This window comes from Thermotalea metallivorans (assembly GCF_001562415.1).
GTDB lineage: Bacteria > Bacillota > Clostridia > Peptostreptococcales > Thermotaleaceae > Thermotalea > Thermotalea metallivorans.
Genome location: NZ_LOEE01000004.1, coordinates 1 through 46,617 on the forward strand (window position 1 = coordinate 1; position 46,617 = coordinate 46,617).

Annotated in this window: 42 protein-coding genes, 1 rRNA gene, 2 CRISPR repeat arrays and 2 riboswitches; of the genes, 37 read left to right on the forward strand and 6 right to left on the reverse strand. The window is 42.1% G+C overall.

Going from position 1 to position 46,617, the window contains the following annotated elements; all coding sequences use genetic code 11:
* Nucleotides 1–158: 158 nt before the first annotated feature.
* A CRISPR array of direct repeats spans nt 159–589; the repeat unit is 30 nt; unit sequence GTTGATAGACTTCCTATGAGGAATTGAAAC.
* A 78-nt stretch (nt 590–667) separates the two neighbouring features.
* A CRISPR array of direct repeats spans nt 668–1,501; the repeat unit is 30 nt; unit sequence GTTGATAGACTTCCTATGAGGAATTGAAAC.
* Between the two features lie 107 nt (nt 1,502–1,608).
* The 7 genes from AN619_RS00745 to thiC all read left to right on the forward strand — a co-directional run bounded on the left by AN619_RS00745 (nt 1,609) and on the right by thiC (nt 7,162).
* On the forward strand, nt 1,609–1,935 hold the full coding sequence (locus tag AN619_RS00745) for a hypothetical protein (protein WP_068554100.1): 327 nt from the start codon (nt 1,609–1,611) through the stop codon (nt 1,933–1,935).
* A gap of 109 nt (nt 1,936–2,044) precedes the next feature.
* Nucleotides 2,045–2,146: riboswitch (TPP riboswitch) on the forward strand.
* 88 nt (nt 2,147–2,234) lie between these two features.
* Complete coding sequence (gene thiS / locus AN619_RS00750; RefSeq protein ID WP_068554176.1) at nt 2,235–2,435, forward strand: sulfur carrier protein ThiS; 201 nt, start codon at nt 2,235–2,237, stop codon at nt 2,433–2,435.
* A 3-nt stretch (nt 2,436–2,438) separates the two neighbouring features.
* Nucleotides 2,439–3,206 (forward strand): thiazole synthase, encoded by a 768-nt coding sequence (locus AN619_RS00755; RefSeq protein WP_068554103.1) that lies wholly within the window; start codon nt 2,439–2,441, stop codon nt 3,204–3,206.
* Nucleotides 3,207–3,225: 19 nt separating this feature from the next.
* Nucleotides 3,226–4,329 (forward strand): 2-iminoacetate synthase ThiH, encoded by a 1,104-nt coding sequence (gene thiH / locus AN619_RS00760; RefSeq protein WP_068554105.1) that lies wholly within the window; start codon nt 3,226–3,228, stop codon nt 4,327–4,329.
* 85 nt (nt 4,330–4,414) lie between these two features.
* Nucleotides 4,415–5,059, forward strand: a complete 645-nt coding sequence (gene thiE / locus AN619_RS00765; RefSeq protein ID WP_083524903.1) for a thiamine phosphate synthase — start codon at nt 4,415–4,417, stop codon at nt 5,057–5,059.
* On the forward strand, nt 5,056–5,853 hold the full coding sequence (gene thiD, locus AN619_RS00770) for a bifunctional hydroxymethylpyrimidine kinase/phosphomethylpyrimidine kinase (RefSeq protein ID WP_068554109.1): 798 nt from the start codon (nt 5,056–5,058) through the stop codon (nt 5,851–5,853). The genes thiE and thiD overlap by 4 nt, the downstream gene beginning before the upstream one ends.
* Before the next feature lie 4 nt (nt 5,854–5,857).
* Nucleotides 5,858–7,162 carry a phosphomethylpyrimidine synthase ThiC gene (thiC, locus tag AN619_RS00775; protein ID WP_068554111.1) on the forward strand — a complete coding sequence of 435 codons (1,305 nt, stop codon included), beginning with the start codon at nt 5,858–5,860 and terminating at the stop codon, nt 7,160–7,162.
* A gap of 124 nt (nt 7,163–7,286) precedes the next feature.
* Here the strand turns inward: thiC and AN619_RS00780 are convergent, their stop codons facing one another.
* Nucleotides 7,287–8,555: an MDR family MFS transporter gene (locus AN619_RS00780; protein WP_068554113.1), complete on the reverse strand. Its 1,269-nt coding sequence runs from the start codon at nt 8,553–8,555 to the stop codon at nt 7,287–7,289.
* A 231-nt stretch (nt 8,556–8,786) separates the two neighbouring features.
* Between AN619_RS00780 and AN619_RS00785 the strand changes: the two genes are divergently transcribed.
* Genes AN619_RS00785 through AN619_RS00795 form a run of 3 tightly spaced genes read left to right on the forward strand, consistent with a single transcriptional unit; the run spans nt 8,787 to nt 10,793 of the window.
* On the forward strand, nt 8,787–9,968 hold the full coding sequence (locus tag AN619_RS00785; RefSeq protein WP_068554115.1) for a THUMP domain-containing class I SAM-dependent RNA methyltransferase: 1,182 nt from the start codon (nt 8,787–8,789) through the stop codon (nt 9,966–9,968).
* A gap of 37 nt (nt 9,969–10,005) precedes the next feature.
* The gene (locus AN619_RS00790; protein ID WP_068554117.1) at nt 10,006–10,539 is read left to right on the forward strand and encodes a GNAT family N-acetyltransferase; all 534 of its coding nucleotides are present in this window, start codon (nt 10,006–10,008) and stop codon (nt 10,537–10,539) included.
* A gap of 50 nt (nt 10,540–10,589) precedes the next feature.
* Nucleotides 10,590–10,793, forward strand: a complete 204-nt coding sequence (locus AN619_RS00795; protein ID WP_068554119.1) for an FmdB family zinc ribbon protein — start codon at nt 10,590–10,592, stop codon at nt 10,791–10,793.
* Between the two features lie 176 nt (nt 10,794–10,969).
* Here AN619_RS00795 and AN619_RS00800 read toward each other — a convergent pair whose 3' ends face one another.
* The gene (locus tag AN619_RS00800; protein ID WP_068554121.1) at nt 10,970–11,230 is read right to left on the reverse strand and encodes a hypothetical protein; all 261 of its coding nucleotides are present in this window, start codon (nt 11,228–11,230) and stop codon (nt 10,970–10,972) included.
* A gap of 233 nt (nt 11,231–11,463) precedes the next feature.
* On the opposite strand from AN619_RS00800, the gene AN619_RS00805 reads away from it, so the two are divergent.
* Nucleotides 11,464–12,030, forward strand: coding sequence for a cysteine hydrolase family protein (locus AN619_RS00805; RefSeq protein ID WP_068554123.1), 567 nt, complete (start codon nt 11,464–11,466; stop codon nt 12,028–12,030).
* A gap of 174 nt (nt 12,031–12,204) precedes the next feature.
* On the forward strand, nt 12,205–12,945 hold the full coding sequence (gene truA / locus AN619_RS00810; protein ID WP_068554125.1) for a tRNA pseudouridine(38-40) synthase TruA: 741 nt from the start codon (nt 12,205–12,207) through the stop codon (nt 12,943–12,945).
* A 99-nt stretch (nt 12,946–13,044) separates the two neighbouring features.
* Here the strand turns inward: truA and hcp are convergent, their stop codons facing one another.
* Entirely contained in the window at nt 13,045–14,394 is a 1,350-nt protein-coding gene (hcp, locus tag AN619_RS00815) for a hydroxylamine reductase (RefSeq protein ID WP_068554127.1), read from the reverse strand.
* A 635-nt stretch (nt 14,395–15,029) separates the two neighbouring features.
* Here hcp and potA point away from each other — a divergent pair.
* From potA to bioA, 9 genes are all read left to right on the forward strand, one after another.
* On the forward strand, nt 15,030–16,079 hold the full coding sequence (potA, locus tag AN619_RS00820; protein WP_068554129.1) for a spermidine/putrescine ABC transporter ATP-binding protein: 1,050 nt from the start codon (nt 15,030–15,032) through the stop codon (nt 16,077–16,079).
* Nucleotides 16,070–16,912 carry an ABC transporter permease gene (locus AN619_RS00825; protein ID WP_334292190.1) on the forward strand — a complete coding sequence of 281 codons (843 nt, stop codon included), beginning with the start codon at nt 16,070–16,072 and terminating at the stop codon, nt 16,910–16,912. Before potA ends, AN619_RS00825 begins: the two co-directional genes overlap by 10 nt.
* Complete coding sequence (locus AN619_RS00830) at nt 16,906–17,679, forward strand: ABC transporter permease (RefSeq protein WP_068554133.1); 774 nt, start codon at nt 16,906–16,908, stop codon at nt 17,677–17,679. The genes AN619_RS00825 and AN619_RS00830 overlap by 7 nt, the downstream gene beginning before the upstream one ends.
* A 14-nt stretch (nt 17,680–17,693) precedes the next feature.
* Complete coding sequence (locus tag AN619_RS00835) at nt 17,694–18,746, forward strand: ABC transporter substrate-binding protein (RefSeq protein WP_068554135.1); 1,053 nt, start codon at nt 17,694–17,696, stop codon at nt 18,744–18,746.
* 162 nt (nt 18,747–18,908) lie between these two features.
* Entirely contained in the window at nt 18,909–22,325 is a 3,417-nt protein-coding gene (locus AN619_RS00840; RefSeq protein WP_068554136.1) for a 5'-nucleotidase C-terminal domain-containing protein, read from the forward strand.
* 164 nt (nt 22,326–22,489) lie between these two features.
* Complete coding sequence (locus AN619_RS00845; RefSeq protein ID WP_068554138.1) at nt 22,490–23,068, forward strand: biotin transporter BioY; 579 nt, start codon at nt 22,490–22,492, stop codon at nt 23,066–23,068.
* A 14-nt stretch (nt 23,069–23,082) separates the two neighbouring features.
* Nucleotides 23,083–24,060, forward strand: coding sequence for a biotin synthase BioB (bioB, locus tag AN619_RS00850; RefSeq protein ID WP_068554140.1), 978 nt, complete (start codon nt 23,083–23,085; stop codon nt 24,058–24,060).
* Between the two features lie 146 nt (nt 24,061–24,206).
* On the forward strand, nt 24,207–24,947 hold the full coding sequence (bioD, locus tag AN619_RS00855) for a dethiobiotin synthase (protein WP_068554142.1): 741 nt from the start codon (nt 24,207–24,209) through the stop codon (nt 24,945–24,947).
* Nucleotides 24,944–26,284 (forward strand): adenosylmethionine--8-amino-7-oxononanoate transaminase, encoded by a 1,341-nt coding sequence (gene bioA / locus AN619_RS00860; protein WP_068554144.1) that lies wholly within the window; start codon nt 24,944–24,946, stop codon nt 26,282–26,284. The genes bioD and bioA overlap by 4 nt, the downstream gene beginning before the upstream one ends.
* Nucleotides 26,285–26,434: 150 nt before the next feature.
* Here bioA and AN619_RS00865 read toward each other — a convergent pair whose 3' ends face one another.
* Together AN619_RS00865 and AN619_RS00870 are read right to left on the reverse strand one after the other, a co-directional pair.
* On the reverse strand, nt 26,435–27,283 hold the full coding sequence (locus AN619_RS00865) for a hypothetical protein (RefSeq protein WP_068554146.1): 849 nt from the start codon (nt 27,281–27,283) through the stop codon (nt 26,435–26,437).
* The gene (locus tag AN619_RS00870; protein ID WP_068554148.1) at nt 27,280–28,932 is read right to left on the reverse strand and encodes an MBL fold metallo-hydrolase RNA specificity domain-containing protein; all 1,653 of its coding nucleotides are present in this window, start codon (nt 28,930–28,932) and stop codon (nt 27,280–27,282) included. The genes AN619_RS00865 and AN619_RS00870 overlap by 4 nt, the downstream gene beginning before the upstream one ends.
* A gap of 140 nt (nt 28,933–29,072) precedes the next feature.
* Between AN619_RS00870 and AN619_RS00875 the strand changes: the two genes are divergently transcribed.
* The 13 genes from AN619_RS00875 to AN619_RS00940 all read left to right on the forward strand — a co-directional run bounded on the left by AN619_RS00875 (nt 29,073) and on the right by AN619_RS00940 (nt 45,145).
* Nucleotides 29,073–29,978: a fumarylacetoacetate hydrolase family protein gene (locus tag AN619_RS00875; protein WP_068554150.1), complete on the forward strand. Its 906-nt coding sequence runs from the start codon at nt 29,073–29,075 to the stop codon at nt 29,976–29,978.
* A gap of 248 nt (nt 29,979–30,226) precedes the next feature.
* Nucleotides 30,227–31,630, forward strand: coding sequence for a L,D-transpeptidase (locus AN619_RS00880; protein ID WP_068554152.1), 1,404 nt, complete (start codon nt 30,227–30,229; stop codon nt 31,628–31,630).
* A gap of 443 nt (nt 31,631–32,073) precedes the next feature.
* Nucleotides 32,074–32,259, forward strand: coding sequence for a hypothetical protein (locus AN619_RS00890; RefSeq protein ID WP_068554156.1), 186 nt, complete (start codon nt 32,074–32,076; stop codon nt 32,257–32,259).
* Between the two features lie 478 nt (nt 32,260–32,737).
* The gene (locus tag AN619_RS00895; RefSeq protein WP_068554158.1) at nt 32,738–34,231 is read left to right on the forward strand and encodes a putative glycoside hydrolase; all 1,494 of its coding nucleotides are present in this window, start codon (nt 32,738–32,740) and stop codon (nt 34,229–34,231) included.
* Between the two features lie 113 nt (nt 34,232–34,344).
* A riboswitch (purine riboswitch) is annotated at nt 34,345–34,446 on the forward strand.
* A 218-nt stretch (nt 34,447–34,664) separates the two neighbouring features.
* Nucleotides 34,665–35,234 carry a xanthine phosphoribosyltransferase gene (locus AN619_RS00900; protein WP_068554160.1) on the forward strand — a complete coding sequence of 190 codons (570 nt, stop codon included), beginning with the start codon at nt 34,665–34,667 and terminating at the stop codon, nt 35,232–35,234.
* 33 nt (nt 35,235–35,267) lie between these two features.
* A complete protein-coding gene (locus AN619_RS00905; protein WP_068554161.1) occupies nt 35,268–36,380 on the forward strand; it encodes a BMP family ABC transporter substrate-binding protein in 1,113 nt (370 codons plus the stop codon).
* A gap of 79 nt (nt 36,381–36,459) precedes the next feature.
* Complete coding sequence (locus tag AN619_RS00910; protein WP_068554163.1) at nt 36,460–37,971, forward strand: ABC transporter ATP-binding protein; 1,512 nt, start codon at nt 36,460–36,462, stop codon at nt 37,969–37,971.
* Between the two features lie 11 nt (nt 37,972–37,982).
* Nucleotides 37,983–39,092, forward strand: a complete 1,110-nt coding sequence (locus AN619_RS00915; protein ID WP_330382000.1) for an ABC transporter permease — start codon at nt 37,983–37,985, stop codon at nt 39,090–39,092.
* A complete protein-coding gene (locus AN619_RS00920) occupies nt 39,070–40,002 on the forward strand; it encodes an ABC transporter permease (RefSeq protein WP_068554165.1) in 933 nt (310 codons plus the stop codon). Before AN619_RS00915 ends, AN619_RS00920 begins: the two co-directional genes overlap by 23 nt.
* Before the next feature lie 201 nt (nt 40,003–40,203).
* Nucleotides 40,204–40,854: an orotate phosphoribosyltransferase gene (gene pyrE / locus AN619_RS00925; protein ID WP_278279803.1), complete on the forward strand. Its 651-nt coding sequence runs from the start codon at nt 40,204–40,206 to the stop codon at nt 40,852–40,854.
* Between the two features lie 218 nt (nt 40,855–41,072).
* A complete protein-coding gene (locus AN619_RS00930) occupies nt 41,073–43,199 on the forward strand; it encodes a ribonucleoside triphosphate reductase (RefSeq protein ID WP_068554167.1) in 2,127 nt (708 codons plus the stop codon).
* 14 nt (nt 43,200–43,213) lie between these two features.
* The gene (locus tag AN619_RS00935) at nt 43,214–43,897 is read left to right on the forward strand and encodes an anaerobic ribonucleoside-triphosphate reductase activating protein (protein WP_068554169.1); all 684 of its coding nucleotides are present in this window, start codon (nt 43,214–43,216) and stop codon (nt 43,895–43,897) included.
* 228 nt (nt 43,898–44,125) lie between these two features.
* A complete protein-coding gene (locus tag AN619_RS00940; protein ID WP_068554171.1) occupies nt 44,126–45,145 on the forward strand; it encodes a DUF6765 family protein in 1,020 nt (339 codons plus the stop codon).
* Between the two features lie 141 nt (nt 45,146–45,286).
* Here AN619_RS00940 and AN619_RS00945 read toward each other — a convergent pair whose 3' ends face one another.
* Nucleotides 45,287–45,466: an aspartyl-phosphate phosphatase Spo0E family protein gene (locus tag AN619_RS00945; protein WP_068554173.1), complete on the reverse strand. Its 180-nt coding sequence runs from the start codon at nt 45,464–45,466 to the stop codon at nt 45,287–45,289.
* A gap of 204 nt (nt 45,467–45,670) precedes the next feature.
* Between AN619_RS00945 and AN619_RS16420 the strand changes: the two genes are divergently transcribed.
* From AN619_RS16420 to AN619_RS00955, 3 genes are all read left to right on the forward strand, one after another.
* Nucleotides 45,671–45,799 (forward strand): hypothetical protein, encoded by a 129-nt coding sequence (locus AN619_RS16420; RefSeq protein ID WP_278279804.1) that lies wholly within the window; start codon nt 45,671–45,673, stop codon nt 45,797–45,799.
* 174 nt (nt 45,800–45,973) lie between these two features.
* Nucleotides 45,974–46,153 carry a hypothetical protein gene (locus AN619_RS00950; RefSeq protein ID WP_068554174.1) on the forward strand — a complete coding sequence of 60 codons (180 nt, stop codon included), beginning with the start codon at nt 45,974–45,976 and terminating at the stop codon, nt 46,151–46,153.
* 398 nt (nt 46,154–46,551) lie between these two features.
* Nucleotides 46,552–46,617, forward strand: a 16S ribosomal RNA gene (locus AN619_RS00955); the annotation flags it as partial.

Consider the following 46,617-nt stretch of genomic DNA (forward strand, 5'->3'; position numbering starts at 1 on the left):
AAACTGCTTTACAGGAAAAACTGTTCCTGACAAAAGAGACGATTAATGAATTTTTGGACTACTTTGTCTCGACTTTGCCTGATTATATCAAGCTAAAGCTATCAGTTGCTTCCTGCGAAAGTTGATTGATATACTAATAAAAAATATAAAAATAATATGTTGATAGACTTCCTATGAGGAATTGAAACTGACGTAAATGTTAGTAAAATGGACTCAAAACAATTGATTGATAGACTTCCTATGAGGAATTGAAACATGAAGGAGATTAACAGACTATAGCAGCAGCGGTTAGGTTGATAGACTTCCTATGAGGAATTGAAACTTTGCATACAAGAACAATCAACGAAGAGATATTACGTTGATAGACTTCCTATGAGGAATTGAAACTTGAAAACAAGAGGAGGTTTTGAAGATGAATTACAGTTGATAGACTTCCTATGAGGAATTGAAACTAGTTATGAATCCACCGTTTAGCAATGGGGATAAACACGTTGATAGACTTCCTATGAGGAATTGAAACTCAGAATCAAAGAAGGACCAAATAAGGTAGAGATTAAGGTTGATAGACTTCCTATGAGGAATTGAAACATGGGCAAGCAGTGACAGCAGATGGAGAAATCATTGAAGGGATTACGGTTATTGAGCAGCCAGAGAAGATTGAGATCAAGTTGATAGACTTCCTATGAGGAATTGAAACTAGGCTCCACTGTACAGAAGCTTTTTGTATTTCTCCAGTTGATAGACTTCCTATGAGGAATTGAAACCCACTTCCAGTGATTTCTATGGCATAAAAAATTGCTTCGTTGATAGACTTCCTATGAGGAATTGAAACCCCACATCAATTCCTGCAATGGGTCTGAAATTCATTGTTGATAGACTTCCTATGAGGAATTGAAACCAATGTCAATAAGTTCGGCAACAGCTCCATAGAAGTGTTGATAGACTTCCTATGAGGAATTGAAACAGTCTTGCGATAATCTCCATACCAAGCTCTGTTTTGCGTTGATAGACTTCCTATGAGGAATTGAAACATATACCATGATGGATCTTCAAATCATGTATCAGAAGTTGATAGACTTCCTATGAGGAATTGAAACAATACAGCGGGGAAAGGAGAAAACATGATACACGAATCGTTGATAGACTTCCTATGAGGAATTGAAACTTAGTTTATCTTCAACTTCGAACAAAATTAGCGTGAGTGTTGATAGACTTCCTATGAGGAATTGAAACTTGTGATGATGATAGGGCTGACCCTGACGGCCTTAGGTTGATAGACTTCCTATGAGGAATTGAAACCGTCACCAACGCAAGGATGATGTGTCCTGACGGCTCTGGTTGATAGACTTCCTATGAGGAATTGAAACTTGTAAGGCATCCAAAGATAACAGGAGAGTTCGAGACGTTGATAGACTTCCTATGAGGAATTGAAACCCTGTAAAGTAAAAATACTTAACAGAGAAAATATGCTGTTGATAGACTTCCTATGAGGAATTGAAACTTCAGCAAGCCATCCGTGATATCATCACCACCATATGTTGATAGACTTTGTATAACCAATACTCTAGAGGAGGTGCCTGATATGATTTTAGTATATCCAAGAAGAATTTGTTTATTGATTGGTATTTTAAGCTTAGGGTTTTGGCAGGCTGTGGTTTTAAAAAACCGGAGGAGCAAAAAGGACCGGAGACAGTAGCAAACCAGCCTGTACAAAATGAAGAACCTCAGGATGTAAAACGAGTAGCAGGAGTCCATGTAGGACAAATAGATGGAAATTCCATAGAAGTACAGATGGATGGAGAACCTATGGTTTTTTGTATGGTGGATATTGGAAAAGCAATAGACGATATCGAGGAGGGACAAAAAGTCAGCGTTGAATATGAAGAGGGAGAGAATGGGCAACTGTTGCTGGTGAAAATCGAAAAAATTGACTGAGGAGTGTAGGAAAAAGACAGATGAAGCACAATGTAAAAATAAGGATGCAAAAATTACCTTTACAAAAATCCCAAAAAGTTATAAGCTATTTATAGAAAATTTCATATTGCGGGAAAGCTAGGGGAGCTGTTAAGGCTGAGAGGATTTTTGAATCCGACCCTTTGAACCTGATATGGGTAATACCAGCGTAGGGAAGCTTGCATTGTCATATATACAAACGATATGTCTATAGGAAGCCTCTATGGGAATTGCCCATGGGGGCTTTTTTCGTACAAAAAACAAGGAAAGGAGATGCATGGATGGAGATTATTGTCAACGGCAAAAGGGAAAGGTTGGAAGAATCTATGAGTATTCTCCAATACCTTTCTGCAAAGGGCCTATCTCCGGAGCGGGTAGTAGTAGAATACAACTACGCTGTAGTAAAGAAGGAAGATCTAGGGAACATCATCCTGAAGGAAAATGATCAGTTGGAAGTATTGAGATTTGTTGGAGGAGGTTGAAGCATGAAGGATACATTTACCATTGGTGGTATAGCACTAAAAAGCAGGCTTTTTGTGGGAACGGGAAAGTTCTCCAGTCATCAAATCATGACAGAGGCCATCGAAGCTTCCAATGCCCAGGTAGTTACTGTGGCCCTTCGTCGAATTGATTTGGATTCTGCGGAAGAAAATGTATTGAATTTTATTCCAAAGAATTGTATTTTGCTCCCCAATACATCAGGAGCCCGTACGGCGGAGGAGGCGGTGCGCATTGCCCGTATTGCAAGGGCTGCCGGTTGCGGCAATTGGATTAAGATAGAAGTAATTTCTGATCATAAATATTTGTTGCCCGATAACTATGAAACCATCAAAGCAACAGAAATCTTGGCCAAGGAGGGTTTTGTGGTGCTCCCCTATATGAATCCGGATTTGATGGTGGCCAAAAGACTTCAAGAAGCAGGGGCGGCAGCAGTGATGCCTTTGGGAGCGCCCATCGGTACCAACAGGGGGTTAAAGACAAAGGAAATGATTCGTATTTTAATTGATGAAATAAATTTGCCCATTATTGTGGATGCCGGCATCGGGAAACCTTCAGAAGCAGCAGAGGCCATGGAGATGGGGGCTGCGGCTGTTCTGGTCAATACAGCCATTGCAACGGCCGGGGACCCTGTGGCTATGGCAAGGGCCTTTGACTTGGCGGTACAGGCAGGAAGGATGGCCCATATATCAGGTCCGGGAGCAACAAGGCTTTATGCAGAGGCCTCATCGCCTCTGACAGGGTTTTTAGAATAAAAGCAAAGAAGGGAATCGTATGAGTTTTTATCAGCGTTACGCAGACTATAAAGACTTTGACTTCTTAGGATTCTTTGAAGACATCACAGATCATGATGTACTCCAGGTATTGGGAAAGGAAAAACGAAACGAAAAAGATTTTTTAATCCTGCTCTCCCCTCAAGCCGGAAAGTATTTGGAAGCTATGGCGCAAAAAGCCCACAGATTGACAGTGCAACATTTTGGAAAAGTAATTCTTTTATATACGCCTTTGTATTTGGCTGATTATTGCGTCAACCGCTGTGCATACTGCAGCTTTAACGTGGTCAATAGCTTTCCTAGAAAGAGGCTATCCATGGAAGAATTGGAAAGGGAGGCCCAGGCCATTGCCCGGACGGAATTAAAGCATATTCTGATTCTGACAGGGGAGTCCAGACATCACACGCCGGTGGAATATATCCGGGATTGTGTGAGGATATTGAAAAAATATTTCTCCTCTATAGCCATTGAAATCTATCCCTTAAAAAGAGAAGAATACCGGCAGTTGGTTGACGAAGGGGTGGATGGACTGACTATTTATCAAGAGGTTTACAATGAAAAGGTTTATGATGAAGTCCATATTTCAGGACCCAAAAAGAATTATCGGTACCGTTTAGATGCGCCGGAACGGGGCTGCCAAGCCGGCATGAGATCTGTCAATATCGGTACCCTGTTGGGGCTAGATGATTGGAGAAGGGAAGCATTTTTTATGGGACTTCATGCAGCCTATCTGCAAAATCAGTATCTGGATGTGGAGATCGGCGTATCCTTGCCCCGGATCCGGCCACATATAGGAAGTTTTCAGCCAAAAAGTCCTGTAGGAGATAGGGATTTGGTACAGATTATGCTGGCTGTCCGGTTGTTTTTACCTAGGGTAGGGATTGCGATTTCTACGAGAGAACAGGCCGATCTGCGTGATCATTTGCTGCCTCTGGGTGTAACCAGAATGTCGGCTGGTGTTTCTACGGCTGTAGGAGGACATACAGATAAGGCAGCGGGTTCCAGTCAGTTTGATATTTCAGACCACCGCAGCGTAGAAGAAATGAAGGTGATGCTGAAGAAAAAGGGATATCAGCCCATTTTCAAAGATTGGGACAGAATTTAAGAAGAATCTGTAAACGGATGGAAAAGGGCGTTGCAAAAATATGTGGGGGAAATCTCAACAACAGACCCATGAAAGGATGATCCATATGAAAAGAAATATTTTGGATACTGACCTGTACGGGATCACGGCAGAGGAACATTCCAGGGGGAGAAGCAATATGGAAGTGGTAAAGGAAATGATTGCTGCAGGGATCAAGGTGATCCAGTATCGGGAAAAAGAAAAAAAAATGTGTTACAAATATGAAGAATGCTTGGAGATTCGGCGGTTAACAAAGGAAGCGGGAGTTGCTTTCATTATCAACGATGACATTGACATTGCCATGCTGGTGAAGGCGGATGGCGTCCATATCGGTCAGGAGGATTTGCCCATTGAAAAAGTGAGGGAACTGGTAGGCCCTGATATGGTCATCGGGTTGTCTACCCACTCTCCCGAGCAGGCTCAGGATGCCGTAAGCAGGGGAGCAGACTATATCGGTGTGGGGCCTATCTATCGAACCTATACAAAAAAAGATGTATGCGAGCCTGTGGGATTGGAGTATTTGGAATACGTGGCAAACCATATCCATATTCCCTTTGTAGCGATTGGGGGCATCAAGGAACACAATATTGGAGAGGTAAGAAAAAAAGGGGCGAAATGCATCTGCCTTGTGACAGAGATTGTAGGGGCGGAAAATATCGGAGAAAAAATTAGAAGGATTCGGGATGCAATGAAGATAGAGGTGAGTTCATGAAAAAGGCATTGACCATTGCCGGTTCTGATTCCTGTGGAGGTGCTGGAATTCAGGCGGATTTAAAGACTTTCTCGGCTCTAGGCGTCTATGGAATGAGCGTGATTACAGCCATAACGGCCCAAAATACTCAGGGGGTCATGGGCGTAGAGGAGATTTCTCCTCAGATGGTAGGGATGCAGATCGATGCTGTTTTTCAGGATATAGAGGTGGATGCTGTAAAGATCGGCATGGTATCCAATAGGGAGATTATTAAAATCATCGGTGATAAATTGAAGGCCTATAATGTCCAAAAAGCGGTAGTGGATACGGTGATGGTATCCAAAAGCGGGTGTCATCTTCTTAGGCTTGAGGCCAAGGAAACTTTGATAAAACAATTAATTCCACGGGCTTTCCTGGTGACGCCAAATCTCTATGAGGCAGAGGTTTTGACAGGAAAGAAGATCAAGACCATCGGAGATATGGAAGAAGCAGCAAGAATCATACATGCCATGGGACCCCTCCATGTCCTTGTAAAAGGAGGGCATTTGGAAGGAAAGGCCACGGATGTATTGTACGATGGAAAAACATTTACCTATTGTGAAGAGGAAAGGATCCATACGCCAAATACCCATGGAACAGGTTGCACCTTTGCTTCTGCCATCGCTGCTCACCTGGCGTTGGGTTATGACTTGAGGGAAGCCGTTCAGAAATCCAAGACATATATTACCATGGCCATTGCCCATGCACTGAATATAGGGAAGGGTGTAGGGCCAACCCATCATTTTTATCAGTTTTATCCGGAAAGGAGCATATAGAAAAATGACGCAATTGGAAAGTGCACGAAAAGGAATTGTTACGAAGGAAATGGAAGAGGCAGCAGCACGGGAGGGAATTTCTCCTGAAGTTTTAAGAGAAGGAATTGCCAAAGGGGAAATTGTCCTGCCCTGCAATATCCATCATAAAAACATTCAACCCATTGCCGTAGGAAAGGGTTTGTCTACCAAGGTGAATGCCAACATCGGCACCTCCGATGCTTATCCGGAGATTGAAAAAGAATTGGAAAAACTAAGGGTGGCCATTGAGGCAGGTGCCCACTCGGTGATGGATTTGAGCACCGGTGGAGATATTGACCGCTCAAGGAAAGCCATCATTGCAGCCAGTCCGGTGATGGTAGGGACGGTTCCTTTGTACCAAGCTTTAGTGGATGCGGAAGAAAAGGGCAGGGGGATGGTGGAAATGACGGAGGAAGATATTTTCCATGCCATTGAGAAGCATTGTGAAGACGGAGCAGATTTTATTACTGTACACTGTGGTGTAACCCTCGATGTCATCGAAACGCTAAAAAACAATGGCAGGGTGATGGATATCGTATCTCGGGGAGGTTCCTTCATGACGGCATGGATGCTTCACAACAAAAAGGAAAATCCACTATACAGCCAGTATGATCGCTTGCTAGAGATTGCCAAAAAATATGATGTAACCTTAAGCCTAGGAGATGGATTGAGGCCGGGATGTATTGAAGATGCCAGCGATGCCCCCCAGATCCGGGAGTTGATTATCCTGGGCGAATTGGTGAAGGGAGCCAGGGAAGCAGGCGTCCAGGTAATGGTGGAGGGACCGGGGCATGTGCCTTTGGATCAAATTGCGGCAAATATGCAAATGGAAAAGACCCTATGCCATCACGCACCTTTTTATGTGTTAGGACCTATTGTTACCGATGTGGCACCAGGGTATGATCATATTACCTCTGCTATTGGAGGAGCTATTGCTGCTTCGGCCGGTGCTGACTTTCTATGTTATGTGACACCGGCGGAACATTTGGGCCTTCCTACGGTGGAGGATGTCAAGGAAGGCGTGATCGCTTCCAGGATTGCTGCCCATGCAGCGGATATTGTGAAGGGTGTAAAGGGTGCCAGGGAATGGGATCTGGAGATGGCCAAGGCAAGAAAAAACCTGGATTGGGAAAAACAGATTGCACTGGCAATAGATCCCGTAAAGGCTTCTAGATTGAGAAAGGAAAAAAATGCAGATACCCAGGACTGCTGTACTATGTGCGGGAAATTCTGCGCCTATAAGATTGTCAGCGAGCATTTGGGCAGGACCTTTCAGGGTGGATGTCCATAAAAAGACCAAAGGAATTTTCCCTTTGGTCTTTTTATGCATAGGATGATGAAAATTTTCAAAGTGTAGATAAATTTGCCGTTTCCTTCATTTATTGCTATTGTAAGGAAGCTTTCCTTGTAAAGGTCTATGAAAGATTCTGTTCCAACTTTTCCTGCTCCGATTTCCGCAACTTGCTGTTTTCTACAAAATGTAAAGCAAAGAGGAGCAATGCTACGACGAAAGCACCGTAAAGGGTTAGCAACCATAGGGAGCTGATGCTGTGGTCCATTAAGTATTTGCCTGTCAGCAGGGGCCCTAAGGAGTGGCCAGCTTCGGCAATAATAGGAACAATGGCATTGAACCGGCCTCTGTGGGTTACGGGGGTGTTGTTTGCCACATAGGCCATGCCGTTGGTACTGATCAGTATTTCTCCGATGGTCCATATAAAGGTAGAAAAGATAAATAAATGTAGGCGATCAATGCCGAAAAGCATCCCGAAGCCGGCGGCATAGAAGAGGCCACCCAAACCTACACAAAAGATGGGTTTCAGCTTCAGCGTTATTTTTGTCACCAAGGTTGTAAAAATGACAACGGTAAGAGCATTGGTTGTCATGAGGAAACCATAATATTTTGGACCATGGACGCCAAAATTTTGATTCATCTGTAGTGGTAAGGTAAAATGGCTCTGCACATATACAAAGGAATACAGCATGATGCAGAATAGAAACATTATCAGCATTGGCCTTTTTGCCATGGCTGATAATAAACTGCCGCTTTCCGCTTTTTCATTAATATCCAGGCTGTGGGCATTTTCCTTGATTTTTTCATGATCGGGCCGGGTCTCCGGAATCAACAGAGCCACCAGAGTGATAGAAATAAAGGTCGTCAACGCGTCGCCGATAAAAATCCAAGAGAAAAAGTTTTTATAGAGCATTCCTGCAATCATAGGACCCACGGCAAAGCCCAGGTTGTGGCCCAAGTACAAAAGAGAATACGCTTCCTTCCGATTTTCACTTTTTGTGAGGTCTGCTACCATGGCACCGTTGGCAGGGCTTGCAGCACCGCCAAATACAGTGGAGAGAACCAGCAGCCAAGGAATTATTTGGGAATTCCCGAGAAAGGCACAGGGAATGAAGCTAAAGGCAGCTAGAGCCTGAAAGAGGATAAAAGTCTTTTTCCTGCCCACATGGTCTGCTAATTTGCCGCCAATGAAGGAACCTGGGACGTAGCCTAAGGAGGCCAGCATCATAAAAAAACCTGTTTTTTGTGTAGAAAATCCCAACTTGTCTGATAGAAAAATAGCCATCAAGGGCATTACAAAATGCCCGGCGCTGTTTACTACCCTAGCGAAGAAAATAACAAAAATGCTGCTGGGTAGATTTTTATAAGGACCCAGAAAAGATTTGACTGTCAAAAGAACACCTCCTTTTACAAATGGATTATCCAGATAATTCCATGCACTTTATTATATCATTATTCAAATTGAGTGTATATAAAAAATTTTTATACAATTATAGTTGAAAAATATACATGGAGAGGGTATAGGGCGTATACAAAAATAAAGTACCAGTGTATTTGGAATAAAAATTCATGCTATAATACCAATAAGTATTAGAAATATAATATAAAAATTAGGAGAGATTTTATGGCAAAAATTGAGTTGATTGCTACGGCTACCTTTGGTCTGGAAGAAATGGTAAAGCTGGAGGTAAAGCAGTTAGGATATGAGGAGATGCAAGTGGAGAACGGCAAAGTTACTTTTGTGGCTGATGAAGCGGCCATACCAAAGGCAAATATATGGCTGAGGACAGCCGATCGGGTTTTGCTGAAAATGGGAGAGTTTGAAGCAAGAAGCTTCGAGGAGCTATTCCAAAGGACCAAGGCTTTGCCTTGGGAGGAATGGATTCCCGAGAACGGGAAGTTTCCTGTGGTGGGAAAATCAGTAAAATCCCAACTTTTTAGTGTATCGGACTGTCAGGCGATTGTGAAAAAGGCTATTGTAGAAAGATTAAAGGAAGTATATCATGTGGATTGGTTTCAGGAGAGCGGTCCAGAGTTTGAAGTAGAGGTGGCTTTACTGAAGGATGTGGCTACCTTGACTATTGATACCAGCGGAGCAGGACTGCATAAGAGGGGTTATCGGGCACAGGCCAATGAAGCTCCTTTAAAGGAAACCTTGGCAGCAGCCATGGTGATGATCAGTCGTTGGCGGGAAGACCGAGTGCTGATAGATCCCTTCTGCGGCTCAGGAACTATCGCCATCGAAGCTGCCATGATCGGGAAAAACATTGCGCCGGGTTTAGAACGGAAATTTGCTGCAGAGGAATGGCCTAGGGTACCGGAGCATTTGTGGAAAGAGGTACGGGTAGAGGCTTTGAAAACCATCCGGCAGGATGTGGATATTCGGATATTGGCATCAGATATTGACCCAAGGGCTGTGAAAATTGCAGAAGAAAATGCCTATCGAGCGGGGGTGGATGACTGTATTACTTTTCAGGTGCAGGACATAGCCAAGATTGCATCCGATGCCAAGTACGGCTACATTATCTGCAATCCTCCCTATGGGGAAAGACTGGGAGAAAAGGAAGAAATAGAAAAACTGTATAAACGCATGGGACAAATCTTTAGCAAATTTGATACCTGGTCTGTATATGTCCTCACTTCCCATGAAGCCTTTGAAAACCTATACGGGAAAAAAGCCAGCAAAAAGAGAAAACTATATAATGGCAGGATTAAGGTAGACTATTATCAGTTTTTTGGTCCCAAACCGCCAAAGGAAATGCTGGAAAAAAGAATGGTCCTCAATGAGACAGATGAAAGGATGTAGTAAGGATATGTTTATGGAAAGAAGGGAGGAATAAGTTATGGAGAATTTGATCATTCGATCACCGAGGATGACAGATGCGGAAGATATTAATGAAATGAGAAGGCAGACAGGCGTAAGGGAAACAACCTTAGGGTTGGCCACGGATACCTTGGCAAGAACCCAAGGGGTTTTGTCAAACCTGACGGCAGACGATCATATTTTGGTAGCAGAATTGGATATCGATGGGAGAAAAAAGGTGGTGGGAATGGCAGGCCTGCAGATTCATAAAAATCCCAGGATGCGTCACAGTGCAACCCTGGGAATGTCGGTAAACGCCAATTATCAAGGCATGGGTATTGGCAAGGCATTGATGAAGGAAATTTTGGATGTGGCAGACAATTATTTGATGCTGATCCGGGTGGAGTTGGGTGTACTGGAGAGCAACACAAAGGCAAGAAAACTCTACGAATCCTTTGGTTTTGTCTATGAAGGAACAAAAAAATATGCTATCATTCAAAGTGGGAGATATGCCCATGAGTTAATGATGGCCCGATATCGAATTCCCGAGCAATTTCGAGAACATCGGGAGTAGATCCTTGGAAAAATCTTGCTACCATCTGTTGGATAGGAGGAGGGAAGGAAATGCCGATATTTGAATATAGGTGTGAGGCGTGTGGGAAAGTATTTGATGTGCTGGTAAAAAGCAGCGAAAGGAATCAAGAACAAAGGTGCCCCCAATGTCAAAGTGCAAAAGTGAAAAAAGTCTTTTCCACCTTCGGGGTGGGCAGCAGCAGCCCGAGCAAGCCCTGCGGCAGCTCCAGTACGACTCCCTGCGGCGGCGGCTGAGGTATATAATCTGCCTTCCGTCGGAAGCGAAAAGTAACAAAGGCTGTCGTTTTAGATGCGGCAGCCATTTTTGCGTATTTTTGTCTACTTTTTTAAAGTGGTATGTCTACGGTGATACTGCAGAAAATAAGTAAAAAAACAGAAAAGCGGAGCATAAAATATGTCGTGGCATAACACTATTTTGAATGGAAGGACACCCTTCCTTCAGCAATAAGATGATGGATGATCTTGACGGATATACCCAGTTCATTTTGAATTTCCATGGTTGTTGCGGCAGGAAAATCCTGCAGATAATTTTTGATTTTTATATAAGCTTCGTGCATAATTTCTTCACAGTTTTCACAATAACCATAGATAGAAGATGTCCGAATAAGCCTCTTACATCTCTTACAGGTTTTTGAAGTGTAAAAATCTATGTGGTGTTCTCCGCAAGCCATGGCCACTCCCCCATTCTTTACTATTATCAAAATATATACGAAAAACAGAATAAATTTAGGGCCCTTTTCATATTATTTTATTTCGATTCAAAAAATATAGAAATAGAGAAAAAGTACCAGTTATCCATGGCAAAAGGGTTTGTGGCAAAAAATAGTACGAAATTGCCAAATTTTTTTGTAAAATAAAAGTATAAACAATAAAAAATACTTTTGGAAATATTAGGAGGGATATGATGTTTAAGCTGATACCAGAAAAAACTGCACTCTTGATCATTGACGTACAGTGGGATTTTTGGAAATTTAAGCTTCCTCAAGTACCTCCCCCCACATTGCTGCCGAATTTAAAAAGATTGATTCAATTTTGCAGAAGCAAAAATATGAAAATCGTATATATAAAACATATCAGCCATAATCGCAAGAGCAACTTCTTCCAAGAAGGGACGGAGGGTGCGGAGATTATGGAAGAAATTAGGCCTTTGCCGGAGGACCACATCGTAATAAAGCATACGCCGGGGGCTTTTTTCAACAGTGGTCTTGATGACTATCTTCGAAAGCATACCATTGAAAATCTGGTGATTACAGGGATGCAAACGGATCATTGCTGTGACACTACGACTAGGGAAGCCCATGCACTGGGATATAGAAACTATTTTATTACAGACTGTACGGCAACCTTTGATATGATTGGAGAAAATGGTGAGCGAATCTCCAGGGAAGAGATACAGAGAATAGAGACGGCCATATTATCCAACGGATTTGCAACTTGTCTGACGATGGAGGCATTGATGGCGTTATTTTAAACTTCTTCCCATATGTTTACCGCATCATTGATTTTGTTTTCCCACTGGCCGTAGGGGAAAGGAATCGGAGAAAAAATATGGCAACGGCCCCGGGGCAAAGGGGTCAAAGCATGGGATGAAATAGGAAATACTGCAGATAGACGGCCAGAAAAGGAAGGAGTATGAAAAAAGACGATGAGAAACATAAAGCTGATTATGGAATATGACGGAACCAGATATAACGGGTGGCAGAGATTGGGCAATACGGAGAATACCATACAGCACAAAGTGGAAAATGTATTAAGTCGAATGACCGGGGAGAATATTGAGGCCATCGCCTCCGGGCGTACCGATGCAGGGGTCCATGCCTATCATCAGGTGGTAAATTTTAAGACCAACACCACCATGACGGTGGAAGAAATCAGAGATTACTGCAATCAATATTTGCCCCACGATATTGTGGTGAAGAAGGCAGAGGAAGTGGAAGACAGGTTTCATGCCCGGTATCATGCCACAAGCAAAAAGTATTTATATCGGATTTGGAATGGCAAGATCCCTACCGCCTTCCATAGGAAATATACTCACTACATTCTCCATGATTTGGATTTGGATGCCATGAGGAAAGCTGCTGCCTATTTGGTTGGAGAACATGATTTTAGGGCTTTTTCTTCGGTAAAATCTAAAAAGAAATCCACCGTAAGAACCCTTTATTCCATAGACATCCACAAGGAAGGAAGCCAACTGGATATGATGTTTCATGGTAACGGATTTCTGTACAACATGGTCCGCATCATTGTGGGGACGTTGATTGAGGTGGGGGAAGGAAAAATGAGGCCGGAAGATATTCCGGAAATCATGGCGGGAAAAGTCCGCGCCCATGCAGGGGTTACAGCACCGGCCCAAGGACTGTTTTTGTATGAAGTATACTACGATTGATAGACCTGTGGGGGGACCACCAGGGGAAAGCATGCAATATTCTAGGAAACAAAAAAGATTTGCAGAAAGAGGAATTCTGCAAATCTTTTTTGTTTTTCATTATGCGTTGGCAGCAGCTTCTTCGCCTAGCATTTTTGCTAAGTCAGCTTTTGCATCGCCGCTAATTAATTGTAGGTTGAAGTTTTCTTGCAATACTTTCAATACGCCCGGTGTAATAAATTTCGGTGCGCTGGGACCTACATACATATTCTTTACGCCTAAGCTGAATAATCCAAGCAAGATGGCTACAGCTTTTTGCTCGAACCAAGACAATACAATGGACAATGGCAGATCGTTTACGCCGCATCCGAAGGCATCTGCCAAAGCAAGGGCAATTTTTACTGCAGAGCCGGAGTTGTTGCATTGTCCCAGGTCGATATATCTTGGAATATCTGTTCCGGGAACTGTGCCCATGTCTAAGTCATTGAATCGGAACTTGCCGCAAGAAGTTGTCAATAATACTGCTTCCGGTGGTAAAGCCTGCACAAATTCTCTGTAGTAGTCCCTTCCCTTTGTGGGTGCGTCGCAGCCGGCAACTACGAAGAAACGCTTAATCTTGCCTGCTTTTACTGCATCAATGATTTCCGGAGCGATGCTTAAAACTGTATTATGATGGAAACCTGTCATCAATGTTTTGTCGGACTGAACATTGGCCGGTGGTAAAGAAAGAGCCTTTTCGATGATGGGTGTGAAATCATCGTTTACGATCTTTGGTACACCGTCAAGTCCAGCTGTTCCGTAGGTCCACATTCTGTCTGAATAGCTGCCTTTGATAGGCATTAAGCAGTTTGTAGTTCCTAAGATGGCCCCCGGGAAATCCTCGAATAATTTTCTTTGATCGTACCATGCTTTTCCTACGTTTCCTTTTAGATGAGGATATTTCTTAAGGGCTGGGTAGCCGTGGGCCGGCAACATTTCAGAGTGGGTATAGACATTAATTCCTTTTCCTTCCGTTTGCTTTAGTAATTCTTCCAAGGCATAAAGGTTATGTCCTGTTACCAGGATGCAGTGTCCTTCTATTTTATCCTGTGATACCTTTACAGGTTGTGGAACGCCTAATTTTGACGTATGGGCACGGTCCAGCAAATCCATTACTTTTACGGTAGCCTGACCAACTTTCATGGCCATGGCAATGTGTTCTTCCAGGTTGAAGTTTGAGTTGGTTAATGTGGTATATAATGCTTCATGCATGATGGCATCTACTTCAGGATCTACTGCTCCCAGTTCCCTGGCGTGGGTGGCGTAAGCAGCGATACCTTTTAATCCGAAGATAATGGTATCCTGCAGGCTGGCGATATCAGGATTCTTTCCGCATACGCCAAATTTTGTACACCCGCCTTCCGGAGTTTGCTCGCATTGATAGCAGAACATTGGATTTGGCTCATTTTTTTCAGATTTTTTGAAAAACATCTAAAATCCTCCTTTATGAATAAATTTTTCAGATGATCGGAGATTCGACTCCCCATGGTTCTTAAGTATAATCCTATAATACCCTAGAAAGGGATATGTATCTGTGACATGTATCACAGAATCCTGTGATGATTGTCAAGAAAAATAAAGCAGAAAAAGATTGAGCCACTGAATAATCTTGCATCAGTGACTCAATCTTATGAGGAATAGAATCGGAAGTAACTGTAACAACCGAAAGAAAAACTCGGGGGTTGATCTTTCACGAAACTTTCTACCTTCTTTCTTTCCTCGATACTTTGAACAGAAAACTTAAGTTTTTTTAAACTCCAGCGAAACTAGGGGGTAATGGTACACAATTGAATGTTTTGCCGGCTGTTAGGGAGTTACCGGATTCTATTCTTAAGAAGGTTACCCTTCTTATTATATATATACCTTGATTTTGAATGTTCAATCATAGATTTCTAAACAAAAAAATAAATGTTTTTGTCTCTGACAATAGATATTGACAAATCTCGCCAAAAAAACTATAATAGATTCGATTTAGTGTTTGTAAACTCTAAGTTTACAAACACTAAATCGAATATTGGTAAGAAAAGAATAGAAAGTATAAAGTCATCGGATAAGGAGGGGATAGGATGGATAAGTATATCATTGAGCTGCAGGACGTAACGAAAAAGTTTGGAGAGAAAGAAGCGCTTTGTGGGATCAATCTGAAAATAAGGCCGAAAGAGTTTGTTACGCTGTTGGGTCCCAGCGGCTGCGGCAAAACAACAACCCTAAGGATTATTGGCGGATTTGAAACGCCTACCTCGGGAGATGTATATTTTGAAGGAAAAAGAATCAATGATCTGCCTCCTTATCAGAGACAAATCAATACAGTATTTCAAAAATACGCTTTGTTTCCTCATTATAATGTATTTGAAAACATTGCCTTCGGACTAAAGATCAAGAAGATACCGAAAAAGATAATCCAGGAAAAGGTTGCCCATATGTTAAAACTTGTAAATCTAGAAGGCTTTGAAAAAAGGGATATCCATTCTTTGAGCGGGGGTCAGCAGCAGCGTGTTGCCATTGCCAGGGCATTGGTCAACGAGCCTCAGATACTGCTTTTGGACGAGCCCTTAGGTGCCTTGGATTTAAAACTTAGAAAAGAGATGCAGTTGGAGCTGAAGAATATGCAGCAACGGGTGGGGATTACTTTTATTTATGTTACCCACGATCAGGAAGAGGCTTTGACCATGTCTGACCGGGTAGTGGTAATGAGTGAAGGAGAGATCCAGCAGATTGGTACACCGGAAGATATATATAATGAGCCTGTGAATCGATTTGTGGCAGATTTTATTGGAGAAGGAAATATATTGGACGGTGTGATGATAGAGGATTTTCAAGTAAAAATGGAAGATAAGGTTTTTACTTGCTTAGATAAAGGTTTTCAGCCCAATGAAAGGGTTGAAGTATTAATAAGGCCCGAGGATATACAAATTGTCAAGGGTGATGAAGGCATGATGAAAGGGATTGTGGAGTCGGTGATGTTCAAGGGGGTTCATTATGAAATTACAGTAAAGGACGAAGGGGGAGTACGCTGGATGATTCACAGTATCCATATGGTAAAAGTAGGGGAAACCATAGGGATGGTCATTGTACCCGATGCCATTCATATTATGAAGAAGGCGGTATGGAAATGAGGAAGCAGTGGCTATCCGCCCCCTATGGGCTATGGGCCATTGTTTTTAGTATTGCGCCTATCGCTATTATTGCCATATACAGCTTTTGCAGCCGTTCTCCCTACGGGAATATCATCTATGAATTTACCCTTGAAAATTACCAAAAATTTTTACAACCCATTTATTTACGTGTCCTGTGGCGATCCATTATCTTAGCAGTACAAAGCACGTTGATTTGCTTTATTCTGGGGTATCCCATCGCCATGATGATTGCAGGAAGCGGCAGCAAACAGAAAAATATTATGGTTATGTTGTTTGTACTGCCTCTTTGGACTAACTTTTTATTGAGGACCTATGCTTGGATGGTGTTATTGAGAGATCAAGGGGTGATCAATCAAGTCCTGATGGCATTAAAAATTATTGATGGGCCATTGAAACTTCTATACAACCACAATGCGGTGCTTTTGGGGATGGTATATAATTTTCTGCCCTTTATGGTTCTCCCCATTTATTCTGTATTGTCCAAAATCGATTCGAGTTTCATCGAGGCAGCAGAGGATTTGGGGGCTACAAATTTCCAGGTATTTGCAAGGGTCATCTTCCCTTTAAGCCTTCCTGGTGTTATCTCAGGATTGATCATGGTATTCATGCCTGCTGTCAGTACCTTTGTCATTTCGGATTTGCTGGGGGGAGGGCAGACGGTTTTGCTGGGAAACCTGATACAAAATCAGTTCCTCGTGGCAAGAAATTGGCAGTTCGGATCGGCCATATCTATGATGATGATTACGCTGATCTTGATTACCATGGGACTTACGGCGAAATATCAAAGGGAGGGGGGAAGACAGCTGTGGTGAAAAAAATATGGAAAGGCTTCTACATAGGAACCATCTACTTGTTTTTATATTTGCCGATTTTTTTATTGATTATCTACTCCTTTAACGATTCAAAATATAGGGGTAACTGGAATGGCTTTACTTTCCGATGGTATCGGGAGCTCTTGAGAGATCACACCATTGTCAGTGCTTTGTATAATACCTTTGCCATTGCTGTACTGTCCGCCCTTATTGCTACGATTATCGGAACTGCTGCAGCCATCGGGATTTATCATATGTCTCCCAAGGCGAAGACTGTATGGATGAATATTACTTATTTACCTGTGCTGAATCCAGATATCGTAATCGGCATTTCTTTGCTGGCCCTTTTTGTCTGGATGAAGATGAAGCTGGGTTTTTTGACTTTGCTGCTGGCCCATGTTACTTTCAATATACCCTATGTGGTATTGGCAGTACTGCCGAAAATGTATCAATTGAATCCCTATTTAGAGGAAGCAGCACTGGATTTGGGAGCTACACCACTGCAGGCATTTTTTAAGGTAATCCTGCCGGAAATCCTGCCAGGAGTGATTACAGGAGGGCTGTTGGCTTTTACCTTATCTTTGGATGATTTTATGGTAAGTTTTTTCACAACGGGATCGGGGGTAAATACACTGTCTATCAAGGTGTATTCCATGACAAAACTGGGAGTAAGCCCGAAAATCAATGCCTTGTCCACGATTCTGTTTGTGGGGGTATTGGGCCTGCTGGCAATATTGCAGCGGAGGGCAAACAATATGAAAGAATGAGAGGGTGAGTGGCTATGAAGAAAATATGGTCTATCCTTGGGGTATGTCTTCTCCTTTTGTCCCTTGCAGCCTGTGGAAAGGGAGAAACTAACGAACAGGGATATTACAACAGACTGAATGTCTACAACTGGGGAGATTATATTGACCCCCAAGTACTGGAGGATTTTGAGAAGGAATACGGCATCAAAATCAACTATGAAAACTATGCCAATAATGAGGAAATGCTGGCCAAGATTCAGGCGGGAGGAACGGATTACGATGTGATTTTTCCTTCCGAGTACATGGTGGAGGCCATGATCAAGCAAGGATTGCTTCAAAAACTGGATATGAATCATCTGCCCAATTTCAAATACATCGGAGATCAGTTTAAAAACCTTCCCTATGATCCCGGCAATCAATATTCTGTGCCTTATTTCTGGGGAACCATGGGTATTATCTATAACACGAAAAAAGTACAGGAGCCCGTAGACAGTTGGGAAGCCCTGTGGGATGAAAGATACAAGGGTGATATTTTGATGCTGGACAGCGCTAGGGATACCATCGGCATTGCTTTGAAAAAGCTGGGGTATTCCTTGAATACGAGAAATATCGAAGAATTGGAAAAGGCCAAAGAAGAGTTGATCCGGCAAAAGCCCCTGGTAAAGGCCTATGAAGTGGATGCATATAAGGATATGATGATTGCAGGGGAGGCGGCTATGGCTTTAACTTGGTCCGGAGACGCCATGCTGTTGACTGAAGAGAATCCTGATTTGGCCTATGTAATCCCTAAGGAGGGAACCAATCTCTGGTTTGATGCCATAGCCATCCCTATTACCAGCAAACACAAGAGAGAGGCGGAATTGTTCATCAACTATATGATGCGGCCGGAAGTAGCGGCAAAATGTGCTGCGTACGTAAAATATGCTACACCCAATGAAGCGGCAAAAGAATTGTTGCCCAAGGAGGTTATTGAGAACGAGTTGTCTTATCCCAAGGGAAATATCATGGAAAAAGGGGAAGTCTTCGTAGATCTGGGCGAGTTTACAACAGAATATGACCGTGTATGGACGGAATTGAAAGCAAAATAGGACGGGATGGATACTCGTCCTTTTTCTTTTGGAAAAGGAGAGAATAGGCTTTTTAAATTTTAAAAATATATAGAAAATTTACACAAACCTATATAAATTTACAAACTTTATATGATAAAATATTTTTGCACGGAAAGTGCAAGCAAAAAGGAGGGATTGGAAATGAAGGGAATCTTTAGAAAAGCTTCCGCATGGCTGCTCGTCCTTGCCATGGTACTTTCGATGGTCATACCGGGCGGTATGGTGTATGCAGATGGAGGCCAAGTAAAAATTACAATACTGGCTACCAGCGACATACATGGTCGTATCTATCCTTGGGATTATGCAATTGATTCGGCTACGGACAACACAGGGTTTGCCAAGGTGTATTCGGTAGTAAAAGAGGTAAGGAAGGAAAATCCCAATACCATCTTGATTGACAACGGGGATACGATTCAAGACAACATGGCTTCTCTGTTCAATGGCGAGGAAATCCATCCGATGGTGCAAGCCATGAATATGATGGGCTATGATGCCTGGACCTTGGGGAACCATGAGTTTAATTTTGGTCTTGATGTGCTTGGCAGAGCCATCAAAGGATCCAAGGCACCGGTGCTGGCGGCAAATATTTATAAAGCGGACGGAACAAGATTTGTAAAACCATACATCATTAAGGAAGTACAGGGGGTAAAAATTGCTATTGTGGGGATGATTTCTCCCCATATTCCCAGATGGGAGGCCAGTACACCCAAGAATTTTGAAGGGTTGACTTTTACAGAGCCGGCAGAAGAAACAAAGAAAGTATTGGCTGAATTAAAAGGGAAAGCAGATATCATTATCGGATCTTACCATATCGGAGAAGAAGGGGAATATGGATCTCAGGGAGTTGGGGATATCGTAAAGGAAAATCCTGAATTTGCTGCAATGATCGCCGGCCATGCCCATTCGGACATTCCCGGCAAGGACATAAACGGGGTACTGATTGTGGAGCCAAAGGCCTATGGCAATAAAGTATCCAGAATTGACTTTACTTTAGAGCAAAAGGACGGAAAATGGGTTATAGTAGATCAAAACAGCCAAAATATTGATACAAAAGGGTATCCGTCCGATAGGGAAATGGAAGAGGCATTCAAAACCTATCATGATAGAGCAAGGGAAGAGGTCAATACGGTTATCGGAAAGGTAACGGCAAACTTCCTGGATAATGTAAATGTTTTGCCCGGAATTCCAACAGCCCAAGTGCAGGATACGGCACTGATTGATTTCATCAATGAAGTGCAAATGCATTACACGGGTGCCGATGTATCGGCAGCAGCACTGTTTGACGCAAAGTCCAACGTATTGGCAGGAGATTTCAAAAAGAAAGATGTGGCCAATATCTATAAATATGAGAATACGTTGATGGCTGTGAAGGTTACAGGAAAAGAATTAAAGGCGTTTATGGAAGAGTATGGGGGAAAATATTTTAATACATATCAGCCTGGCGATGTGACCATCAGTTTTGACCCCAATATTAGAGGATATAATTTTGATATGTTTGCGGGTGTAGATTATGAAATTGATATTTCTAAGCCTGCGGGGCAGAGAATTACAAACCTGAAATTCAAAGGCAAGCCCGTAACCGATGATATGGAGCTGACCCTTGCTGTAAATAATTACAGATACGGAGGATTATTAAAGGCGGGCATCATTCGTGGAGAAAACAAGGTTTATGACTCCTATGAGAAATATGGTGATGCTGGAAGAATTCGGGATCTGATTGTAAAATACGTTCAGGAAAAAGGTACCATCACGCCAAAGACAGATCATAACTGGAAGATTGTAGGGGCAGATTTGAATCATGTCCTAAAGGATGAAGTCTATGACCTGGTAAAAAAAGGTCACATGGTTATCCCCACATCGGCTGATGGAAGAACGCCCAATGTAAAAGCACTAAATGTTTATGATTTGATTCGGGCCGGTAAATTGCCCTACAAGAATATTACGATTCTGCATACAAACGATACCCACAGCAGAATCGAATGGGGAAAAAATGATGGGATGGGATTCGATAAGATTGCAACCATGGTAAGAAATATGAAGGCAAAGAATCCTAATACGCTGGTAATAGATGCCGGTGATGCATTCCACGGTCAAACCATTGCTACCTTGGGAAAAGGTGAAAGTGTGGCCAAAGTCATGGACAAAATCGGCTATGATGCAATGGCACCGGGCAACCATGATTTTAACTATGGACAAGAAAGATTGCTTGCATTGGATCAGATGACAAAATTTCCGATTCTGGCTGCCAATATCAAGAAAGCAGATGGAACAAATCTGTTGACTCCTTATGTGATCAAAGAGATGGATGGCATCAAGGTAGGGATTTTCGGTTTAGCAACACCGGAGACAGCCTACAAGACCCACCCGAACAATGTAAAAGGATTAGTCTTTGAGGATCCTGTGAAGGCTGCCGGTGAAATGGTAAAGGAACTTCAGAGTAAGACCGATGTCATTGTGGCTGTGACCCATCTTGGTTTGGACGAAAGCAGTATGGACACAAGCAAAAAGGTGGCTGAAAATGTGGATGGCATTGATATAATCATCGACGGACACAGTCATACTGTATTAAAGAACGGGCTTGCAGTTGGAAAGACATTGATTGCCCAAGCGGGAGAGTATGATAAAAATCTGGGGATTGTGGATTTATATCTGAAAGACGGCAAGGTTGTCCATAAATATGCTACGTTGTTTGGAAAGGCAGCAGCGGAAGGCATTGGGGCCGATGGAGATATAAAAGCATTGATAGCAGCTATCAAAGGGGAAAATGAAAAAATCACTTCCGTCGTAGTAGGCAAATCCTCCGTAACCTTGGATGGGGAGAGGGGGCATGTAAGAACCGGCGAGACCAATCTGGGCAATCTCATCACCGATGCAATGCTGGAAGTCACAAAGGCGGATGTGGCCCTAACGAACGGCGGCGGCATCAGGGCTTCTATCAATGAAGGCGAGATTACCAAAGGTGAAGTGATTACCGTGCTGCCCTTTGGAAACTATGTGGTGGTGAAGGCATTAAAAGGATCTGATCTTTTGGCAGCCCTAGAGCACGGTGTCAGTGCCTATCCCAATGAAGCCGGTCATTTTGCCCATGTGGCAGGTTTGACCTATAAGTTTAACCCCAATAAGCCTGCGGGGCAAAGAATTACGGAAGTTATGGTAGGCGGGGAAAAGTTGGATATAAATAAAACCTACAAAGTGGCTACCAATGATTTCTTGGCCGCCGGCGGGGATAAATATGATATGTTCAAGACTGCCCCTACCCTTGGGGAATATCCCGGATTGGATGAAATCACCATCCAATATATTGCAGCCAAAGGTACGGTAGATGCAAAGGTACAAGGGCGAATCGTGGCTGCTGAGCAAGCACCAGTCCTCGAAAAGGCTCCGATGCAGGAGAAGGTGCCGACTGCTGAAAAGGTGAAGGAATATACCGTAAAGGCCGGAGATGTGTTGTGGAAAATTGCCAAGCAATTTGGCCTGTCCTATGAAAAATTGGTTGAATTCAACAACATAAAAAATCCTCACCGGATCTTCCCGGGACAAAAACTGTTGATTCCCTAAAATGATCGAAGGGCTGCCCAAAAGGGTGGCCTTTCAAATTTGTTTTCCTCAGTAGGATATAAATCTTTGATAAACGTTAACCTAAATTAAATATAAAGTTGACAAAACGTCCGTCCTATAATATGATAATAACAGATATACATAATACAAGGAGGAGAGAAAAGATGAAATTAAAAACGCGAGACATGATCCTGATAGCTCTTTTTGCAGCCCTGACAGCCATTGGTGCATTTATTAAAATCTATAATCCATTTAATCCCCTGGTACCTTTTACCCTTCAATTTCTTTTCTGTGCCTTTGCTGGTACTTTGCTGGGTGCCAGATTAGGACTGTATTCCCAATTGCTTTATGTAGGAATTGGACTAATGGGGGTTCCTGTCTTTACAAAAGGTGGCGGGCCGTCCTATGTATTTCAGCCTACTTTTGGATATTTGCTGGGATTTATTTTCTGTGCATGGATTATAGGGAAATTTACGGAGAATTTGAAAGAAGTAAAGTTTATGAAGGTATTCTTGCCTGTGGTGGCAGGTTTAATGGTCATATATGGAATAGGCGTACCTTATCTGTATCTCATTGTAAATCAGTATTTGGGTAAGTCCATGTCCTTTGGAGCCGCATTGGCCGCAGGATTTACGCCTTACATTTTACCGGATCTCTGCTTAAGTGCCCTCATTGCCTTCACCTCTGTGAAAGTGATTCCTAGTTTAAGGCGGGCAGGCTATGTAGATGTTAAACAAAATTAAGGGGCGAAAAAACGATGATGCAATTGATCCATGAGATAAAGGAGAAGGTTCTGAACGGGGAAAAGATTACCTTTGAGGAAGCTATGAAGTTAATTTCCATTGAAGAAGGAGATATGGAATCCTTGGAGGCTCTATATGCAGGGGCCAATGAAATACGGAAAAAATTTGCAGGAAATCGAGCAGATTTGTGTACTATTATGAATGCCAAATCCGGCAAATGCTCTGAAGATTGCAAATATTGCGCCCAGTCAGGGCATTATCATACAGGAATTCAAGAGTATGATCTGGTAGATTATGAGCAGGTGATAGAGAGGGCAAAGGAAATGGAAAGGGAAGGAGCCCATCGATTTTCCCTTGTGACCAGCGGAAGAGGTGTAGATGGGGAGGAATTTGAGAAGCTGTTGGAAATGTATCACCGATTACGTAAGGAGACCCGTCTCAAGATCTGTGCCTCCCACGGCATTATATCCTATGAGCAGGCTATGAAGCTGAAGGAGGCCGGGGTAAGCATGTATCATCACAATGTGGAAACCAGCAGGGATTACTATGGAGAAATTTGCACGACCCATGCTTATGAGGATCGTATAGATACTATCCGCAATGTGCAAAGAGCGGGGATGGAGTTGTGCTGTGGCGGGATTATAGGGATGGGTGAATCTGTAGAAGATCGTGTGAAGATGGCCTTTGAGATCAGCCAATTGGGAGTTAAATCGATCCCCATCAATATTCTCAACCCTATTCCGGGTACACCCTTGGGGGATCTTGAGACCCTATCCCCCATTGAAGCTTTAAAGACAATGGCCCTTTATCGATTTGTGATTCCCGACTGCTATATCCGCTATGCCGGTGGAAGGATGATCTTGGGAGAGCTTCAAAACATCGGTTTTAGGGCAGGAGTGAATGCTGCCCTGGTAGGAAACTATCTGACGACGATCGGAAGCAAAATAGAGGATGATATCAACATGGTCCGATGTGAGGGGTTTGAGTTATAGTATTTGAAAACACATGGCATTTTCCAAGCCATGTGTTTTTTCGAATATCCCTATTTTCAAAAGATATTTTCAGCAAAGAAAATTTGGCTGGGGACAGTATAGACAATATTGGATAGAATTTAATTTGAAGGGAAAGAGGTGCAAGGATGGCCAAAGGGATTTTTATTGTGGGAACGGATACGGATGTGGGGAAAACTGTGGTTACGGCAGGATTGGTTTATCTGCTCAGAAAAAACGGATATCATGCTGCAAGTTTTAAAGCTGTCCAGAGCGGTGGGATCCAATGGGAGGAGAAGCTGGTTTCATCTGATGCTCGATTTGTAAAGGAGGTATCCCAATGGGAAGAGGTACAGGAGAACATCTGCGGATATTGTTTAAAAACACCTGTATCCCCTCACTTGGCGGCCCGTTTGGAGGGGTTAAAACTGGAGAAATCTGTGATCTTGGAAAAATATCAGGCGCTATGTAATCAATATGATTATGTTATCGTAGAAGGGAGTGGGGGGTTGATTGTTCCACTGATTAATCCAAACTATATGGTGCATCATCTGGTTAAGGACCTGGATCTACCCGTGGTGGTGGTAGCAAGAACTGGCGTGGGAACCATCAACCATACGGTTTTGACAGTGAAATATGGGCAACACATGGGGTTGGAAGTAAAAGGAATCATTATGAACGGCTATACGGGGAAAATCGCTGAGAAAGATAATATGCAGGTTATCCAAGACCTTACCGGAGTTCCTGTTATCGGGGTGATCAATAGACTGCAGGGTATTGATGTAGAAAAAGGAGCTTTCGGTAATCTCCGAGAAGAATTTGAAAGAAAGATAGATATGAAAGTTTTTCTGAAAATGATGAAGGAAACAAAAGGATGTGGTAGAAAATGAAGGAATTGCAGCAAAAAGACCTAAAATACATCTGGCACCCTTGTTCCCAGATGAAAGATTATGAAACCTTTCCCCCTATTGTTTTGGAAAGAGGGGAGGGCCCCTATCTCTATGACGTAGAGGGAAAACGCTATCTAGATGCTGTATCTTCTTGGTGGGTAAACCTGTTTGGACATAGCAACAAACGGATTAATAAAGTCATTGCGGAACAAGTAGGCAAACTGGAACATGCCATTTTCGCAAATTTTTCTCATAAACCTGCCATTGAACTGGCTGAAAGAATTATAAACATTACGCCAAAAGGATTGAACAAAGTTTTCTTTGCTGACAACGGGTCCTCTGCCGTGGAAGTTGCCTTGAAGTTGAGCTTTCAATATTATCAGCAGACGGGCAAGAAAAAAAAGACAAGGTTTGTGGCCATCTCTGAAGCGTACCATGGGGAGACCCTAGGAGCTCTTTCTGCGGGAGATATTGATTTATATAACGAAATCTATAAACCTTTGTTGATGAAGACCTTTAAAGTAAAGGGCCCCGATTGCTATCGGTGTCCATACCAAGAAACGAGGGAAACTTGCAGGGGAGACTGCTTCGAGCATATGGAGAAAATTGTGGTGGAACATCATGAAGAGATCGCCGGTATTCTCATTGAACCGATGATTCAAGGGGCTGCAGGGATGAAAATCTATCCCGCCATATATCTGAAAAAGCTGAGAAAACTTTGTGATGATTATGATATACACTTCATTGCCGATGAAATTGCTGTGGGTTTTGGAAGGACGGGAACAATGTTTGCCTGTGAGCATGCAGGTATATCGCCGGATATCATGTGTCTGTCCAAAGGATTAACGGCCGGGTACATGCCCTTATCCTTAACTTTGGTGACAGATGAGATTTATGATGCTTTTTATGATGATTATATTCATCTAAAGGCTTTTATGCATAGCCACAGCTACACGGGAAATCCTATTGGATGTGCTATTGCCTGTGAATCCCTTCGAATTTTTGAGGATGAAAATATTTTAGAGAGAAATCAAAGGACCAGCTGCATGATTCGATCAAGAATGGAGGGACTCTTGGAATATCCCCATGTGGGAGAGTTCCGGCAGCTGGGGATGGTGGGTGCCATTGAACTGGTGAAAGATAAAAGAACTAAGGAAGGTTTTGATTGGAAGCAGAGGGTAGGATATGAGATTTATAAAATTGCTTTAAGGTACGGGGTTTTATTAAGACCCCTCGGGAATATAATCTATTTTATGCCCCCCTATGTGATAGATGAGAAGGATATTGATTTGATGATTGGTACGGCAGAAAAAGCCATCACAGAGTACTTAGGATAATTATGAAAAGATCCTCTCGTGTTTTATTTAGAAAAGGAGCCCAGATCTGGGACAGATCTGGGCAGGAAAGCCAAATCTGCAAGGATTTATCCCTATAAACCCAAACCTGCAAGAACAGCCGGGATTTTTTTATAGGAACTCCCCATGGGATCACGTGCCTGCCATGCCAATGAAAGCATGGGAAAGGAAATTCTGATCGCATTCATCTAAAATTTTTTCATCCCGAGCCATAACGTATAAAAAGAAGGTGCCTTGGTATTCCTCAAAATATTTTACATAGATTCGTCCCTTTAAGGAAATGATGGGATAATCTTGTCCTTGATAATAGCTGTTGTGGGGCTTGCCATATTGGACATAGCCCGGGTAGTTTGTCCTGGCAGCTTGATGGGTAGGGGCGTTGGTTTCAATCTCGGCGTCGATGCGTACCCAGTCTTTTTCCCTCATATAGCTCTGACCATATCGGATATTTTTGATCTTTGTACGGAATATCCCTTTGCCTGTGGGGAGGCCTATCGATGGCAATACCAGATAGGTCTGATCAAACATGGGTACTTTCTTGATTTCTTCCATATCAATGTTTCCATCTTCATCAAAACCATATATCCAGTTTTGATCTTGAGGAAAGACTGCATATCCGCCATAGAAGGCACCATAATATGGGGAATCCATATTATAAAAGCTGGAGCTGCCTTTCCAAAAGTCAAAATGACCAAAGGAATACAAAATATCTAAAGAAACCTGTCTGCCCATATAATGGGAAAAGGCATCGCCGGCATGATGGTGGAGCATATAGGGATACCAGTCTTTCTGTTTTGTTTTCATACCGCCGGGGATAAAGAAGCCGATGCCTTTTTGGTGCAAAAGGCTGTTTTTTACCATATATAGATCGTAAATGGGCATGATTCCATAACTTTTTAAGGTATTCCAGAAGGGAAATCCCAATCGGTAACAAAATGCAACGAAAAGGACAAGAAAAGCTAGAAAAAATCTTTTTTTCATTGAATTTTTCTTTCCTTTTTATCGCTGAGAAGCATGTTGAGATCAATAATTTCCTTTTCCAAACGGATCAGCTTGTTTTTCACAATTTCGTAGTCCTTTTCTGACAGACCGGCGTGGAGAAGCTGGCGGGTTCGGTCTACAGCCAAGGTTAAGTCCTGGAGTAGGTTTTTTGCATTTTCTTCCAGTATGATTGCTTGTTCCTGGGCAATTTTTGGTACCAAGGAAGGATGGGAGATTTCATAGCCATCCAGCTCAAAACTTTCATATAAGTTCGGGACTATGACTTCCGACGAAAATTCTTTTCGAATGTGCCGGGCAAAATGGGTCGTCGCCTCCTGCTCACCATGGACCACAAAAATTTTCTTTGGTATTTTTTTGAATCCTCTCATCCAATCCAACAGCTCTTCCATATCCGCATGACCGGAAAAACCTTCGATGTCATGGATTTCAGCCCGGACGGCAATCTTCTCGCCAAATATTTTTACTGTCTGGGCGCCGTCTTTGATTATTCTTCCTAGGGTTCCCTTCGCTTGGTAGCCTACAAAGATAATGCTGGAGCTTTTCTTCCATAAGTAGTGTTTTAGATGATGTTTGATTCTTCCTGCTTCACACATGCCGCTGGCGGAAATGATGATTTTCGGTTCCTCGGAAGCGTTTAATAGTCTGGATTCTTCAGCAGTTTTTGTGAAATGGAGGTTGTAGAAATCCAGAGGATTATCTCCCTTCATGATATATTGACGGGTTTCTTCATCAAAACAGTCGGCATTTTTTTTAAAAATTTCTGTGGCTGAGATGGCAAGAGGACTGTCCACATAAACCGGTACTCGCAGGAAATCATGAAACTTTTCTCTGTTATCATAATATTTGTTCAACTCGTAGATTAACTCTTGGGTTCTGCCTACGGCAAAGGAAGGAATTACAACAGTTCCACCCCGGCTAATGGTTTTGGTGATGATATCTATCAGTTTGGTTGCCCTTTTTTCCGGTTCTTCATGGAGGCGATTGCCATAGGTGGATTCAATGATTAAATAATCCGCTTCCTCAATATAGGATGGATTACGCAGTAAAGGTCTGTTTTTAGAACCCAAATCTCCCGAAAAGACAATTTTTATTTCCTCATTTCCCTCTTGAATCCAAAGTTCTACAATGGAAGATCCCAGGATATGGCCTGCATCTTGGAAACGAAGGCGGATGGTATCGGTTAGATCGATTTTTTGATGATATAGGATGGGATCGAAATACTGCATGCTGTTTTCTGCATCTTCTACACGATACAAAGGTTCTACAGGATCTAAACCTGCTCTCATTCTTTTTCTGTTTTCCCAAGTGGCCTCCATCTCATGGATATGCCCGCTGTCTTTTAAAAGGATGCCTGCCAAATCGGCTGTTGCATGGGTACAGATGATTCTGCCCCGAAAACCCTCTTTGACGAGCTTAGGGATTCTTCCGCTATGGTCAATATGGGCATGGCTTAATATGAGAAAATCAATTTCTGAAGGATGAAAGGCAAAGGGGAGGCTGTTTAATTTTTCTATTTCCTTTCCGCCCTGAAATTGCCCACAATCAAGCAATATCTTATGGGTGTCGGTGGTGATGAGATAATTGGAACCTGTCACCAAATTGGCAGCACCTAAAAATGTGATTTTCATGATTTACAACTCCTTCACCTCTAAAATTTATATCTTTGTTTTAATATTCCATAAAACGCAGTAAAATTCCTCTGTAAAAAAGGAATTCCTATAATATCTATAGAAGAAAATAAAGACGATTCATGGGAGGAGGAATGAGAATGTATTTTGTAACTTATAAAGTGTTGGATAGGGAACGGATAGGGGTTTTAGACCAAAAGAAAGAGCGAATCATTCCGTTGGACAAATTCTTTCAGGGGGAAAATATAAAAAACTATCCTGAAACGATGCTGGAGCTGATAGAAAGTTTTACGGAGGAGATGCAGGAAAAACTTTTTTCTATGATAGCATCGGGGAGTATGGATTATGAGGGCATTGACCGAAAAAATGCAAAGATTTGTGCACCCATTCCCTATCCTAGGAGAGATGTATTCTGTTTAGGGAAAAATTATTTGGATCATGCCAAAGAAGTAGGAACTGTATTGGGAGATGAGGATGAAATTCCAAAGGCCCCCATTTATTTTAGCAAAGTGGCTTTCCCGGCGATAGGGGATGGCGATTTTATTGACAGCCATCCCGGCATTGTGGAAAAGCTGGATTATGAGGCGGAATTGGCCGTAGTCATCGGAAAAGAGGGGAAAAATATTCCGCTGGAGGCAGCAGAAGCATATATTTTTGGCTATACAATCCTGAATGACATCAGTGAACGAAGACTGCAAAAACTCCATGGCCAATGGCATAAGGGAAAGAGTTTAGATACTTTTTGTCCCATGGGGCCTTATCTGGTGCATAAAAGCGTTATCCCCTTTCCCGTAGAATTGAATATTACCTGCCATGTAAATGATGAACTGCGGCAAAATTCCAATACACGCTATTTGATTTTTGACATTCCTTATATCATACACGATTTATCCAAGGGAATTACCTTAAAGCCAGGAGATATTATTGCTACAGGAACACCGGCAGGGGTAGGCATGGGTTTTTGGCCTTTCAAATTTTTAAATCGGGGAGACGTAGTCAAATGTAGCATTGAAAAAATCGGAACTCTCACCAATATTGTCAAATAAACCTTTAAATTCTATCGGTAAGAAAAATTAATGAGAGGATGCCACAAATCACCCATAAGTAGGAGATGCAAGGCCATTCATTTGTATCTCTTTTTTTGTTTATATATCCATATGGAAAGATCTTCATTTCCATGTATATTATAGAAGATTTGGGGCAAATTAATAGGATGAGGCAAGAGTAGCGTATTCATATTTTGGGTATCAAATGAATAATCATCTATGAGGAGACTTCCCAGGAGGTGTAGATAATGAAGAAAGGAATATGGTTCTTGATTCTAATGTTAATATTCACAGGATGTAAAATGGAAGTGGTGATCAGCAAGGCTGAACCGACAGATCCGCCTCCTGCTGTACAAGAGGAGACTATAATAAACTCTGAAAATCAAGGGGAGAATGATATATCGCAAGAAGATGACGTGGAGGAAAACATCAATGACATTGATATCCAAGATGATGAAAATATAACGGACCGGGCAGAAAGCCAAAACAAAACGGAGGAGGAACAGCTTCTGCCTCAGGAAGCAGTGGAGCAGCAAATCCATAGAGCCGAAAGTGCTGCTGCCGGCATTTATGTCACTATCCAAAAGTTTGAAACTCAACTGCCGGAAACAATTCATAAAAACCTGGCTTACGATCAGTATCCCATGGCCTATAACTATTTTCTCGTGTGGGGATCGAACATTAACATTCGGGAACTTCCCCATACCGGTGCAAAAGTGCTGAGAAAGGCCTTGATCTTTGAAAAGTTGAACCTGGCAGAAGCTGTAAGGGGAGAGTTCTTGAAGAAGTATAAATCTGATCTGTGGTATAAAGTATATTGGAGGGAAGGAGAAGAGGTCAAGCAGGGTTATGTGTTCGGGGCTTTGGGAGAGCCCAGGGAATTTCAGTTTCATAAGATGGAGCAGGTGATTCAACGCCTAAAGCAGGAAGTAGAGAATGGGAAAACGGCTTTTGTATCTAATTATAAGAATAGAAACGGACTGGCCCCTGCATATAAGGGAAAAAATGAGGACCATTACGGGACTTTAAGGCATCAGAGTGCACCGGCATATTTGGCACCGGATGTTAATGCAGATTTTCTGTATATACCCGATGGGACTCTCCTAACGATATTGGAGGAAAACAAAAAATTTTATAAAGTTGCTACTCCAAACTTTGAAGGTCAATATTGGATTCCTAAGAAATATGTTTCCTTAAAGAATTCTCTTAAACAATTGAGGCAGGTAATCGTAGTAGATCGAAAAAATCAAAATCAAGGGGTGTTTGAATACAAGGACGGGCAATGGCATCTGATATCCTACACCTTGGCTACAACAGGGGCAAAGGAGAAATATAAATTTGAAACACCCTTGGGCTATTATATGGCCATAGAAAAGAAACCAAAATTCTTGTATCTGGATGATATCACGAAGGAAATTGCCGGATATGCCCCCTATGCCATCCGATTTACAGGGGGAGCCTATATCCATGGTATACCTGTAGACTTTGAGAAAAAGGAAGGAAAACTCATTGATCCGGGTCATAAGGAATATCTTTTTACCCTTGGCACGGTGCCTAGATCCCATAAGTGTGTAAGAAACTATACCAGTCATGCAGAATTTTTATATAACTGGATTGAGATTGGCAGCAGTGCAGTCATTGTCATTGAGTAGGGGGCATCAGGGAGAAGTTATCTGTTATGATGCTTTTCCTTTGGCAGAAAAAGCAGATAAAAGACAAGGCAAATGGATAAGGGCTGTGGCACTGAAAATCCACGAAAGATGGAAATGGAAGATATGTCGTTGTGTAATTTTTGCAAGATACCAAGATATATATGGGAGAAATTGTACAAATATTGACAATGCATACCGAAAAATGATACAATATAAAAAATAGTATGAAATTTCAAAAAATAATTTTAAAATTATGCATTTCAACAACCAATGGAATAACGGACATCGATAAAAATTTAACAACAAACCTTGTCATAGAAGATGTGTGTTGCTGTTGACAAAACTTACATAAAAAGGTATATTTAAAATTACAGAAAGCATTGTTATCTCTATCATGGAATTGCTGCAGATGTATATACCATTTGATAAAGGGTGTTATTGGAATGAGGGAAGAAGGTAAGGAAAGAAAGGATCTAGTTGAACTGTGCCGGTTATTTATTGAATTGATGGACTGCTTGAAAGACCAGGGCATCATTGATCCAAATGAATATATGAAGCATGTGGCAAAGAAGAAAAAATTCCTTCATGATTTTGCAGATGAAGGCTTATTGAAGAAGGAAAGAAAATAGCAGCTGGTGAAAAAAGCTGCTATATTTATTTTCTATCGATTGCATTATCCAAAAGCCTATCTCTTCCTTGACAATCAGCAGCTTCATGCGATGGGGCTGCGATTGGCCTTCCATTCCTACTAAATTGAAACAAACCCTCTCCCTGATCCTACAATCTACACACTGATGGAGTTCCACCCAGGAGGGATAAAAACCCGCCCGCCTTGCTCTCTGTATCAATGTATGGGGCTTTAGGGATGGCTGCAAAGTATGATGTGTGTGCATTTTCATTTAGCAACAAGAGCATCAAAGGTGCAACCATCGGTGCTACAGTTCCTAGCGGGATTTGTCTTTCCTTTAAAACCGATGGGCGGTGCATTTCGCTATCCAAAGTATTATAGTAAAATTTTCATGCAAGAAATTAAGTGAGTCTTTAGCTTCCCCATGATATAATCATGATATAATGAAGTTAAAAACAGAAAAAGGGTGAGGTGGCTTCATGAACAAAAACAAGGTTCTATTAGTGGTAATGGTCGCACTAGCCATTGTAGGCATTATTGCATTTAGCAGGCAGGTGTCACCACCGACAAGCGCAGATAAGGCAGGAAAGCAGCAGGTTTCTCAGGATTCCAATAGGGAAGATAAGGAAACGGAACAGCCGAAGGGGGGGCAAGAAGGGAAGCTGCCTGAAACGCCGGCGAAGGATGAAGATGTGGTTTATATCAGTGCAAGCAAATTGAACATTCGGCAGGATGCCAAAAAGGATGCCGCCATTGTGGACAGCTTGATAAAGGGCACGGCAGTAAAAGTTGTAGAAGAGAAAATAGATGAAAATAATGCAACTTGGTACAAGATTAGTTTTAGCAGTTCCAAAGGGGAAGAGGAGGGATGGATTGCAGCGGATTTTACAGTAAAAGACCGAACAGAATTGTTGAGTGAAGAGTTAAAAAAGCTGGATTACTCCCCCCAAAACAAGACCTATGAATATCCCAACAATCCAAGGGTAAAGGTAAAAGGAATCTATGTAACTATTTATTCTGCCTCCAACAGCCGGTTGGACGAACTGATTGAAATGTCAAAAAGGACGAAGATTAATGCCTTTGTGATTGACGTAAAAGATGATAACGGCTATATGCTGTTTCAAACGAAGGCGGCGGACAAGTATAGTCCCGATGCCAATGCAAAGGCTCCCATCAAAGATATTCAAGCATTTATGAAAAAATTAAAGGACAACAATATTTATGCTATAGCCAGGATTGTATCCTTTAAAGATCCTACCTATACAAAACATCATCCCGATAGGGCGATTGTTTACCGGAACACAGGAAAGCCTTTTACAAATCGTGACGGTTTGATCTGGGCTTCTGCCCATGATCGTGATTTATGGAATTATAATATTGAGGTTGCCAAGGAAGCTGTGGATGTGGGATTTAATGAAATACAATTTGATTATGTGCGTTTTCCGGCATCGAATGGCGGAAAATTAGACAAGGAATTGGATTATAGAAATACAAGGGGAGAATCAAAGCCGGAAACTATTCAAAATTACTTAAAATTTGCCCGAGAACAGCTGGCTCCGAAACAGGCATATATTTCTGCCGATATCTATGGATTAGTAGGATCTGTAGCCGATGATATGGCCCTTGGTCAATACTGGGAGGCTGTAAGCAACATTGTAGACTATGTGTCTCCCATGATGTATCCCAGCCATTATGCCAATGGTACTTATGGCTTGCCCGTTCCCGATGCATATCCCTATGAAACGGTGTATAACTGTGCCAAGGATTCTGTAAACAGGAACAAGAACATTCAGACCCCCGCCACCATCAGGCCTTGGATTCAGGACTTTACGGCACCATGGGTAAAGGGATATATCAAATATGGACCTAAAGAAGTGGAAGCCCAAATTAGGGCGTTAGAGGAAAACGGAATAGATGAGTTTATGCTGTGGAATGCGGGAAATAAATATTCTGAGGAAGCCTTAAGAAAATAAGACAGGTGGAGAAAAATCTCCACCTTAATTCTTTAATAATTATATTATGCTAAAAAATTTAACAAAAATGAATCATGTGATTGACAAGGGAAAGGGTTGCAGATAAAATATGTTTATTAAACTGAATAAAAACTCATATAATCTTGGGGATATGGCCCAAAAGTTTCTACCCTACGACCGTAAATTGTAGGACTATGAGTGAAAAATGTTCGGATATAGCATAGGCGATTGCTTTGCTGTTTCGGTGTAAGCCTAAGGTTTACCGTTTTCACCATAGGAAAAAGGTAGACTTTAGGTTTTTTTATAATAACACATAGGAAATTATGTACTTTCATAAATTGTGGATAAGTCATGATTTCCGTCATGGGTTTCAACAAAGTCTTCCTTTACATCTTCCAACGGAAGACTTTGCTATTTGCATTGGAGGGAAATTATGGATGCATTGAAAGAAAAAATCAAGCGAGAAGGAGAAATTATCTCATCCTCAATTTTGAAGGTGGATTCTTTTCTCAATCACCAAATCGATGCAGGTTTTATCATGGAAATTGGCAGGGAATTGGCCAACAGATTCTGTGATGAAGGCATCACCAAGGTTATAACCATAGAGGCTTCCGGGATTGCCCCAGCCTTGTCAACGGCTGCGGTTTTAGGTGTTCCCTTGGTTTTTGCCAAAAAGACCAAAGCTGCCACCATGGATACGGAGGTGTATGTGGAACAGGTGAAATCCTTTACCCGTGGAACGGTATACGACATTAAAGTTGCCAAAAAATTCCTCAATAAGGAGGATAAGGTATTAATTATTGATGATTTTCTTGCCTATGGCCACGCAGCTTTAGGTCTTGTCCAAATTGTCAAAAAAAGCGGTGCTGATCTGGCAGGGGTGGGAATTGTCATTGAAAAAGGTTTTCAAAGCGGAGGGAAACTGCTCCGGGATCAGGGCATAAGGGTAGAATCCCTTGCTGTCGTGGAAAGTATGGAAGGCAATGAAATTATATTTAAGTAAACATTTCAAATGAAAAGAAAAGGAGAGGAAAAAATGAAAAAGCGACTTCTATGGATTGTTTGTGTCTTAACTGCTGCAGCCATGATCATAGCAGGATGCGTGCCCAAAACATCATCGAATGATTCTGCTGCAAATCAGGGTGAGGAAGAAAAACTTAAGGTAGCCTTTATCTATGTAGGTCCTGTGGGAGATGCCGGTTGGTCCTATGCCCATGACAAAGGAAGAGAGTATTTGGTATCTCAGATGCCGGAGATTGAAACGACTTATATCGAATCTGTGCCGGAGGGAGCCGATGCAGAAAGAGTCCTTACGGATTTGGTAGAGAAAGGAAACAAAGTCATATTTGCTACAAGTTTTGGCTATATGGATCCTGTGCAAAATGTGGCCCAAAAATATCCCGATGTGGTTTTTCTGCATTGTTCCGGGTATAAGACAGCGGAAAATGTAGGGACTTATTTCGGAAGGATGTATCAACCGAGATATTTATCTGGTATCGTTGCTGGGAAAAAGACCAAAACCAATGTAATCGGCTATGTGGCAGCCTATCCCATTCCTGAGGTAATTAGGGGAATCAATGCCTTTACCCTAGGGGTAAGGTCTGTAAATCCAGATGCAGTGGTCAAGGTGGTTTGGACAAATACTTGGTATGACCCGGCAAAAGAAAAAGAGGCAGCCAAAAGCCTGCTGGATGCAGGGGCTGATGTTATTGCTCAGCACCAAGATACACCGGGACCGCAACAGGCTGCGGAAGAAAAAGGTGCCTTTTCTATCGGCTATAATACAGATATGAGCCAATTTGCTCCAAAGGCCTATTTGACGGCGCCTGTTTGGAATTGGGGACCATATTATGTAGAGACGGTAAAAGCTGTGAAAGAAGGAAGATGGAAGTCTGAGAAATACTGGGGAAACATGAAGGCGGGCGTAGTGAAGCTGGCACCGATGACGGATTTGGTGGATGCAGAGACGAAGGCCTTGGTGGCGGCAAAGGAAAAAGAAATTCTTGAGGGAACTTGGGATGTGTTTACAGGTGAAATAAAAGACCAAACAGGAACTGTAAGGGTGGCCGCCGGACAAAAGATGACCGATGAAGAAATGCTTTCCTTCGATTGGTTTGTGGAAGGTGTAGAGGGAACGATTCCAAAGTAGAAAGACATAGAGTAATGGGAGGACAAATGGCACACAGGGAAAAAACCTGTGTGCCGCTTTCCAATGGAGGTGAAGGACAATGACAGGGGAAAGCTTGGTCTATATGAAGGGCATCAGCAAGCATTTCGGAGGCATATATGTCAATGAGAAAATCGACTTTGAGTTAAAGCCGGGAGAAATCCATGCCTTGCTGGGAGAAAACGGAGCGGGAAAGTCCACGTTGATGAATATATTGGCAGGTTTATACAGGCAGGATGAAGGAGAAATCATGATTCATGGGAAAAGGGTAACCCTGCGTTCGCCGAAGGATGCTATTGCCAACAAGGTGGGAATGATTCATCAACATTTTAAGCTGGTGGAAAATTTAACAGCAGCTGAAAATATTATCTTGGGGCGAAGCAATACCCTATTTCTCAACAGAGGGAGAATCCATGGGGAGATATTAAAATTTTCCCGAGAATACGGACTGCTGGTGAATCCAGAGGATTATATCTTTCATATGTCCGTGGGAGAAAAACAAAGAGTGGAAATTCTAAAGGCCCTGTACAGGGGAGCAGATATATTGATATTGGATGAGCCCACGGCTGTATTGACGCCCCAGGAAACCAGAGAATTGTTTGGCGTTCTGAAAAAGATGGCACAACGGGGCTGCGGCATTGTCATGATTACCCATAAAATGTGCGAGGTTATGGAGATTGCTGACACCATTACAGTGCTCCGGAAGGGAAAAAAAGTAGGAACGGTACAGAAGCAAGGAGTAAATGAACAGCAGTTGACGGAGATGATGGTAGGGCAGCAGATTGCAAAACCGAGGATAAAAAAGCCTGGGCAGGAGAATGAAACAGGACTTCGGGTGAAGGAGCTTACCGTTAAGGGGGACAAGGGGACTATTGCTGTCAAAAATGTGAGTTTTGAAGTGAAAAGGGGGGAAATTGTTGGAATTGCGGGTATATCCGGCAGCGGTCAGAGAGAGCTGGCGGAAGCCATTGCGGGGCTAAGACGAATTGAAGAAGGAAGCATTGAGATCTATCACCAGGAAGTAAAGGGAAGAAGCGTAAGGGAGATCATCGATATGGGATTAAGTTATGTACCCGAGGATCGCTTGGGCATGGGTCTGGTAGGGAATATGAATATTTCAGAGAATCTTATTTTAAAAGATTATAGAAAGCCGGAGGCAAGGCAAGGTATTTTCATTCATAGGCAAAAAATCAAAGAAAAAGCCAAGGCAGTAGTCCGTCAATTTGACATAAAAGTTGCCCATATGGATGGGCCTATCCGGGTACTTTCCGGAGGAAATCTCCAAAAAATTCTTCTGGGCAGGGAGATTCTAAAAGAACCGAAAGTATTGATAGCTGCTTATCCTGCAAGGGGCTTGGATATTGCCACCACGGAGGCTGTCTATCACCTGCTGTTGGAGCAGAGAAACAAAGGATGTGCAGTATTGTTTATCTCGGAAGATTTGGATGAGATTATGGAATTGTCTGACCGGATTGTTGTGATGGAGAGTGGACAAGTAGTGGGCGTGGTAAAACCGGAGGAAACCTCCGTTGACGAGATCGGGATGATGATGTTGCATGGGCAAGTGAGTTAGGAGGAAATGAAGTGATATCATTGCTGAAAATCGAAAAAAGAGAGATAAATAATCCCTATATTTTAACGGCAATCCGGATGGTAGGAATTTTTTTGGCGATGGTTACGGGAGGCATCTTCTTGCAGTTTACAGGCCATGAACCTTTGGCTGTGTATAGGACCATGACGGAAGGGGTCTTCGGTTCAGCCTACGGATTTAACGAAACTATTGTAAAGACCATTCCCCTGCTTCTAGCTGCTTTGGGTATTTCTGTTGCTTTCCGCATGAAGCTTTGGAATATTGGAGCAGAGGGACAAATCTATGTAGGTGCCATTGCAGCTAGTGGCATTGCCTTAAAGTTTGGATATTTACCAGCCTACTTGCTGATTCCCTTCATGCTGTTGGGAGGGTTTGCAGGAGGTGCAGTGTGGGCTTTGGTCCCGGCAGTGGCAAGGGCATGGTGGGGAACAAATGAAACCATTACTACCCTTATGATGAACTATATAGGCATTCTTTGGACAGACTATCTGGTATTCGGTCCGTGGAAGGACCCCAATGGCTTTAACTTCCCCATTACCCCTGAATTTAGTGAAACCGCCTTTCTGCCTGCCTTTGGAAAGACAAGGGTTCATATGGGGATTATCATTGCCCTGTTATTGGCCGGGATTCTCTATGTATTTATTTATCATACAATTTTGGGATATGAAATTCGTGTAGCTGGGGAAAATAGCGAGGCAGCTCGATATGCAGGCATGAAGGTAACATGGAATATTTTGCTGGCTTTATTCATCAGCGGGGGGATTGCAGGCGTTGCAGGGATGACGGAGGTAGCAGGAATTACCCATAGACTCCAATCCGGTCTTTCGCCAGGTTATGGCTACAGCGCCATTATTATTGCCTGGCTGTCTAGGTTGAATCCCATTGCCATTGTGGGTGTTTCCTTTCTATTCGGAGGACTGCTGGTAGGAGGCTATGCAGTACAAACCAGTGGACTGCCTGCTTCTACGGCTTTGATGCTTCAAGGACTCATCCTTTTCTTTGTGCTGGGTGGAGAATTTTTTACCCGGTACAGGGTCATATGTTACCAAAATAAAGTTGCAAAAAGGGAGGGGGATGTCCATGGATTATCAAGGAGCAATTAGTATTCTGGCGGCGGCTGTAACGGCGGGAACCCCTATTTTCTATGCTTCTCTAGGAGAGATTCTCTGTGAAAAATCGGGAAATTTAAACTTAGGGGTAGAGGGAATGATGCTGGTAGGTGCCGTATGCGGCTTTCAAGCTGCGGTGCTGACAGGGAATCCATGGTTGGGAATTTTGGCAGCTATGCTGGCAGGCGGCATGCTTTCCCTTATACACGCATTTTTGACTATCACCCTGAAAGCCAGCCAGGTAGTGAGTGGACTGGCCCTCACGATCTTTGGAACGGGATTAAGCAGTTTTATCGGAAAAAAATTGATTGGAATTCCTGCTCCTGTAAAGTTTAGCAAAATGGATGTTCCGGTGTTGTCGGATATTCCTCTCCTAGGACCCATCCTTTTCCATCAGGATGTTCTGGTCTATATCAGTTATCTTTTTGTGATTGTCGTATGGATTTATTTGTATCACACCAATTGGGGGTTAAAGCTGAAGGCCGTGGGAGAAAATCCTGCTGCTGCCGATGCGGCGGGTATCTATGTGGCAAGAATACAGTATGTACATGTATTTTTGGGAGGGCTACTTGCAGGAATGGGTGGGGCCTATTTATCCCTAGCCTATGCCCCTTCATGGTTGGAAAATATGACGGCAGGAAGAGGATGGATTGCCGTTGCCTTGGTGATCTTTGCTCTTTGGGATCCCGCTAGGGCCTTGCTGGGAGCCTATATTTTTGGAGGGTTGGATATTTTGGGATACCGCGTGCAGGCTTTGGGTATTACCGTTTCTCCTTTTTTAATGAAGATGATTCCTTACCTTTTTACGGTTGGCGTATTGATCTTTATTTCGGCGAAAAAGGGAAAGCACCATACGGCTGCTCCGGCTGGCTTGGGTATTGCCTATCATCGGGAAGACAGATAATGATAGAAGTGAAAAATAGAGTGGTGGATTGTTCTGTGAAAATGTGGATATTATGAAAGAAAAGACGTTTTTATCCACAGCAAAACTCTTTATTTCATATCAGGTCAAGGAAGATTGACAATCTATTGGGATTGTGTTACGATGAACAAAATAAAAACGCCTTTAAAGGAAGTCCAGTGAGGCTGACAAGGAGGAATAAAAATGAATATGAGCAAGGAAATTGCGAAAAAGCTGTTGGAAATTGAAGCTGTAACTTTGAGAAATACAGACAACCTGTTTACTTGGGCATCAGGAATTAAGTCTCCTATTTACTGTGATAATCGGTTGACCATGGGCTATCCAGCGATTCGGGAGATGATTGCCGAAGGATTCGCAGATCTCATTCGGACTTATTATCCGGAGGCAGATCTTTTGGTGGGGACAGCCACGGCAGGTATACCTCATGCGGCATGGACTGCTCAAAAGATGAATTTGCCCATGGCTTATGTGAGAAGCAGTGCAAAGGGGCATGGCAAAGGCAATCAGATTGAGGGCAAGGTGGAAAAGGGACAAAAAGCCGTAGTCATTGAAGATTTATTATCTACAGGCGGCAGTTCTATGAAGACGGTGCAGGCATTGCGGGAAGCCGGCATAGGGGTCTTGGGGGTTGTGGCTATTTTTACCTACGGGTTTCCTCAGGCAGAGGAAGCCTTCCAAAGGGAAAAAATCAGCTACCATACTTTGACAAGCTATCAGGTGCTTCTTCCCATTGCCGTGGAAATGGGATTTGTTCAGGAACAGGAATTGGCTTTATTAGAGAAATGGAGCAAAAATCCTTATGTATTCAATGAAATGGAGAAGGTACACCCATAGGTGTATCTTTTTATCATTGAAGGGACTTCGATGAAAAGGAAAGAAAGTAGGAAGAATTAAATTCTAAGAATGAGAGAGTATATGGAAGCTACCTGTAGAATTATATCAAAATCCGTAAGAATTGGGGCCACAGGATTATTGTCATACCCGTCCAAAATCGTGCATAATATACAATATATAGTATGAGAGGAAAGTTACGTCACAAGAGGAGGGGTATTATGTCCGTTACAAAGATTCAAAAGAGGAACGGCGAAATTGTCGATTTTGATAGCAGCAAAATCAAAGCGGCCATTTTTGCAGCTGCCAAATCGGTGGGGGGAAAAGATGAAGTCATTGCCCAAAAATTAACCAGGATGGTGGTTGAGATTGTCAATGAAACTTACGCAGCCAGCATCCCATCGGTAGAGGATATACAAGATATCGTGGAAAAAGTATTGATTGAGGAAGGACATGCCAAAACGGCAAAGGCATATATTTTATATCGAAAAAAGCATGAGGAGATTCGTGAAGTAAGAAATCTTTTCATGGATGCGGAACGTATGGTGGAAGAGTATGTAAACTTAGAGGATTGGAGAGTCAATGAAAATGCCAATATGGGATTTTCATTGCAAGGGCTGAACAACCATATCGTAGAGAGCATCACTACAAAATACTGGCTAAATAAAATTTATAGGAAGGAATTAAGGGACGCCCATATTCGAGGCGATTTGCATATACATGATCTTGGTCTGTTGGCACCCTACTGCTGCGGCTGGGATTTAGAAGCTTTTTTGCGACACGGCTTTAAAGGAGCAAAGGGAAAAGTTGAATCAAAACCTCCCAAGCACTTTGAATCGGCTTTGGGGCAACTGGTAAATCTGCTTTATACCCTTCAGGGAGAATCGGCGGGGGCGCAGGCCGTATCCAGTCTTGATACATACTTGGCACCATTTATCTATTATGACGGATTGGATTATCTACAGGTAAAAAAGGCAATACAACGGTTTGTATTTAACTTGAACGTACCTACACGGGTGGGCTTTCAGACGCCTTTTACCAATGTAACCCTAGATATTACCCCTCATCCTCTGTTGAAAAACCAGCCGGTAATTATCGGCGGAAAAGCCATGGATAAGACATATAAGGAATTCCAAAAGGAAATGGATATGTTTAACAAAGCTTTCTGTGAAGTAATGATGGAAGGGGATGGAGCAGGCAGGGCCTTTAGCTTTCCTATTCCTACAGTGAATATTACCCACGACTTTCCATGGGATTCAGAAGTGGTCAACAATATCATGGAAATGACCAGAAAGTTTGGTACTCCCTATTTTGCAAACTTTTTAAATTCGGATTTATCACCAGAAGATATCCGTTCCATGTGTTGCCGCCTAAGGCTGGATAACCGGGAGCTGCGGAAAAGGGGAGGCGGCCTTTTTGGGGCAAATCCATTAACAGGTTCTATCAATGTTGTCACCTTGAATATGGCGAGAATCGGCTATCTGTCCAAAAGCGTGGAAGAGTTTAAACGCAAGGTCCGAGAGTTGATGGAAATTGCAAAGGAAATCTGCGAGAATAAACGAGAAGTTTTGGAAAAATATATGGATGCGGGGTTGTATCCGTATTCCAGGTATTATCTGCAAGGCGTAAAGGATGCTACAGGTCAGTATTTCAAAAACCATTTCTCCACGATTGGCATTAATGGCATGAATGAGGCTTGCATCAACCTCTTGGGGGTAGATATTACTACAGAAGAAGGCAATGCCTTTGCGGTAGAGATTATGGAATTTATGAACCGTGTCATTCAGATCTTCCAAGAAGAGACGGGGAGTCTTTGGAATCTTGAGGCGTCCCCGGCAGAGGGTGCATCCTATCGGTTTGCCAGATTAGATAAGAAAATGTATCCCAATATCTTCACCCAAGGAAAAGATGAACCCTATTATACAAATTCGACACAGCTTCCCGTAAATTATACAAGAGATATCTTTGAAGCGGTGGAGAAACAGGAAAAACTCCAATCCCTTTATACAGGAGGAACAGTTCTTCATGGATTTATTGGAGAAGAAATTGAGAGCATAGAAACCTGCAAGACATTGATTAAGAAAATCTTCCAAAATAGCAGTATTCCCTATGTAACCATTACACCGACCTTCTCCATCTGTCCGGATCATGGATATTTGGCCGGGGAACATTTCTATTGTCCTCATTGTGACAGAGAAGCAGAAGTCTGGACAAGGGTTGTGGGATTCCATAGGCCGGTGCAATCCTGGAATAAAGGGAAACAAGAGGAGTACAAAGATCGGGAGGAGTTTTCCCATAAGGTAAGCCTAGAGGCAGTGGAAGGGTATAAGGAAGTGAAAATAAGCTAAAGGGGCGTTGAGACATGCATATCATTGGACAGGAGAAAACATCATTGATTGATTATCCGGATAAGATTTGTACGGTGTATTTTACAGCCGGATGTAATTTCAAATGTCCATATTGTCACAATGGGTCCATTGTACGGGGAGAAGGAAATGCCATTGAGGATAGGGAGATATTTTCCTTCCTGCAAAAAAGAAAAAAGTTTATTGACGGTGTATGTATTTCAGGAGGAGAACCTACCTTATATCCTGACTTGTATGAATTTGTTCAAAAAATAAAGGAAATGGGGTTTTTGATAAAGCTGGATACTAATGGTACGAATCCCTTTCTTTTGAAGAGGCTTCTGGAGGAAAAATGGATTGACTACGTAGCCATGGATCTGAAAGCACCCCTTGAGAAATATGAAACTGTAGTGAAAGTCCCCGTAGATCCGGAAAAGATCCGAAGCAGCATTCATATGATTATGAACGGAAACGTAGACTATGAATTTCGTACAACCGTGTGCAAGGAACTTTTATTAGAAGAAGATATTCTAGCGATGGCACAGGAAATTAAAGGAAGTAAACGATACTATCTGCAGAATTTTAGAGACGGGGACACCATATTGGAAGGAAAGGGTCGATTCACCCCTTATGATAGGGAAGTCCTCGAGGCAGTGAAGCAAAGGATAGAAGGATTGTTTGATATATGCAGGATTCGATAGAGAGCGGTACAACTGCTCTCTTTTTTATAATACTGAAAGGCAGCATTTTGCTATAAAAAGCATACAGTAGTGATATAGAAAGAATTGATAAAATGAACAATCCTACAATTGAATATCCTTTGTTGTATGGAATACTTTTTTTATGATTGCTGGGCAACCATTGCCGACAGAGGGTGACCGACTTGAGGGTTGCATGTTTGTGGAATGATTGGCAAAAGGAGGGTGAAAATGCAGGTAGATTTCCATTTTTATGCCATATATGCATTATGCATGCTGTCCGGTATAAAACCAGAATGCAGCAAAATCATTGCTTATGCTTCCCAACATACGGATGACGCAAAGTATAATCATGAATTGGTATTTGAAAGCGGCGGACGATTTAAGCAACAGATGTCTGCCCATCGGTTTCTAGATTTACATGTATTTAGCAAAGAAGTAGCATATGAAATCTTTTTGCCCTTCCACTTTTTGCCGGGAATAGAGGGAAAAGATTTCCATGAGCAGCTTTGCTGCAGACAAAATAGCAGGACGGCATTGGAAATGCTGAAGGATACTCTAAATACTTTGGAAAAACCTTATGGACTGCATCGACTGGGCATTGCATTGCATGCATATGCCGATACCTGGTCCCATCAGAACTTTCATGGGCTGTTGAAGTACCATAATGAAGTAGAGGACTTAAAGTGTGAGAATAGAAAACAGGGCATATTAGAAGAATTTGGAAATAGTGTTATTTCTGGGTTAGTACCTCCTATAGGTCACGTCCAGGCCTACACCTGTCCCGATGAACCCTATCTAGTATGGAGCTACAGGCCATATCAAGCCAAGAACGCTATAAAAATAAATAACTTAGACAGGACGGTGGATGCAGCTGCCCATGTTTACCATTTTTTAACCACAAAGGTAAAGGAGAAAAAACCTGAAATTTTTATAGATACATCTAAGAATTGGAGAAGTGTGGAAAATAAGTTCAGAAATGTTTTTGCTGTAGTAGGAAGGCTGGAAGAAAGGGAAAAACTATGGCAGAGAAAATTGAAGGAAGGTTTCTTTGGTTTTTCTTCCGTAATAAGGTATGATGATCGAGAATGGTTTCGAGAAGCTGTGGAAGTGATTGATAAGGCTTATATGAAATATGATAAGAAGGATGGCTTTGCCCACGCTGACTGGAAGTATTTTCATGATGCTTTGACTTTGCATAAGTTTTATGTTAAGAATGAATTGCTGCCCAGGTATGGCATCATCACGTAAGACAGAGAAAAGGTATAAAAGCAGAAAAACAACATATGAACAATGACATGAATACAATATCGCCACAGGAACTCTTAAGGGGAGCTCCTGTTCGTTTTTGTCAAGGAAAAAAGTGCAGCAGGTTTGTGGAAAATACAGAAACTATTCGTTATTGCTTAGTTTTTCATACTCCATGATCAAACGATCTAGGAATTGACTCAAACTGACTACATCCGGATGCAAAAGGTCTCCTTTCTTTTTTTCGATTAACCTTTCAAGACGTTCTCTGGTAAGTCTGATGACAAGTTGAATTACTTTTTTTGATAGATAGTCATTATTCATCGCACATCCCTCATTTCAAATAACTTTATCTTCTGTAAAGGGTTAAAAAGTTTTACCTGCTGCACTATCTGTAATTTTATTGAAAAAATTTCAACAATCTTGGAGAATAATGTCGAATTTATAAAAATCATATTTCAAAAAGATATTGACATAGGAATTATATTTATGATAAAAAACATTATGCAAAAATGGGAGAAATGATGAATGAGGAAGTGGATATCATTATTGATGGTGCTGCTGTTTTCATCCGCCACAGGCAATGTCTTTGTAGAGACTCAGACTGCAGAGGATGTGAAGGGGAAGGGCCTTTTCCATAGCTATCAAGAAGTTTAGATTTAATCCTTTAAATGCACGGTTGACCATAGTATAATATCTCCATGGGATACAAGGTGATGAAAAAATGCATGGTTTAACCATCTAAGTTTGAAAAAGAGAAGAAAGAGAAAAAACATGCACAAGTTTATTTTATTGTAAGAAATGTATTTATCAAAAAGGAGGGATGCCTTGATGAAAAAGAAAAGTAGCCTGTTTCGAAGGGATTTTGACTATGAGGAAGATGATCATGACCGGCTAAAAAATTTATATAGAAAAAATCAAAACCAGCATGGATTCACCAATAAGGCTACCCTAAAAAAATATGAGTTTGATTATGAGGAAGATATTTATGAGCCGGAAAAGAATCGCTAAAAAATCGAATCTTGACTATCTTTTCCTAACAAAAACTTTTATAAATAGGAAAAATTTACACATAAAAAAGCAATTGATTTTTCATTAAAATTGTGGTATATTGGTACTTGTTCTTACGACAGAAGGGGTTGGAGATCAGCTCTAAATTTTTTCTCAGAAACCCTTTGACAAAACAGAATGTGTGTGATATAATATTTATCTAAACTGAAAACAACTTTTCTATAGTTCAATTTTGCAATTATAAAATATAACATAAAAGGAATTGACAAAAATCTAAAAATGGTGTAGTATAATAGAAGTCAGCTCAAGGGGCTGACGCTGAAAACGTTATCCTAATTTGGTCTTTGAAAACTACACAGTGTAAGAGGAAAGCCAGCAAGCAAAGAGAAGGAAGAATTTGATTTGAGAGTTTGATCCTGGCTCAGGATGAACGCTGGCGGCGTGCCTAACACATGCAAGTCGAG

What these genes read in the sequence shown, in the direction of transcription:
- thiS (WP_068554176.1), top strand. Translation starts at nt 2,235, where the DNA reads ATGGAGATTATTGTCAACGGCAAAAGGGAAAGGTTGGAAGAATCTATG.
- AN619_RS00755 (WP_068554103.1), top strand. Translation starts at nt 2,439, where the DNA reads ATGAAGGATACATTTACCATTGGTGGTATAGCACTAAAAAGCAGGCTT.
- thiH (WP_068554105.1), top strand. Translation starts at nt 3,226, where the DNA reads ATGAGTTTTTATCAGCGTTACGCAGACTATAAAGACTTTGACTTCTTA.
- thiE (WP_083524903.1), top strand. Translation starts at nt 4,415, where the DNA reads ATGAAAAGAAATATTTTGGATACTGACCTGTACGGGATCACGGCAGAG.
- thiD (WP_068554109.1), top strand. Translation starts at nt 5,056, where the DNA reads ATGAAAAAGGCATTGACCATTGCCGGTTCTGATTCCTGTGGAGGTGCT.
- thiC (WP_068554111.1), top strand. Translation starts at nt 5,858, where the DNA reads ATGACGCAATTGGAAAGTGCACGAAAAGGAATTGTTACGAAGGAAATG.
- AN619_RS00785 (WP_068554115.1), top strand. Translation starts at nt 8,787, where the DNA reads ATGGCAAAAATTGAGTTGATTGCTACGGCTACCTTTGGTCTGGAAGAA.
- AN619_RS00790 (WP_068554117.1), top strand. Translation starts at nt 10,006, where the DNA reads ATGGAGAATTTGATCATTCGATCACCGAGGATGACAGATGCGGAAGAT.
- AN619_RS00795 (WP_068554119.1), top strand. Translation starts at nt 10,590, where the DNA reads ATGCCGATATTTGAATATAGGTGTGAGGCGTGTGGGAAAGTATTTGAT.
- AN619_RS00800 (WP_068554121.1), bottom strand. Translation starts at nt 11,230, where the DNA reads ATGGCTTGCGGAGAACACCACATAGATTTTTACACTTCAAAAACCTGT.
- AN619_RS00805 (WP_068554123.1), top strand. Translation starts at nt 11,464, where the DNA reads ATGTTTAAGCTGATACCAGAAAAAACTGCACTCTTGATCATTGACGTA.
- truA (WP_068554125.1), top strand. Translation starts at nt 12,205, where the DNA reads ATGAGAAACATAAAGCTGATTATGGAATATGACGGAACCAGATATAAC.
- hcp (WP_068554127.1), bottom strand. Translation starts at nt 14,394, where the DNA reads ATGTTTTTCAAAAAATCTGAAAAAAATGAGCCAAATCCAATGTTCTGC.
- potA (WP_068554129.1), top strand. Translation starts at nt 15,030, where the DNA reads ATGGATAAGTATATCATTGAGCTGCAGGACGTAACGAAAAAGTTTGGA.
- AN619_RS00825 (WP_334292190.1), top strand. Translation starts at nt 16,070, where the DNA reads ATGGAAATGAGGAAGCAGTGGCTATCCGCCCCCTATGGGCTATGGGCC.
- AN619_RS00835 (WP_068554135.1), top strand. Translation starts at nt 17,694, where the DNA reads ATGAAGAAAATATGGTCTATCCTTGGGGTATGTCTTCTCCTTTTGTCC.
- AN619_RS00840 (WP_068554136.1), top strand. Translation starts at nt 18,909, where the DNA reads ATGAAGGGAATCTTTAGAAAAGCTTCCGCATGGCTGCTCGTCCTTGCC.
- AN619_RS00845 (WP_068554138.1), top strand. Translation starts at nt 22,490, where the DNA reads ATGAAATTAAAAACGCGAGACATGATCCTGATAGCTCTTTTTGCAGCC.
- bioB (WP_068554140.1), top strand. Translation starts at nt 23,083, where the DNA reads ATGATGCAATTGATCCATGAGATAAAGGAGAAGGTTCTGAACGGGGAA.
- bioD (WP_068554142.1), top strand. Translation starts at nt 24,207, where the DNA reads ATGGCCAAAGGGATTTTTATTGTGGGAACGGATACGGATGTGGGGAAA.
- bioA (WP_068554144.1), top strand. Translation starts at nt 24,944, where the DNA reads ATGAAGGAATTGCAGCAAAAAGACCTAAAATACATCTGGCACCCTTGT.
- AN619_RS00865 (WP_068554146.1), bottom strand. Translation starts at nt 27,283, where the DNA reads ATGAAAAAAAGATTTTTTCTAGCTTTTCTTGTCCTTTTCGTTGCATTT.
- AN619_RS00870 (WP_068554148.1), bottom strand. Translation starts at nt 28,932, where the DNA reads ATGAAAATCACATTTTTAGGTGCTGCCAATTTGGTGACAGGTTCCAAT.
- AN619_RS00875 (WP_068554150.1), top strand. Translation starts at nt 29,073, where the DNA reads ATGTATTTTGTAACTTATAAAGTGTTGGATAGGGAACGGATAGGGGTT.
- AN619_RS00880 (WP_068554152.1), top strand. Translation starts at nt 30,227, where the DNA reads ATGAAGAAAGGAATATGGTTCTTGATTCTAATGTTAATATTCACAGGA.
- AN619_RS00890 (WP_068554156.1), top strand. Translation starts at nt 32,074, where the DNA reads ATGAGGGAAGAAGGTAAGGAAAGAAAGGATCTAGTTGAACTGTGCCGG.
- AN619_RS00895 (WP_068554158.1), top strand. Translation starts at nt 32,738, where the DNA reads ATGAACAAAAACAAGGTTCTATTAGTGGTAATGGTCGCACTAGCCATT.
- AN619_RS00900 (WP_068554160.1), top strand. Translation starts at nt 34,665, where the DNA reads ATGGATGCATTGAAAGAAAAAATCAAGCGAGAAGGAGAAATTATCTCA.
- AN619_RS00905 (WP_068554161.1), top strand. Translation starts at nt 35,268, where the DNA reads ATGAAAAAGCGACTTCTATGGATTGTTTGTGTCTTAACTGCTGCAGCC.
- AN619_RS00910 (WP_068554163.1), top strand. Translation starts at nt 36,460, where the DNA reads ATGACAGGGGAAAGCTTGGTCTATATGAAGGGCATCAGCAAGCATTTC.
- AN619_RS00920 (WP_068554165.1), top strand. Translation starts at nt 39,070, where the DNA reads ATGGATTATCAAGGAGCAATTAGTATTCTGGCGGCGGCTGTAACGGCG.
- pyrE (WP_278279803.1), top strand. Translation starts at nt 40,204, where the DNA reads ATGAATATGAGCAAGGAAATTGCGAAAAAGCTGTTGGAAATTGAAGCT.
- AN619_RS00930 (WP_068554167.1), top strand. Translation starts at nt 41,073, where the DNA reads ATGTCCGTTACAAAGATTCAAAAGAGGAACGGCGAAATTGTCGATTTT.
- AN619_RS00935 (WP_068554169.1), top strand. Translation starts at nt 43,214, where the DNA reads ATGCATATCATTGGACAGGAGAAAACATCATTGATTGATTATCCGGAT.
- AN619_RS00940 (WP_068554171.1), top strand. Translation starts at nt 44,126, where the DNA reads ATGCAGGTAGATTTCCATTTTTATGCCATATATGCATTATGCATGCTG.
- AN619_RS00945 (WP_068554173.1), bottom strand. Translation starts at nt 45,466, where the DNA reads ATGAATAATGACTATCTATCAAAAAAAGTAATTCAACTTGTCATCAGA.
- AN619_RS16420 (WP_278279804.1), top strand. Translation starts at nt 45,671, where the DNA reads ATGAGGAAGTGGATATCATTATTGATGGTGCTGCTGTTTTCATCCGCC.
- AN619_RS00950 (WP_068554174.1), top strand. Translation starts at nt 45,974, where the DNA reads ATGAAAAAGAAAAGTAGCCTGTTTCGAAGGGATTTTGACTATGAGGAA.